Source organism: Marinifilum sp., from assembly GCF_965230805.1.
In the GTDB taxonomy this organism is placed as follows: Bacteria; Bacteroidota; Bacteroidia; order Bacteroidales; family Marinifilaceae; genus Marinifilum.
In genome coordinates, this window is the sequence record NZ_OZ246019.1 from 1,903,156 (window position 1) to 1,960,826 (window position 57,671).

Here is a 57,671-nt window from a genome sequence, read left to right on the forward strand (position 1 = left end):
ATTCCCGAATCCTCGATATTGGCAAGCTCCAACTCCCAAAATACCAACTTCCGGTACATTTTCATCCAGTCTTCAAAATCGCGGCAATCGTTAATTTCCATTCCCATTTGGCCAAATTTCGATTGGTAGGCCATGGTTGTTTTCTCGGAAACCAAACGTTTTTTATCGATGTGTTTTTTTAGAGTAAGCAAAATTTGCTTGGGATTTACAGGTTTAATCAGATAATCGGAGATTTGTTTTCCAATTGCCTCTTCCATAATGTCTTCTTCCTCGCTTTTTGTAATCATTACAACAGGCAAGGCCGAATCTACCGATTTGATTTCACTAAGAGCTTCCAAACCACTCATTCCCGGCATGTTCTCATCTAGCAATACCAAATCAAAATGCGATTCTTTCACCAAATCGAGCGCATCGTAAGCATTATTACACGATACAACCTCATATCCTTTTTCTTCTAAAAATATAATGTGAGGTTTCAACAATTCAATCTCATCATCTACCCAAAGTATAGTACTTTCTTTCACGCTTACAATAAATTAAATCTTAGCAAAAAATCTATTTCAAATAGTATTTTTTGAAGAACTTCAGATACTTAGCCGTATCTCCATCTTCCATAAATACTTTCAAGTTCTCATCGGAAATCACAAAATTGCGATATCCTACTTTTTCCACAGCAGCAAATAAATCTCTATTGGTTACAATGGCGCGAAAATACATCATTGCCTGTTTTTTATTTCTCATGTTTGTTACCAATAATACTTCACGTTGATCATCCAGCTTACGAACTTCTATTTTTAATGGTCCGGTATTGTACCTCTTAATTCCCATAAGCAGTTGCTTCTTGTTCACATTTTCGGTTGAATAAACCAATACAAAATAATGTGGCAAGCTTTGATTGAACTGATACAATCCGTCCTGAATCATTTTCTCTTCCGTTTTAACCGCAGAAGTCTCCATTTTATCCAAATAGTTCTTTTTAAAGAATTCCAGATAAGGGAACAAGGTCTTCTCTACATAAAACAACTTGAAATTCTCTTCACTAATCACGAAGTTCCGATAATCAACGCTTTCCAATTGCTTGTAAATTGCATCATCGGTAATCAATTCTCTAAAGTATTTCATTGCTTCGGTTTTAGACCCGATATTATTTACCACAATCATATTCAAATCATTGTCGTACTGTTCTTTCAACACACTGTAATCTTTATCATGATTGTAAATATCATTTCTCAACTTGCTAATATTTACCTTACGCGCAGGAACCAATAAAATAAACTTGTGATTATCTGACTGATTTATAACAAACGCAGTAGAATCTAAATTGTTGTTTACTGCAACCAGTTTACCTTGCTTTTTAACCGTTGATTGTTTTGGCTTGCGCTCAACATTAAAATAAGTTTTGGTATAAAAATCAAGATATTGATCTACCTCCTTCGTTTTCTTTAACTGATCAAAATTTGGCTTGGAAATCACAAAGTTTCTGTAATCAACATCCTCTAATCCGCTAAATGCTTTGCCGTTGGTAATAATTCCGTTAAAGTAATTTAAAGCATCATCCTTATCCTTTAATCCTTTTACCATGATCATGATTTGATCTTTATCAAGCGACAGACGATCAACTTTAAAGGTGCGACTGTCATAAGCATCCGAATTGTATCGCGATACATTAAAAAGTGTTCTGTTAGGATCTCCATCATTCTTTGAAAACATCAGAACAAAATAGTACTCATCATCGGCTTTAAACTTGTACAAGCTCTTAGGCTTTTCTTCTTTAGCCTTTTCATCTTTTACCTCAACCATTGCCTGATCGCCTTCAATTCTCCAGTTCCGAAGCAACCTGTTTTGGCGAGCCATCTCCATATCCTTAGCAGTATAAACTACCGGAACAGCTCCTTTTTCCAATCCTGCAAGAATCGCTCTTGTGGTCTGCTCAATTTCCTTTGTAGGGTTCGATTTTAAAATCTGGTCGAGCGATTGTTTAAAAGTATTTACATTCTGGGTTCTTCCTATACTTAAGGCTCTAAGGAATAAAAACCTTGGGCGCAATTCACTTTCAGGATATCTTAACAAGCCTTCGTTACAAAGTGTAAGCACCTTAAAATAGTAGTAGTTCTGAAATTCTTCGTATGCTTTCGCATAAAGCAGATTTGCTCTTTGATATTCAGCATCGAGCTTAGATTGATAGTTTGGATCGCTTAAAGCTTTGGCATATTCGCTCCCTTTAAACTCCTTTATAATTTTCTGCTTGTAAAATTCAGACTTGGCAGTTCTGTTCAGCGATTTGTTTATGGCATAGCAATGATAATAGGTCGAAAGCAGATATGGATTCTCAGGAAATCTTTCCAACAAAATTTCTAAGCTCTCCAAAGCTTTTTCTTTATTATTAAGTTTTTGCTCGTAAACCAAAGCCGCTTGGAACAAGCCCTTCATAATTCTTTCATTAGATTTTACCATTGCAGCCTTTGTCATAGGCAAATCAACCAAATAGTATTCTTTGGTTTTAGGATCCTTTTTCTGAGATTGTGAGCTAATACCATCTCCCGAATCCTCTTCCAGAGCAATCTCAATATCATCCAAGTTAAATGTAGACCTGTTTTTACGTCTCCAATTGTCTTCTAATTTTCTACGCCCCCATTTGCGTTGGAATTCTGATTTTCCCAAACCTATATTTGTAGGATTATAAAAATACCAATTGCCCTGACTTTGTCCCTGGTTCCTGTTAAAGTTATTCCCCAACAAATTGTTTTGGCTAAAGAATGCCCTGTCCGACTGAGCTTCGGCTTTTTGCAAACGCTCTTCACGTTCCTTCTCGTTAATTTTCTTAATCAAATCACTAATCAATCGATCTCTATCGCCTTTACCCATTAATGCAACTCTTTGCAAACTATCCTCGCGAACAACCATATTCAAATTATTCACCAGTTCGGTTAAATTCCCAACACGCTCCGAAATTTTGATATAATTAGGATAATCGCTTCCCAAATAAGTCATTGAACTATCGTAGCACATCTGTGCCTTTGGATAAATCTCTTTGCTAAAATAATGATCTCCCAATTTTAAGAATGAAATTGCTTTCTGATTTTCGTTGTACAAAGAAACCTTTGTCGACTCCCAATAATTCGATATTGCCGACTCCATATTCTCATCTGCAACATCCATTTCGGCCATGGCATAATAAATCTGATTCTTATACTCTTTATTTTTTTGGTCGCGCAACATTTTACGCAAGCCTTTTCTGATTTCTTCACCATTTTCAGCACCTGTATAAGTTAATGCACGACTGATTTTGGCATTAAAGGTCATCTCGTAATTGGCATTTAAGTCGATCAATTCCTGAAAAGCTTGCGAAGCCTCTCCGGCTTGATCCATTTTCTGATATATTTGAGCCAATAAGTAATAGTAACGTGCTTTCTTGTGTTTGTTTTTTGATATCGCAATGCACCTTTCCAATGCCGGTACAGCCTCCTCAAATTGTTCTTGCCTGATGGCCATATCGGCATACAAAGCCTCAATTCTTAGCAAATCATCTTTCGATAGCTCACTTCTATCATCCAAACGTTCCAAAATTTCACCACCTGCAATAAACTCTCCTCTATCAATCAAACTAACCGCTTTCCAAAGCTTGGCCTCCGATATCAATTCCGATTCGGGATATTCGCGAAGGATAAAATCAAAAGCTTTTTCGGCCACATGATACTCCCCTTTGTAAAACCGGGCTTTTCCAATCAGAAGGTAACAATCATCAATCCAATTGTTGTACTCCTTCTTCTTTCTAAATTCTTTATATTTTTCAGATTGATTTCCTTTTTTACGCTTCGGCTTGCGCGTTATAGAGTGAGTTTTTATAGCCTTTGTTGCCTTTGCCAATGCCCTATCCATATTCGAAAAAGACAAAGATCTGGCCGTCTCATTCTGGTATTCGAAAACCGGAAGTAAGATGGTATAATTTTCCTGCAATCCGTTTTTGATTTTCTGCTGCCCCTCCTTCAAGCTCTCCTTACCATTAAAATACACATTGTAATGGGTGTTAAGAGCATGATACTTGCGGCTCATAAAAGTGTTTTTCTGATTCGAACATGCATAAGCAAAAATCAGAAAAGCAATTATCGTTAAGGCTTGTTGAATAAGTTTACGAGTCAAGGCTATATGTTTTGTTTGATAACACCCTAAGCGTAGCCATCGGTATTATCCTGAGTTTATTATATTTCCCAAATGGTATAACAGATATCTGTTGATTTTTATTATTCCAAAAGCTGAAATTTATTAAATAAAATCTAAAAATAGTTCTATTCAGGGAATAAAAAAGAAGCAAAAAACACCCCTCAATTCTATATCTTAAAAAGCACAGCTGTTTTACCTGATTTATACCAATATTACCCAAAATTCATCTAAAAATATTGTTCTCGTTTGCACTGATTTTTCGTACAAATTTTCGCAAAATCAAAAACATGCCTTTAAAGAGAGGAAATAAGTGTACTTTATACCAAAACAAAGCCCCATCTGCCGCAAGTCTTCCTGAATTGTGGCTATAAAGTTTAAATCTCAACGCTTAGAAAAAAGTGTTGGGATTTTTTAATGACTCAAATTAATCTTACCGTCCAGTAAATCCTTCATGCGTTTTTTAGTAAGCATGGAGTTAATGATTTTTACGAGGGCATTTTTCTCGTCTTCACAATGGCCAGCGTGTACTAATGCTTGAAAACACCTACAACGAGTTGGGTGAGCTAATCAACAAGAAGCTGCACAACAGCAAGCAGGAGATAGACTATGCCTACAATATCAGAGGTTGGCTGACCGGTATCAACAAAGGCAAAACCCTTGCACCGAACCGATTGTTTGGAATGGAACTTTACTATAACAACACTTTAAACGGTGCAGCTAACATTGCACAATACAACGGCAACATTTCTGCCATGAAATGGAACCACCAGGATGAAGGAAGCTCAGTGGGACATGCCTATAAGTTTGAGTATGACAATTTGAACAGACTGGCAAAGGCCGATTACGGAACCTATAACACCAGTTATGCAACCAGCAGTAAGTTTGATGTGTATGGTAATGCATCTGGAAAAATCGGGTATGATCTGAATGGCAATATCGAATCGCTGAAAAGAAACGGAGGATCAGGTACGTTGATAGATAATTTGATATACAATAGTACCAATCAACTTTCCAATGTACGGGATTATTCGAATCAAAGCAACGGATTTGGTGAGCGTTCGACCAGTACCTCGGCTACCGAGTACAGCTATGATGACAACGGTAACATGGAGGTGGATTTAAACAAAAACTTGAATATTGCCTACAATTCCATAAATTTACCAAAGCAGATTACAAATCGAGCTAAATCGTCGGATGATGCTGAGTATGTTTACAGTGCATGGATAAGTATCGCAAAGGTTCTTTGATTAACCCTTACATGGGTAATTTCGTTTACAAGGATAATGGTGAATTGGATGATATCATCACACCTGAAGGAAGATTGGTAAATGTGAGTAACAACATGGTTTATGAGTATTACCTGAAAGATCATTTGGGCAATATGCGTAATACCTTCCAGGTAGATGGCGGTGTAGTAGTACAGAAACAAAAAATGGATTACTATCCGTTTGGAATGCAGTTGGACAAACAATTTGCCAATCATGACAACAAATACCTGTACAATGGAAAAGAAATGCAGGATGACTTGTTTGACAATGGAGTAAACTTGGATTGGTTGGATTATGGAGCCAGAATGTATGACGCTCAACTGGGGAAGTGGCATACTGTTGATCCGATGGCTACAGAAGAACACAATCTCTCAATGAGTCCATACAATTATTGTGTAAACAATCCTATATTAAATGTTGATCCAGATGGAATGGATTGGTATTCGTATACTCAGGATGGAGTAACATATTGGCATTGGCAAGAAGGAAGTGCAAGTGTTATTATGGTTGAAGATAAAATGTATGCTAATCAAGGAGAAACTTACACACAAGATCTAGGAGATGGTAAAACATTGACATGGAATCAACAAGAAGCAACATCTTTTGATGAAAAGGTATTAGATAAGGATGACTGGGAGAGCCAGCGTGATCCAATTTATAATGATGATGGTGTTGTTGTAGGTTCAAGAAATAAAGCTGGAGAGGAAGGTAACTGTTTCTATCAAGCTGGCCAGATGGTGAGTAATAGTGGAGCTACTTCTTTAGGCGGCACAGCTAATAATGAAGATGATTATAATGCTATGATACGTTATATGAATTCTCAAATTGATCAAGGAAAGGCTGTAAGAGTACACGTGGACTATAATAATGATGGAGTTGGAGATCATTGGGTTACAATTTCTTCGAGATCTACCAACATACAAGCTAATACTTCAACATATAATTTCTATGATCCAGGAACTTGGCGTAAGACTGCTGGTACTCATAATACAAATGTATTCAACATAGGAACAACTTCACTATCAGGAACAACTAATTATAGTGGTCGAACTTACAATATAACGGCTGTAAGACGAAATCAGTAAAAGTAATGAAAGAATGTAATGAAACTTTTAAAAAAGATATGAGAAAAAATAAACGTTTTTTAATCATACCGATACTGATCCTTTGTGCAGGATTAGGGATGTCAACTAAATTATTAACAAGTTCTAATTGTATGAAGCAAGATTTGTTCTCAGATTATTTGAGGACATTTAAGGAAAAATCTTTGCCAGTGAAATTAAGTAGAAAACATGTATTAGAGTTAGAAGATTTAAATAATAATTTGACTGAGATAAAGGATAGCTTGCTTGTTTTTATTCCATCAGAATTAAGAAAAAACTTCACTAGTAGTACATTTAAAAGATTATATTTATTACCGAAACACTGCAATAATAAAGTTGTTTTATTGTTACATAAATTTATAAATCAATATGATGCAAATGTATTTAAGGTGTATATGGTTATATATGGTAATTCTGGAAATATTTTGGATTATAAAGAACTAGCAGGATTTAATTTAGATGTTTGGGAAGCTTTTTTGGCGATAGATGAAAATTATAAGATTAGCCGTAAGGTGTATAATTTTAAGCTTAATGATGACCTGCAGGCAGAATATTTTCATTTATTAGAAACTAGTTATGAATATGAATTGAATACTAGAGGTTTTATTAAAGAACTAAGTAAATTTAAACAAGAGGGTTATTTTGATGGAGACTCTAGTGGGTATAAATTGGTAGAAGAGTATTGATTATCCTCTTAATGCCGCAAGTTTTACTGACTTCCCCTGATGGTCCGAGTTGATCGCTAGTTCGAGTCTGTGACTCGGACTCTGCGTAGCAGGTCATCGGAAAGTAAAATATAAGCCTACTTGCAGTAATGCGAGTAGGCTTTGTTTTTTTGTGACTTATAGTGCTCAAATATGACCTAAAAGGTACAAATATAAGAAGTGAGTTTTTTCTTTAATTTAGAACGGTTCTACAAAGTGGCAATATTTTTATTAAAGAAGTCTTTAAACTTGGCTTTTGTAAACAACCATACAATTCAAGTTAAAAACCAGTGCTTTGGTTCTATCTTATAAAGATTAAACTTGTTTGACACACTTAATTAAACAGTCTCCCCGAATGGTTTCAACTCATAAACCAACTCGTTCAACCCATCCGCAAGGGCTTGTCAAGTCCTTAACCAAACAATTCAAGTTAAAAACCAGTGCTGTGGTTCCATCCCCGAATGGTTTCAACCCATAAACCAACTCGTTCAACCCATCCGCAAGGGCTTTTCAAGTCCTTAACCATGCAATTCAAGTTAAAAACCAGTGCTTTGGTTCTATCCCCGAATGGTTTCAACTCATAAACCAACTCGTTCAACCCATCCGCAAGGGCTTGTCAAGTCCTTGACCATACAATCCAAGTTAAAAACCAGTGCTTTGGTTCTGTCCCCGAAAGGTTTCAACTCATAAACCGACTCGTTCAAACCATCCGCAAGGGCTTTCAACTCGTCAACAACTCAGCTTATCGTAGAGCTACGGATTTTAATCCCACAAACAAAACACCCCCACTTGCATATGCAAACGAGGGAGTCTATCAAGCTAAATTCTATCCATTATCGTGTAATTTTCACACGCTCGGTAGGTTCCGCATTTTGGTTTCTTGCATCAACAACTGCATTCAATTTTTTTGCTAAATCGGCGAAAGCCATACCAACAACCGAGTCTTCGTTTACAGCGGCAGGTTTACCCTTATCGCCACCTTCGCGTATGCTCTGAACAATCGCGATTTGCCCTAACAATTCGATACCTTTTTCTTCAGCTAGTTTCTTGCAACCATCTTTGCCAAAAATGTAGTATTTATTTTCAGGCAACTCGGCAGGAGTAAACCAAGCCATATTTTCAACCATCCCCAGCACCGGAACATTAACACCTGGCCCTTCGAACATGCTAATTCCTTTAATAGCATCGGCCAATGCAACCTCTTGCGGCGTACTAACCACTATGGCTCCTGTTACCGGCACGGTTTGTACCAAAGTTAGGTGAATGTCGCTGGTTCCTGGTGGCAAGTCGATTAACACATAATCCAGCTCGCCCCAATTACCTTCTTCAATCATCTGCTTTAAGGCATTCGAAGCCATGGGTCCGCGCCAAACCGTTGCTTGCGCAGGATCAACAAAAAAACCAATCGAAAGCATTTTAACACCATATGCTTCGTGTGGCTCAATCAGATCTTTCCCATCAAGCTTTATTAACTTAGGACGAGCCGTTTCGGCTCCAAACATCAGTGGAACCGATGGACCAAAGATATCGGCATCAATTAAACCCACTTTGGCTCCTGATTTTGCCAAAGCTACTGCCAAATTCGAAGCAACCGTAGACTTTCCAACGCCACCCTTACCCGAAGCAACAGCAATAATATTGGTCACTTTCGGTAAAACAGTTGGTTCATCAACCACATGCATTGCTTTAACTTTGATGTTTCCTTTAATTTGAGCCTCTTTATCAACAAACTTTAAAATTGCTGAAACACAAGCTTTTTTTAATGGAATGATATTCGGATCGTCTGACTTTTGGACAACCAAATCGAACCCAATTTTCTTTCCCTCGATTTTAATATTACGAACCATGTCCAAACCCATAATATCCTTATCGGTACCTGGGTAATGAACCAATTTTAGAGCGTCCGTAACTTGTTTTTGAGTGTAACTCATGATTTATGACTATTAATTCTTTAAAGTAATTCTTGATCGAACTCCTTTTCAATTTACATTGATTTATAATTCGATAACATAACTGCAAAGGTATATATTTAGAACAGATTTAAATAAAATCCATATCAAGTTCTTTCGTCGGATCCCAAAATATTCTATCAAAATCTTGAATTTGATCATCAACTACAACAATCCCTTCGCTTTCAAGCAATTCCTGCATAACATTTTCACCAGGGAAATGATGCTTCCCACTAAGCATTCCCAAACGATTAACTACCCTATGTGCCGGCACATATTGCTTGCAGGAATGCGATTGATTCATGGCCCAACCTACCATTCTGGAACCTCGTGGCGAACCTACAAATTTGGCAATGGCTCCGTAACTTGTAGCCCTTCCTGCCGGAATTTGCCGAACCACTTCGTAAATTCTATCATACAAATCAGACATTACTCAATGCGCTTGTCTCTGCCAAAACTTCGATAGGAATCCATTTCTATTTCCACATCAGGCTCTGTAAATTCCGATTTCCCTTCCAATTTAAATTTCAGGTATTTAATCGGAATACCCCGATCAAGAAATTGCTGCTCGTAAAAGGTTCTGATTGAAAGAATATCATCAGCCTTTCCCGAATTGTACAAGTCGTTGGTATCTACATCCACGGCAAGAGAGTTTTCTTTGATTACATAGGATGTATATTCGTAGAGAAAATTGCTATCCGATTTCAAATGGATGATTCCATCCTTAGTCAACAGGTTTGAATAGAGTTTCAGAAAACGCGTGCCCGTAAGTCTTTTTCGTGCCTTTTTCATTTGTGGATCCGGAAATGTAATCCAAATTTCAGATATCTCTCCTGATTCAAAAATTGACTCTAGCAGTTCGGCTTTGGTTCTGATAAATCCAACATTATCCAGGCCTTCTTCAATAGCCGTTTTTGCGCCTCTCCACATTCGCGCACCTTTGATATCGATACCAATAAAGTTTTTATCCGGAAATTTACAAGCTAAACCAACAGTATACTCACCTTTTCCGCATCCAACCTCCAGTACAATTGGATGATCATTCTTAAAAACTTCTTTGTTCCATTTTCCTTTTAAATGATAATTGGTTTCCCAAACCTCATTGTGAGTAGGTTGAAACACATTATCAAAAGTATTCATCTCAGCAAAACGCTGTAATTTATTTTTTCCCACGACTAATGGCTAAATATTTTATTGATTTGCTTTTTCAAGCCTTAATCCAACATTCACTACTTCTTTTAATTCCTCATCGCGCATTCCCTGCACAATTTCATAAACATAGCTTCCCGGTTTTTTGAAAACGATATTTTGCCGATAAGGAATTTGCAAGTCGAAAATATTTCCGAATCCACTTCCAAACCATTCTCCTTTTTCGGTAGCTAAATTGCATTCGAATTGTTCTTCGATTACAGCTCCCTCAGGCGATGTTCTTTTAATAAACAACCACATGTTACTATACGCATATGCGCCTGTATTTCGTATGTTTACATACAAATTGTGAGCATGGATAGTATCTGTAACTTCAATCTCGAACCGCAATTTATGATTCATGTTCCATTTGTAGTCCGGAATTTCCTGATAGGTTTCGTAAACACGATTTGAATCGCACGATTGGACAAAGCATGCGAATACGATCAGGCTGCAAATCCAAATCAGTTTATTCATGACTGTGTTGGCTTATTTGGTTTTCTTGGTTTACGACGGTATTTTCTTTTTCCTCTTCGTCTGCCAGGATTCTCCTTTTTATCAAAACGATTCAAGCTATCCTGACCTACTACATTTTCGTAATCCAAAGATTTTTTAGAAGCATGCGATTTTTCAGACAATAACTTATCTACTTTTATTCCTTTCTTGTTTAGTCGGACAATTTCCTTCACCCTGTCAACAGACACCTGAACCATATTCATCGAATTAAACTTGTCGAATGAATACCACATTTGTCGTTTGAAGATATCTGTTTTTTGATGATAGGCAGTACCATCCTTTGTTTCCAATGGAATACTGGTATTCGGAAAATCCTTTTGAGCATCTACATAACAATCTAACTCAAAGTTCAGACAACATTTCAGCTTTCCACACTGCCCGGCTAATTTCTGAGGATTTAAAGATATTTCCTGATAACGAGCTGCATTGGTTGTAACCGATACAAAGTTGGTAATCCAAGTAGAGCAACACAGTTCCCTACCACATGGGCCAATCCCTCCTATTCTGCCAGCTTCCTGACGAGCACCGATTTGTCGCATCTCAATTCTGATTCTGAACTGCTCTGCCAAAACCTTAATTAATTGTCTAAAATCAACCCGGTCGTCGGCAATATAATAGAAAATAGCCTTTGTTTTATCTCCCTGATATTCTACATCACCAATCTTCATATCAAGCTTTAGCTCGGCTGAAATTTGGCGCGCTTTAATCATTGTTTTGTGTTCCAGTGCAATGGCTTCCTGCCATTTTTCAATATCTACGGGCTTGGCTTTTCTGTATACTTTCTTCGCCTCGTATGTATTGGGATCCAATTTATGTTTGCGCATCTGCTCAACCACCAAGTCGCCGGTTAAAGATACGATTCCAATATCATGCCCGGGCGATGACTCTACAGCAACCACATCACCTCTTTGTAATCTTAATTGATTTGTATTTGAGTAGAATCCCTTACGGGTATTCTTAAATTTGATTTCAACAACGTCCGGACATTGTGCACTTTCAGGAACATCTTTCAACCAATCGTAAACATCAAGCTTTCCAGCCAACAAACGATGGTCCCTTTTATTAGATGCGCAGCCTACGCATTTTCCTTTTAGTTCCTTATTTTCTGTCATATATATTGATTATTAGTCGATAATCGACTGCGAAATTAATGAATTTTAATTTACAAAACCTTTAAAGGTAATTATTTCGGGTAATTATTGGACTTTTAAGGGCGCAATAATTTAACCAGCTTTAATCCCAAATCAAGAAAGACAATCTTTGCATTTGCATTTCTTTCTATATCGGTATAAGCTTTCGAAAGTTCGTCGGAAATCATCCAAACATTTTCTTCGTTTATAAAAGGTGAAAATCGTTGCGAAAAATCCATTTCTTCTCCACTTAAATAAACCATTTCGGCTTGCTTTAGGTTAAGAATAAAGTTTTCGCGTATCATTCGAACACAATAATTCAGGAAACCTTTCTGACGTTCGCGGCCAATTGCTGATATCTCTTCCGCCCAATCCATAATCTCGAGTACCTTTCGGGCATAACAATGCCTCATGATAGCGACAAAACTCTCAAAATTCTCTGCGTTTTCATCTGAATTTTGGATAAGAATTCTAGCCTTACGATAACTTCCCTCTGATAAGCGCACTACATTTTTTAATTCCTGATCGCTAAGGTCAAACTCATTTTGAACTGCTACCGACAATGATTCCTGATCAATTGCCGGAATTTTAATCAGCTGAGTCCTAGACAAAATGGTTTGAAGTATTTTATCAGGTTCTTCGGAAACCATAAAAAATAATGTCTTTACAGGAGGCTCCTCAATCATTTTAAGCAATTTATTGGCACACGAAGCATGCATTTTTTCAGGCAACCAAATGATCATTACTTTATAATCCGACTCATAAGATTTTAAACTCAATTTCTTGATGATTTCATTACTTTCTCCTGAATAAATCATCCCTTGCGAATTGTCAACTCCAAGCGTACGATACCAATCACCTATGTCAAAATATGGATCACTTGCAATTTGTGAACGCCACAATTCAATAAAATGATCGCTAACCGGATTGGTAAAGCCTTTTCCTTTAACTACAGGAAAAACAAAATGCAGGTCGGGATGAATTAATTTTGAATATTTTTTACACGATGAACAAACACCGCAAGAATCGTTGCCCTGTTTATCGAGGCATGAAACGTATTGAGCAAAGGCGATTGCCATGGAAAGTTTCCCAACCCCCTTGGGGCCAATCAATAGCTGAGCATGACTTACTCTATTCTCGTTAACTGTTTGTATAAATCTTTGCTTGACCTCATCGTGGCCAATTATATCTTTAAATTGCATGAATTTTGAATATGAAATGGGTTCGAACAGATAATTGTAAGCACCATCTGTTGATCAAAAATATTTTAATCCCGAATATGGCTCAAAGTTACATCGGGGTATCCAAAGTTAAAAAAATATAGCAGAGCTTTATCATATTGGTTTCAGATCAATTGGAATTGAATAAAAATTGACGTTTTGACCATTAATTTACAATAAAGAAAAATTTATGCAATCGTTTCAACGCAAGAAGCCACAGCACACTTACCACCTGAAATTCTATTACTTACAAATGATTTACATATCTTTTTTGCAGCAATTTGAATAAAAACATACCTTTGTTTGGAAGAAAAAAATTAAAGATTTATTCCAATGCAAACAATTGATTCATACAATTTTTCAGGAAAAAAGGCGATTATCAGAGTTGATTTTAATGTGCCTTTGAACGACCAGTTCGAAATTACCGATGACACACGTATCCGTGCTGCACTTCCAACCATCAAAAAGGTATTAGAAGGAAACGGATCAGTCATTTTGATGTCTCACCTTGGCAGACCAAAAGGTGTTGATGAAAAATTTTCGTTGAAGCACATCGTTGCTCACCTTTCGGCAAAATTAGGTGTTGATGTAAAATTTGCTGATGATTGTATTGGCGAAAGCGCAAAAACAATGGCTGCAGAATTAAAAGATGGTGAAGTTCTTTTATTGGAAAACCTTCGTTTTTACAGTGAAGAAAAAGCTGGTGACGAAGATTTCGCTAAAAAATTAGCTGATTTGGCTGATCTTTGGATCAACGATGCATTTGGGACTGCACACCGTGCTCATGCTTCAACTGCTGTGATTGCTAAATTCTTCCCGGAAAACAAAATGTTCGGTTACGTAATGGAAGGTGAGCTATCAAGCGTTGATAAAGTATTGAAAGACTCAAAGCGCCCGTTAACAGCAATTATGGGTGGTGCTAAGGTTTCTTCAAAAATTGATATCATCAAAACATTAATGCCAAAAGTTGATCACTTGATAATTGGTGGTGGTATGACTTACACTTTCGTTAAATCGATGGGTGGTAAAATTGGGAACTCGCTGGTTGAAGACGATAAGTTAGATATTGCACGAGAAATTTTGAAAGAAGCTGAAGAAAACAATGTAAAGCTTCACTTGGCAGTTGATGCTTTGGTTGCTGATGACTTCTCAAATGATGCCAATACCAAAGTTTGCAATGTATCCGAAATTCCAACTGATTGGATGGGCTTGGATGTTGCCGAAGACACAATCAAAAACTTTAAAAGCGTTATTGAAGAATCAGAAACAATTCTTTGGAACGGCCCTGTCGGCGTATTCGAAATGGATACTTTTGCCAAAGGAACCAAAGCCATTGCCGACGCAATTGTAACTGCTACCGAAAAAGGTGCTTTCTCGCTAATTGGTGGTGGCGATTCTGTTGCAGCAATCAATAAATACAACTTAGCTGATAAGGTAAGCTACGTATCAACAGGTGGTGGTGCACTTCTTGAATATATCGAAGGCAAAGAATTACCAGGGGTAGCAGCAATTCGAGGATAATACAATCCTAAATATTTCCCTTACGGGGATTCTAAAGCAGTCTTAAAAAGACTGCTTTTTTTTATTTTACAATATCCCTATTTACACAAATTAAGATTATATTCGTAGTATCAAACTTAATAACTATTGCTTTACTATGAAAAAATCTACACTTACATTTCATCCTACGTTGATTGTGCTGTTACTTCTAGTCAGCAATCTATCAAAAGCACAAGTTGACAAACTTCATTATATTCCACCAATGTGTTCGTTTACAAAGGATAAAGCAAAGGTTGACGATCATCGAATGGTTCTAACAACAACTGAAACCGAAGCATTCGATGTTACCATTAGAAACAACAACGGAACATTTGTGAAAACGGTAAGCCTGTCAAGTTCTACACCACAAACGATTAACTTAAATTACTCTGCTTACTTATCAGACACCGATAACACACCTGGCTCCATAATTGAATCTCAAGGAATTATCGGAACTGAAGATTTAAATAAAGTACTTGATACTGAAGGTTTAATTGTGTCTGGCTCAAAAAAATTCTTTGTAAGTATTCAAAACAAATCGAATGCTCAAGGTGATCTGCTTACATCAAAGGGTACAACTGGTTTTGGTACCGATTTTTACAGTGGCCATATGTATTCTAGTGCTGGTGGTTTTGATAAGCACAATGGTCATTTTATATCGGCCATGGCAACCGAAAATAATACAAACATTTCTTTTAGTAATCCAAACGTTCTGTTTGCCTGAAGATCAACAAACACCTTTACAGTTAGCTTAAACAAAGGGCAATCAATAGTTATTGGTGTAAGTATTAATCAGATCAAATCTCAGCAGGGAGGCACAAAAAATCTTAATGTTGTAAATGGAACTCACATAATATCAAACAAACCCATTGCTGTAAATTCGGGATCGATGTGTGCATCAGGTAATCCACAGAAAAAAAATCCTGATCGTGATGTTGGTTTTGATCAGTTGGTGTCAACCGAGCTTGTAGGAGATGAATATATTTTAACGTGAGTTCGACGTAAAATTCGTTCACAGTTTGATCTGATTTTGAGTAGAAATTTTCTCAAATTTTCGAAGGAATATCGGGATATTTCAAGAAGATTTGAGGAAATTTATGCCGAAAGCAGGCAAACACATAATGGAAAGTTCTCCTTACGACATCTTCACATTAAAAATTCCTCAAAATAGCACGCTATTCTTTCCAAATTTTTAATGCAAATCTATCCCAAATAGAACTTTCTGTGGATAGAATTTTACGTCGAACTCACGTTATTTTAATAAAAGGTGAGGGAAAATTAGGAGGAGCACAGCACAACGAGAGAGCTCTAATTGTTGCCACTGAAGACAATACTATAATTACTTATAAGAATAATACCAAAATAAGAACATTGGCAAATGCGGGTGACTTTAAGCATGAAATAAGAGCCTTAAATCTTTAATCATGTTCGTTTCATAATAGGTATTTACTCAGAATACAGAATCAGTTAAAAACAGAAAGACATCCCAAAAATCGATTAACTTTGCAGCCGATGCAATTTTAAGAACTGGCATAAATGAACTGGAAGAACAAGATATTTTCGATAGGAAACGAAATTGAATTTGAAAAACTAGCATTAGAGATTTTTCAATACCAAGCGAAAAACAATGCTGATTATCGTGAATATCTTCAGCATCTGAAAAAGAACGTAAATCAGATCAATAGAATTATAGATATCCCATTTCTTCCCATAGAGTTTTTTAAATCCAGAAAAATTGTTTCTTCGAATCATCCTGCCCAAGAAATTTTTACCAGTAGCGGAACTACCGGCAAATTAACAAGCAGGCATTTTGTGTCGGATGTTGGTATTTACGAAAAAAGTTTTACAAAAGGATTCGAAGATTTTTATGGATCCATTACTGATTATTGCGTTTTGGCTCTTCTCCCTTCTTATCTTGAGCGTGAAGGTTCATCCTTAATCTACATGATGGAACACCTGATTAAGCATAGCAAACATTCTAATAGTGGATTCTACCTCCACAACCATGAAGAATTGATTCGAACCATTGCTGAATTAAAAAAATCGAAACAAAAAGTTTTACTATTGGGTGTAAGCTTTGCTTTGCTTGATTTGGCCGAAAATTATGAATTGGATCTTTCCGATATAATCATCATGGAAACAGGAGGAATGAAGGGCAGAAGAAAAGAAATTACCCGCGAGGAGCTGCATACCTTTCTTTGTGCCCAATTCAATGTAAACGAAATTCACTCTGAATATGGCATGACGGAGCTGCTTTCGCAAGCTTATTCGAAAGGGAATAGCTTATTCAAAACTCCAAATTGGATGAAGGTTATGATTCGTGATGCATATGATCCCTTTTCGTACGAAAAAACCGGAAGAACAGGAGGTGTAAATGTTATTGACTTGGCCAATGTTCACTCTTGTTCGTTTATTGAAACTCAGGATCTTGGTAAAATCCACAAAAATGGAAAGTTTGAGATCCTTGGCCGATTCGATAATTCTGACATCAGAGGATGTAATTTATTAGTGAACGAATAAGAATTCAAATTTTGGATAAAGCTCACTGCCAATTGTTTTTCAAAAGATCTGGTACATCTGTTTGCCTGTTGTAATAATGATTAAAAAATGGATTATTCATAAAGAACTATATTATTCCTGAATATTCAACTTTCCGTTGCGTCTTTTAAAGAAAGAATTCTTAGAATTGCGCAAGCCTTCGTACGAATCGAGAATACCTTTTACACTTCCAACCAAAACTTTGGCTTCAACTTGTATGGGAATTCGGTTGTTGTCGTTACTGAGCCAAACAGTCATGTCTTCGCCACCTTTAAACATGGTTCCCTGAACCAACAAAGGCGAAAACTTCAGGCTTTCAAATCGTTCGCCCGATTTTGTTTTAATGGTTTCCAAGCCTTTGTAGCGAATGTAGAGAGAGTGGATTTCGTTATCAACCAACATCGATAGCGGAATTTTATCGCCCTTTTTGTATTTGCTAAAATCCAGATTGCGTACATAGTAAGCCACAGACAGGATGTCGAAAGTACATGCTTTGTTGGCCAGAGTGTCAAATTTTACAGGCTTTTCTCGTTTCTGAATTTTCGATAAAATCGTGCTATCGGAGTAGTTGAACCAATATTCGTGATGCGCATGGTATTTTGCTTCGTGGGTTCTTCTATCGAAATAAAATGGCGATAAAGTTTCTCTATCAGCGTAAGCGCAAAGCGTATCACGTAAGTGAAAAAACCAATCGAATGCTTTAAGGTTTTTGCCCGTACCATAAAATTTGTATGCATCTTTTCCTTGGTATCGGCTATTTTCAATACTCAAGTTTACTTCTCCGGCAGCTACCCAAATAAAGCCCCAATTGTAATAACCACGGTATGTTAATTTTTCGCCGGACTCGAAAGCAAAATTCTTTTCGATGCATTGTGCGCTTGCCTTACTATTTACGATAAAAAGCAATAGTAGTACTATAGCGATTTTAACAAAAAGTGATGTTGAGAAGGGTGTGTACATGAACTGGACATTTTCAAATACATAAACGCTTACAGGTTTCAAAACACTGTCAGAAATTTATAGCCTTTATTTGTTAACTTTTCCGATTTTACCCTCTATGGCTTTCACCTTTGTTTTTAAGCGATTACTTTTGCCTTTTTGGCTATCAATATTCATAGAACAGTATATTCGATTCGAGTTCTCAGATAGAATATCATGCGATTTGTTTACAATATCTAATGCCTCGGGCATAGTATCTGTTTCAATTAAGGTTCCCATTGCAGTAAGCTGGTAGTTGCATCCGCTCTTGCGGATTAAATCGATCACTTTACTCACTTCTGAGCTTACGCTGTCACCCTTATCGGTTGGGAAAATAGCAAATTCAATCAGTACAGACATTATTTTTTCTTTTTGCGTTTGTTATTCTTGGCTTTTTGGTTAATCGCATCTTTCATTTCTTCGATGAGTTCATCTACTTGATCATGCAATTGGAACATTACTTCTTTTCTTGCGGGTATCACGATTTTATCTTCAACTTCCCAATTCGAACGCACTTTTATCTCTTTACGGAAATAAAACACTTGTTCAGGCTGAATTTTTTCTTGATAGTTTCCGGTATCCCAAACACCATTATCGTTGCGATCTTCTATTACCTTAAAAATATAAGTTTTAGGTTCCAGGTAATCGAAAATAACAGTCTGATCTGATTCGATTTTCTTGGTTTGAATTACTTTCTCGCTTTTTCCACTTTCCAGCAACTGTATCAAACTAGGGCCTTTAACACCTGACACATTAATAAACAACTTTCCATAATATTCAAATTCCCGGGTTGTTACTTTTCCTTGGAAAGAGTCGCTGTACAATCCATAAATGTTTTGGAATGCTGTTGAATCGATAACAATTTTATAACTGCTTTCGGATTGCCAGTCAACTATAAAATTGTATTGCAAAAGTTTGTTTGGATCTTTTTCAATCTTAAAATCATAAGGAATTTCCAAAGTATCATTCAGCTGATAAAAATGAATGCTATCATAATTGATCTTAGCCAAAGGTTCATCGAAGACAATTGGGATGTGTTTGTTCAAATCCTGCGATGAACTTGATTTAAAACTGAATTTATAGTGTGGTTTCTTAAGCTTTGCTTTTTTCTTTTCTTTCTTTCTTTTCGATGATTTAGCCTTTGCTTTTTTGGGGTCTTTAAAATTCAATTTTACGGTATCCTGAAAAAGGAATAGCTGGTTGGTTGTATCGGTTTTCAGGTATTGCAAAGCAGCCAATAAAGTATCTCTTTTGTAGATGGTAGAATCTGTAATCCAAAAAGAAAGTGTATCCTTTCGAGAATTAATTTCTGCCATAAACCAATCCGTATTTTCTTCGAAACCTACAAAATCAATCATCATACTATCGGTTCTTCTGGCATTAAATTCGAATTCAAGTTTTTCTCGTCTTGGTCTTTTATATCCCGTAAGGTATTGCAAAGGATTTTCTTCGTCGAACATTCTCATGTGAATATTGTTGGGCTCCAAAGCAGTTGCTTTCCTAATTACAATAGAATCGCCACCAATTGAATCCAACTGCTCATATCGGTGAGCCGAAGGAACAATCAATTCATCGAAATAAGCAATCATTTCGCCAGGTCCATTGTATAAATAATCCCTGTTTCCGTCAACAATTGCAAACAATTTGTAAGTACCTTCGCGTAGGTTATTCAGTTGAAAGTATCCTGCAGAATCGGTTAATGCAATATAATCGGGAATAATAGTTAGCGGCACCGAATCGTTAGTGTTCAAGTATGCCATCACCATCGATTTTTCAACTGGATTTTCGTCGAAGGCATTATCTACCTTTCCCTTTATACTTAAAGAATCAATCGCTTCACCTGTAGAGAATACAAATTGATAATCTCCCAAAGGATTCCTCTCGTTGTTATCAACAATACCATCGCTAAAATCAAGCGTGTAGGTGGTATTTTCTTTTAATTCCTCTTCTAATTTTATATATATCGATCTTCCTTTTAATTTTACCAAGGGAGCTTTTTTTAATGGTGGGGAAATCACAAACTTTTCGTTTATTTGCTCAAGCTGTACAAATTCGTTGAAAAATATTTCGATTTTACCCCCTTTAAAGTTCAAGGCATAATTTTCAGGCTTGGTTTCGACCACTCGTGGAGGAGTTTCATCAATAGGTCCACCAGTTGGGTTACCCTGATTTGCACAAGAATAAATTAATAAGGAAACCGATAATCCCATAAGGATATTTAATGCTATCTTTTTCAAATTAATTGGTTTTGATATTTGATAATGGCAACAAAATTACAAAGATTAAGTACAAAAATAGGTTAATAAAAGTAAAATGGTTGATTCATCTACATTTTCGATAGAAAACAGACAAAAAATTCTGGAAGAAGCTACCGCCAGCAAGTTTGATTTTGTATTTAGCAGTTGCGGCTTTAAAGAAGCTCTGTTCTGCCTATTGGCTTCGAGTTTAGGATTTAAATGTGCAATGTTCTGTGAAGAAGATTTTGAAATAGAACTTGACACTGTGGTTGATACTAAAAATGCGGTATTGAAACCCATAATCAATTTGCGCGAAAGATTTCCTCATTTGATTCTTCCTGATGAATATTTGCACGTTCAGAAAGAGAAAAATCGATTTGGCAGAATGTTCTCGAATACCATAACAGAAAAGGATCTTCCACGCTACGAATCGGCATTACAATTGGCAAAAGATTATTCTGTTGTTCTTGAAAGCGAATTTAAAATAAACGCCAATCGATTGTTAATGTCGATTATTAAATCGGCTTTTGCCAACGGGGTTAGCATTTTAAATCATGTGAAATGTGAATTAGAAAATGAAATAGAGCTGATTGTATCGGATCGACTAAATTTAATCTCCAATTCTTTTTCGATTCGTTACCATAAGCTTGTCGGTTTTGCGAGTGCAGAAAGAGAGCGGAGAACAGTACTTTACATCTACCTCGATAAAAATGGTATATTCCTGAAAAGAAGTTTAAAGTTTCATGTCCACAATAAACTGGTTCGTTTGATTCGATATCAGGACTATTTTCTGTTGATCTGCGAAAGCGAGGATATGAATCTTGATTTTATTAAAACCGTGTTGCATGAATTGAGTTCCATGTTTGGAGATGATGTCTCTTTTTGCGAGGATGATATTCTATCTTCTAAAATTGTTCAGGTGAATAGCAATTCAAATTTGAAAGATCAGCTTTTGGCTTTGGAGAAATTTTGCAAGCTGCATTTAGATTTATCAGGATCTCAATTTGTTGACCGATTGAATAAGTTTCTCATTATTGATTCAAACTTTGAAGGAAGAAAAGAGATTCAAGACTTGATAGAATTTGCTGATTTCAAATTCGATGAAGCCAAACAAACTGGAATTGAGCCGATTTCGTTTAAAAACGTGTTTTATCGCTTTGGGTCCGATACCGAACAACTTACCGAATTGGCTTACGAGTGGAGAGCAAAATATGGTCCCGGAGAAAAATTGTGGCAGAATGTTCAGTTGTGGTATCTGTACCAGCATGAAATGATTTGCAGCATATATGATTATTATGCACGAATTGGCACTATCGATAATGCCAATCAATCCAATTTAATTATTGATGAAGAGGTAATGAACAGTTGCCTTTTCGTATAAGTGCCAAAAATATGTTTAAAAACATACTAATTGACAATTATACCTACATTTAGGTATTGTTTACTATTTATGCTCAATCTATTTTTGTGCGGTAATACAATAATAAGCACAAATTGTAGATTTTGAATTTGTTCCAGAAATATAAAACCGCAGTTATTTGCATTCTAATTCCAGCATTCTTATTGCTGGCAGGCAATGCTGCGTTTAACTGGCATGTTCATAAAAATGATCAGGGACAATTAATTGTTCATGCTCACCCTTTTAAAAGTGCAAATGCTAATTCAAACGGAAATACTCACAGTCACCAGTCAAATGAGTACTTTTCCATTCATCAAATTACCAACTTCTTTTTTCTTCTTGCAGCTATTTTTATTGTTGCATTCGAATCAAAAGAGATTGTCGATGTCTCAAAAGACTATAGCTATCATACAAAAAAGAGTCTTTTGCAGAGTCTTCTGCCTAACCGGGCACCTCCTGTTTTATCATAGTTTTTTTTGTTTTTTGGGTTAAAACTGAACTTGTATAAAGTTTACAGGTTTTATCATGAGTCTTAAATTGTTTTGAGAATTTTGAGTTTAGTCAAGTTAAAAAATAGAGGTATGACTATTGTCACGGCTATAGTTTTTAACGAAGAATAGACTTTAAAGAACCATAGAATTTACTTATTTCATGTTAAAACTGGAAGAAGTTGCTCCTGTAATTCCCTATTCAGTCGAAAAGTATTCTAGCACCCCAAAAATTATTTAATTCTATGTTCCTATTTTGAAAATACGATAAATTTCACATATCAATAATTAAACTGTAATGAAAACAACATTAAAAACTTGCTTAAGCGTATTGCTTATGGCATTATCTCTTGTATCAATTGCTCAGCACAAAAGGACTGATGCAAATATTTATGGACATGTTCTTGCAAATGGCGATCATTTGCCTTTTGCAACCATTTGTATTGAAGGAACAACAATTGGAACTACCACCGATGAAACGGGTCACTTTCAAATTGTGAACCTTCCTGTTGGTAAAGTAAAAATCAAAGCTCAATCTCTTGGTTACAAGCCAGAAGTTAAAGAAATAGAGATTGTATCAGGAAAATCAATTGAAATCAATTTCGACTTAGAGAAAGATGTTTTAGGTCTTGAGGAAATTGTGGTTACCTGTGACAGAAATGAAACCAACAGAATTGAAGCTTCTACAATTGTAAATACCTTAACTCCAAAACTATTTACAGCTACTCAGTCGGTTACTTTATCAGAGAGTTTGAACTTTGCTCCTGGTTTAAGAATGGAGAACAACTGTCAGAACTGTGGTTTTACACAGGTAAGAATGAATGGTATGGAAGGTCCTTATTCACAAATTTTAATTAACAGTCGTCCCATTTTTAGTGGATTAGCTGGGGTTTATGGTTTGGAATTAATGCCAGCCAACATGATTGAACGTGTTGAAGTTGTTCGTGGCGGTGGATCTGCCTTATATGGTAGCAATGCAATTGCAGGAACAGTCAACCTAATCTTAAAAGATCCGGTAAACAATTCATATGAATTTGGAGCTAGCAGCAGTTTAATTGGTGTTGGAGTTGACGGCGCTGACGATCCTGCAGAAGATTATACAGTAAGTATGAATACTTCTTTGGTATCTTCAGATAGTAAAACAGGTTTGGCTGTATATGGCTTTTATCGTGACAGACAGCCATTTGATGCAAATGATGATTCTTACTCAGAGATTTCTTTATTGAAAAATACAACTATAGGATCGAGATTGTTCCACAGATTTAGTGCACGTAGCAAAGTATCTCTTGATTTCTTTAATATCAAGGAGACTCGTAGAGGTGGTGATAAGTTCAGCTATGTAGAGCATGAAGCTGGAATAGCTGAGGCATTAGAACACGATATCACAACAGGAGCTCTAACTTTTGATCAATTCTTTAGAGAAAAAGATCTGTGGTCGGTATATGTATCAGGACAAAAAGTCGATAGAGATTCTTATTATGGTGCAGAGCAATCCTTAAGCGACTATGGTAGTACAGAAGGATTTACTTACACAGTAGGTTCTCAGTACAATGCTAATTTCGAAAACTCAAACCTTACTTTAGGAGTAGAAAATGTTGGAGAGTGGCTGAAAGATAAGAAGTTGGGGTATGCAGATCTCGACAATGCTTTCGAAAATGGGGAAGGTGAAATTGTAATTCCACATACTGATAATACAATTGTTGCGGATCAGGATAAAAATACTGTAGGTATTTTCTCACAATACGAAATGGATTTTAACAGATTAAGCGTTTCTATTGGAGCTCGTTTCGATCACTACTCGGTAGAAGACAAATATCACAGTCACGGTGGAAAGGAAACAGGAAATGTATTTTCTCCGCGTGTAACTTTAAAATATGATATTAAAGAGCATTTACAAGCTAGAGCAAGTTACTCAAAAGGATATCGTGCTCCGCAGATTTTCGACGAAGACCTTCATATCGAGACTTCAGGTTCAAGACAAGTACTTCATGAAAATTCTGATGATTTAGAGCAGGAAACAAGTCACAGTTATATGGCTTCTCTAGACTTTAACAAGAAAATTGGAAATACTTTCGTTGGATTCCTTGTTGAGGGTTTTTATACAAAACTTGACAATCCTTTTGTTAATGAATTTGGTGATCCAGATGCTAATGGTACTGTAATTTATACACGTGTGAATGCCAAGGAAGGTGCTGTTGTAAAAGGTTTAAACATGGAATTAAATTTTGTGCCAAGTGATAAATTCTCGATGAAAGGTGGATTTACTTTACAAAGCAGTAAATACGAAGAGGCACAAGAATTTGATGAGAAGAAATTCTTCAGAACTCCTGAAGAATACGGATACTTTACTTTAGATTGGAAACCAACTAAGAAATTGGGTATTTCATCAACAGGAAATTATACAGGTTCGATGCTAGTACCTCACTATGATACTGTATTAGAGGAATCTGATTCATTCTTCGATTTAGGAATGAAGTTCCGTTACAACATCAAGTTGAATGGTGCAAAACTTCAGTTATACACAGGTGTTAAGAATATCTTCAATTCGTATCAGGATGATCATGATCGTGGAATTGATAGAGATCCTGCATATATATATGGTCCATTAAACCCAAGAACAATTTACTTCGGTATTAAAATTGGAAACTTATTGTAGAAATATTCTACATAGACATATTATAAAAACTGTGGGTTAGTTTTAACGGAACTGTTACATTTTATGGCAGTTCCGTTTTTTTATGCATCAGTTTTTGACTTGGTATAATAATTGCCCAATGCTTTAATGTGAATTCTGTAGAAATCAAAAATTATGTCCTGATTACATGATGGATACAACGATTTTTTAAAAAAGATAAGTACATTTGCACGAAACAGTAAAAAGACTGAATTACCACAGGAGATATGGAAAACGAGAAGAAAGATAAAATTTACAAAGGAGTACTAATTGGATTAGGAATTGTTTTGATAGTTGTTGCAGTAATGTATTACTCAGAACATCGCGAAAACAAAAGATATATTGGTGAGATAACAGCAGAGAAAGTAAGCTTGCAGAATGAACTGCAACTGCTTTCGGCCGATTACGATTCTCTACAAACCAGTAACGATACGTTGAATGTTCAGCTAAAAATGGAGCAGGAAAAAATCGCTGAGCTTCTGGAAAGAATGAGAGTTTTCCGAAATAACTCATATGCCGAGATTAACAAATACAAGCGGGAGTTAGGAACATTAAAAGAAGTTTTAAGGGACTATATTGTTCAAATTGATTCTTTAAACACCCGTAATCAGCTGCTAACAGCTGAAAATGTTAGGGTGAAGAAGCAGATAAATTGGGTAAAGGAAAGAAACCAAAAACTTGAGGAGTCTACAGAGAATATGAAAGAGGTGATTAGTAAAGCTTCTGCTTTAGACGTTGCCGCTTTAATTTGTGAACCGATTAATAAAAAAGGAAAAACGGTTAAGAAAATTACCAAGACTGTTAAGCTGAAAACTAGTTTTACCTTGCGTAAAAACATTACTGCATCAACAGGTGCAAAAGAAATTTTTGTGCGTTTAACTCGTCCTGACGAAGTGGTTCTTGGCAATCCACAGAATCTTTTATTCGACTTCGAGAATACCAAATTGGTTTATTCTGCAAAACGCGAAATCGATTATGAAGGAGACGAGTTGGAGGTAGCAATTTTCTGGGATAATGATGGTAGCCTTGTTGCCGGTGAATACAAAGTGGATGTATTTGCAGAAGGGAATCACATTGGAAATGCTAAGTTTTTACTGAAGTAGAAGATTCTGCAATAACCATAGATCAATAAAGCTTGCTTTTTATGGCAGCTTTTTTTTTGCACAGTGTTTAGCTGATAACAAAAAAGCTTATGAATAAAAGTCAATAGCTAATTTTTACCTGCATTTACGATCCGAATAAAAGCATTTAAGTTCCGAATAGAACTATTTGGCTTGTAATTATAAAATAATAGCTTCTCTAAGCTAAATCGCGGCTCATGTAAGCAAAACATTGAGGTATCTCAACCTAAAAGGCCACTTAGGAAATCTAAAATTTACCTTGCCGAACCTCAATAGATACTTCGGGAACCTAAATGGATGATGAAAGAACCCAAACGAATGGTTATGGAGCCTAAATGGATGTAAACAAGCTGAATTTAAAAGGTATGGATTGGAGTTCTATTAGTGAGATACCATTATGGAAAGACATAATTATTACAGATTTGAATTAAAAATCTTTAAAGAACATAAGGATATTTTGAAGAATTTGATGGAATTGATTGAACAACTCATCTTATTTAAAGATCGTTCTTGACCCAAAGGCTCTAAATCCGACAAGAATCGAAACACATCCACTTTCAATCTCATATTTACCCGTATTTTCGGGAACCAATACACGAATAATAAAGTCATCCGTGCTTTCAACCATAAAATCCCATATGTTGGTATAATCTTCGTCAGCATTATCGTACAGCAAATTGTATTCAGTATCGAATAATTGAAAGTGCAAGTTACCCAATTGATCTTCTCCTTCAACAAGTATTCTGTATTCCTGGTCTTTGTAGAAAGTTAATTGAAGTTCTGCCGTTTCTCCTTGCGATAATACAGCATTGTTTAATTGCCCGTTAAATGTGTAAGGATTAAGCTGGGGAATACATTCTTTCTTTGTATACTCATTGCATTGCGCCAACGAAACATGTTGCAAAGCTACAATGCAAGTGGTTATGATGCTAAGTCTTATTAATATCTTCATAAGTAGTAAGTTTTGTGGCAGCTATAATTCGGTAAGCTTTGCTCTTATTCGATTGTTAATTTTGTAAATGCCCTTAATCGTTTCGTTCGAAGCTGTAAGGGTCACTTTATTTTGAATTATTGTTTTTCCATTTTTCGATTTTACACTCGAAGGTGTTTTTTTAAGCTGTTCAATTTCTCTAAACTTGGCATCCAATTCTTTTAAATCGGGAAGTACTTCATTTATTTTGGGGTTATTGCGATATTGGTTTAACAAACCAATTAAATTTCTCACAGAATGCTTTTGTTCTGCTATAAGACGAACCAACTCTTTTTGAGGGTGATTAAGATCGATAATATTTGTTGCCAAGTATAGTGTTTCAATCCATCCCCCAAATACAATTAAAGCGGCAGTACCACCACGTTGATTTTGTTTTAGGTAACTATCTGATCTGGTAAAAGTTTCTGATATAATATTTAGGAGCGAATCTTGATTTTCGATATTGGCTTCAACTCGCTGTGCAGTAATTTTCTCTTGTTCTTCAGGAATCCCCAACTCTCGAGTAAATTTTTTAATAATCGCAAGATATCGCGCTGCATCCTGAAATTGATTGTAAATGCGAATGTAACTTAAATCAGCACCATAAATACCAATATTAATGGCCATATCCGCTTGGGTCAAATAGTTGTCGGCATTTTTGACTGAATTCATTAAATCAGGTTGATAAGGCAAATTCATTTTCTTCATCAAGTCTGTTACTTGCAGCGGACTGGGAACATTATAGAACAGATTTTTAACTTGACTAAATTTCTGCGGCTTTGAAAGTTTATTTTGAACCGAAGTGGAATTTGAATTGGCTTTGCTGTTGCACGAAAAGCAATGTATGGAATTTGTAAAAATCAGTAAAAGACAGATTATTCCAATGTTTATTTTTAACATAGTTGATATAGTTTCTCTTGATTTAGAAAAGGTAAAGAGCTTAAAGTTATACTTTTAACACCAATAAGCAAGCAAAAAAAGAAGATATCCAACCTTCTGTAAAAAACTCTTAAGCTGAAGAAACAATTGGGAACATCTGCCGTACATAGCAAGTTACAATAAGGATTTTGACATTAACCTGAATACTTGTAGCAAGATGAAAAATTAACAGAAGTTCTCAATAAGGAGTAAATTTTTGACTTAAACCTTCCGAAATCGTAATCAACACAACATGCAGAGCAATCAAATGCAAGTGCGAACAGAACAAATGCAGTGGTTTTTGATACAAAACAAGCTGCGGACACATTTAAACCATCTGAAATCGAAATCAACACAACATGCAGAGCAATTAAATGCAAGTGCGAACAGAACAAATGCAGTGGGTTTTGATACAAAACAAGCTGCGGACACAATTAAACCATCTGAAATTGAAATCAACACAACATGCAGAGTAATCAAATGCAAGTGCGAAAAGAACAAATGCAGTGGGTTTTGATACAAAACAAGCTGCGGACACAATTAAACCATCTGAAATTGAAATCAACACAACATGCAGAGTAATCAAATGCAAGTGCGAAAAGAACAAAAGCAGCGGTTTTCTAGAAATCACAAAAAATTTGTAGAGATTTTAGCAAAAATAAGTTAGAATCCTTTGGCTATTCAACTGGTATTACACTGATTGTAAACCAAAAGTTTCTGTATGCAGTATATTGAGTAATTGATACTGCGTAATTGATTTGACATTTTAAGAATCAAAATGATTTGTATTTTATTCTCCTATTGATTGTTTACAATTTGATGGAGAAAATACAAATCAATACAAAAAGAATTAATGATTGCAAGAAAATAGATTGGTTTACCAGATGTTTTGAAATGCAATTTGTATAAACGGGAATACTGCCTTAGGCCCTTTTTAAATACTTAATTAACGTGAGTTCCATGTAAGAAAAATCAGATCAAAGTAAAAAAAGAATAAGGCATTGTTTATATTTAAGTTTCTGATATTTAAATATGTATCAAACAAAAACCTTATTCTAAGATGTTGTCTAAACTTACAGAAATTTTTTATTTGGCAGATGAATTTTGCAAAGAATTTGAACAGGCCAGACAAGGACATGTTTTAAGTCTTGAAACAGGGATAAACAGGAGAAAACGAAAGTTTAAATTGTCAGATAGTGAGGTGATTACTATTTTGATATTTTTCCATTTGGGACAGTACAGAAACTTAAAACACTTCTATCTAAACTACGTCCAAAAGCATATGAAAGAAGAGTTTCCGCAGACGGTATCCTATAATCGCTTTGTGGAGCTACAGAAGAAGGTCTTTCTGCCGATGAGTGTTTTTCTTCAAACTTGTTGTCTGGGTGAATGTACAGGCATCTCCTTTATTGATTCAACGCCAATAAGAGCTTGTCATATCCGCCGGGAAAAGCAAAACAAGGTATTTCAGGGTATTGCAACAAAAGGGCAGTGTTCCATGGGTTGGTTTTATGGCTTTAAGCTTCATATTGTCATCAACGACAAAGGAGAAATCATAGATTTTCTATTCACTCAGGGGAATGTAGATGACAGGTCGCCATTAAAGAACAAAGACTTCCATGACAAACTATTTGGAAAATTAATAGCCGACAAAGGTTATATAAGCAAAACACTCTTTGAGCAGCTTTTCGTAGATGGCATACACATGATTACTAAAATTCGAAAGAATATGAAGAATTCCCTTATGCATATCAATGACAAGATCTTATTGCGAAAAATGGCTTTGGTTGAATCTGTTAACGATGAATTAAAAAATATTTGTCAGATAGAACATACCAGACACAGGAGCTTTGAAAATTTCCTTGCCAATTTAATCTCGGGATTAATAGCATATCATTTTTTGCCAAAAAAGCCCAACATTAACGTCGATATTGTTGAAAATGTTAACCTTAACAAAGTAGCTTAGCTCAAACTCACGTTAAATAAGAACTTTTAATTCAGCTTCGTTAGATAGTTGCTGCTTTGTAAAATCAATACCCGAAACAATATTTAATCCCGGGCTTTTTCCAATTTCCAAAGAGCCAAAAACATTGTCGATGTTTAAAAATTTGGCAGCATTTAAACATGTCCATTTAATTATTTCCCAGGCAGTAAGATCGAAAACCGAGCTTGAATCCATTTCATCTCTTCAAAAACAGATAGCTTTTGGTGAGTACCAAGTGATCCGGTACCAATACAAATATGATTGGATGTTTTGGGAAGAATTGAATTTTCTTTTAAGGTATATCGGTTAATCAAAGTAAAGGAGTTGGAGTTTTCTTCCTGTTCATCTAATCCTAAGGATAAATTCCTATTGGAGTCAGAAAAATAAATTTTAGATTTCATTTTTTGTGGAGAACAATCGGGATGAGGATATAAATCTAAAGCAGCCTTTGTTCCATAGGCTTCAAGATGATTAATTGCTCTTTGAACAGATTGCAGATCGGCTTTTATTATGGATATTTTTGCACTTAAGTTTGAATAAAAATCACCACTAATACAGTCTGTAAAATCCTTGCCTAAAAAATTACTGTATGAAAGAAGTGTAAACGCATCCACAAATCCAGGAACGATTACACCACTATAGAATTCAAGGTTCTCAATCTCCTTGAATTTATTTTTAGTATCGATAATATCAATGATTTTATTTTTATCATCAAGGACTATGATTCCATTTTTTAATGGAGCTGAGCTTACCGGAAAAATATAGTTTGCAGTTATTTTTCTCATCTTGCATCATAATCGTGCAACATCCTGTCCCGACTCAAATGTTTTTCTATTTCATTCTCAATTGCGGCAGTATCCGGTTTCATTTCCGGATTATAAATCTTGATATTTTTGATATCATATTTTTGAGTAAATATTTTCAGATCATTCTCCCAACTAAATAAATTTCCTCGCAATTCAGTATAAATAGTATCAGGATATTCAAGTTGTATGGAATAGGTTTTGAAAATAGAGTCTTTCTCAATCATTTTAGGATCAAAATGAATTTCTTGAGGTCCATTGATGGTATCACTTTTCCAGAAATAAGCTTCCATCTTTGGATTAAGAGTTTGGTCTTTACTAAAAATTCTGATGTCCGCAGATATTGTATAAATTCCTCTTTCCTTTATCGGGATTCTAAATTGAAAATTGAGTTTTCTATTATTTGAAATACTATAATTGTCCTTTCGCTGCCACAAATTAATTGTGTCCTGTTCAAGCTTTGCATTTTTAATATCAATCCGATATTTAGTCTCCAGCCTGTTTAGTGAATCAATCACCTTATCGTATATCTTTGTAAAATTTGATGTGTTATCGGCATAATAGGCTACACATGAATCAAACTCATCGGGCTGAATACCATATTTTTCGTAAATAGAATTGTAATAATAACTAGGGCGATAATTCTTACCGGCACGATAAATATTCTGAGCTGACATGGTTCCATCTGCAATATGAATATCAATCAGCATATGAATAAATTCTTCCTGATTTAATTTTGGTTCACCCTTTTTTTCTTTTGAGCAGGAAAAAAGAAAGGCCAGTACGGCGGCAATAGCAATTATCAATACTTTGTTCATCGAAAACTTAACTGGTTTGTGTGGCAAAGATAACAAATGCTTGCTTAATCTTTAAGTTCAGCGGTAATCAGGTCGATTTTTTAATCTTTTTAAACAAATCGGAAGCAAATACAAAATCGTTTAATGTAGAATTATCGGTATTAAAAATCTCGTATTTAGTGCCTTCCCATTCATTAAATCCTTTGCTGATGAAAAGAATTTTCTCTCCAATTTCCATAACCGAGTTCATGTCGTGAGTATTTATGATTGTTGTAATATTAAACTCTTTGGTGATCTCCTGAATCAAGTTATCAATTACGATTGCGGTTACCGGATCCAAACCCGAGTTAGGTTCGTCGCAAAACAAATATTTAGGATTTAGGGCAATAGCCCGGGCAATGGCAACTCTTTTTTGCATTCCTCCGCTTATTTCAGCCGGGTATAAATGATTGGCATTGTTAATGTTTACTCTGTCAAGACAGAAAGCTACTCTATTGTTTTTTTCTTTCTCGGACATTGTGGAGAACATTTCTAAAGGAAATTTTACATTCTCCTCTACATTTAAGGAATCAAACAGTGCCCCTCCTTGAAAAACCATTCCCATTTCCTTACGAATTTCTTTTTTACCTTTTCGATTCAATTGTGTAAAGTTCCGATCATTATAGAATATTGCACCATTATCTACCTCATGTAAACCAATTATCGATTTTAAAAGTACAGTTTTTCCCGAGCCACTTTGTCCGATAATTAAGTTCGTTTTCCCCGATTCAAATGTAATAGAGATATCATTTAAGACTTTTAAATTACCAAACGATTTATTTACGTTTTCGAGTCTAATCATTTTAAGAGAATTTGAGTAAGTATAACGTTAGCCAGTAAAATTAAAATACTGCTGTTAACAACTGCTTTGGTACTGGCTTTTCCAACCTCCAAAGCTCCACCTTTTACGTAATATCCATAATATGATGGCACGGCTGTAATGATAAAGGCAAATACAACTGTTTTAATTAAAGAATAGCTAATATAGTAAGGAATAAAACCATATTGTATCCCATAAATAAATTCGGAAACAGGCACCGTTCTGGTTAAAAGACCTGCCGATAATCCACCAAGTATTCCAACAAATACACTTAGAATATACAAAAACGGGTTGATAAAAATTGCAGCTACAATTTTAGGAAGTATTAAATAATTGGCTGAATTGATCCCCATTATTTCCAAAGCATCTATTTGCTCGGTTACTCGCATTGATCCGATTTCTGATGCAATATTTGATCCCACTTTACCGGCAAGTATCAACCCAACAATAGTAGATGAGAACTCTAATAGCATCGATTCTCTTGTTGTATATCCAACCAAATAATCTGGTAATAAAGGATTAAGCATATTGTATGCTGTTTGCAGGGCAATAACAGCTCCCATAAACAACGAAATAATAACAACAATGCCAATGGAATTGATTCCCAACTTATGAATTTCTTTTACAATTTGGGTAAAAAAAAGTTTGCCCTTTTCTGGTCTGGAAATAACCAGAAGCAGAAATTTAAAGAATTTGCCGATGTGTTCAAAAAGAGTCATAAATAATCTTGTTTACGATAAAAGTACAAATAATTTGCTTATTCCAGCGGCTACTTAATTCATGCTAAGGAATACCAGCATTAACCTGAAATAAAATGGCTATAATATCCAAAATTTGATTTAAAATATCCGTCACTGAATGTCAGTTTTAAGAGCTTTTTCTTAAAAGTTTTTAAAAAGTATGGGTTATTTTAAAGTAAAAATTACATTTTGAAAGCATCTGACTGCTTTTGGCATCAATTTTCTAAAAAATCAATGCAATCGGTAATAATTTTTTGAATAAAACTTAGCTTATAGCTTAACATTTTTTGAATTGAACACGGATTTCTGTATTTTAGGATAACTTATATTTAAATGCAAAATATTAAAAATCAGTATGAATACTAACAATTACTGCGTTATCATGGCAGGGGGAGTCGGTTCTCGATTCTGGCCATTAAGTAAAAATTTACGACCCAAACAATTTCTTGATATTCTTGGAACAGGTAAAACATTGATTCGACATACTTTCGAGCGATTTTCGCCGGTTTGTCCTGTGGAAAACTTTTTAGTAGTAACCAATGCCATCTACAAAGACTTGGTGCTAGAGCAGATCCCGGAACTGAAATCGGATCAAGTCTTGTTAGAGCCTTTGAGAAGAAATACAGCTCCTTGCATTGCTTATGCAAATTATAGAATTTTAAAGCGAAACAAGAATGCCTCGGTTGTTGTAACTCCCGCCGATCATTTAATTCTGAATGAAGTAAAGTTCCTTGAAGTATTAAAGGAGGGAATCAACTTTATAAAGGATGTAGATAAACTGATGACTTTGGGAATGCAACCAACCAGGCCAGAAACGGGTTATGGTTACATTCAGGTAGGCAAAAATTCAGTCGAACAATCAATGGACATTTATCCTGTAAAGACTTTTACCGAGAAACCACATTTTGACTTGGCTAAGATTTTTTATGAATCCGGGGAATTTTTCTGGAACTCTGGAATTTTCTTGTGGTCTTTACAAGCCATTCAGAATGCGTTTAATACATTCTTGCCCGATGTAAGTGCTTTATTCGATTCTATTTTTGAGGATATTGATACGGAAAATGAGCAGAATGCAATTGACAAAATATATCCTGAATGTCAGAATATATCGATTGACTATGGTATTCTGGAAAAATCAGATAACGTATATGTCTATTGCACCGAGTTTGGTTGGTCCGATTTAGGAACCTGGGGATCGATGTACGAACATTCTGCTAAAGATGATAACCAAAATGCAATTCAGGGAGAAAACGTAATGATTTATGAGTCGAAAGATTGTTTGGTAAACGCACCAAACGAGAAGCTGGTGGTTGTTCAAGGTTTAAAGGATTGCATTGTGGTAGACACTGAAAAGACCTTATTAATTTGCCGTAAAAAAGATGAGCAAGAGATTCGAAAGTTTGTGAATGATGTAAAAATCGCAAAAGGAGAAGAGTTTATCTAAAATTGAATAGATACACCAAGTATGATTATTTGGACCTTGCTGTTTCTGACCGATAATATGGAAGAACCAATAAGGGTGACTTATAAAAGAACGAGGATGTCCAAAATTGTGATATCCTCTTTTTTGATGCAATTGTCATCTCTGAAAGAACGTTTTCTTACCAAACTGACGGATTGTTAATCTGAGTTCAATTAAAGTTATTCGCCGCATAAAGGCAATATCAGTAAAAAACTGTGACAATTTTTTTAGTCACGCTAAGATTATGAGTTGCATTTGACCTTCCTCTCTCTCGAAAGAGCATTCTGACAATAATTTGTCACCTTTTTTCTTTGAAGACATATTTGCTATGTAAAAATTCAGAATACGTTGTGAAACTAGCATTTTCTTACGAGCTATAGTGTTTTTGCGATGTTATATATGCAATTTTATAATAGATAGTATTTTTATGCTGTGTATAATATTTAATTTCTATATAGAAAATCGATTCATACAACGCATAATATTCTTGCTTTCAACTTTTTTTATCAATGCTGACAGAATTAAAGGCTTATTTTTTAATTGGTATACAATTTAAAGTGAGCTGCGTCTAATCAATCGGGACTTGTTTTCGATTAGATTATTTTTTGAATTCAGAACCAAATCGGCCAAAATCTTTCCCATTTCCTTAAAGTCGGTACTAATTGTTGTAATTCCATCTGCAACAACCTCCTTTAGTGGAGTATCGTTATAGGAAATAATTCCTAGTTCGGAACCTATTTCCAGTTGCTCTTTTTTGGCTTCTTTCACAAGGGTTACCAAATCATTGTCGTTTGGCACAATATATACTTCTCCTGAACAAATTTTACGTTCTTTTAAAGAGTCGATAACCAACATTCTCCATTGCTCCTGATATTGACTTGCAAATATTTTAAATCCTTTTAATTGCCCAAGAGGTTCCTTGCCACCAGGATATACGAAATAGATCTTTTTATATTTCTTCAATAAATCCACCCCTGATTCTAAAGCAGTGAATACGTCTTTTTCGAAATTTTGGTAAACAGCAGGGTAATGTCTTTTTAGGGTTGAATTGGTTTGGTCTAGGATATAAACTTGATTCTGAGGCAAATCTTTTAATACGCTATAAGCATCGTTAAACTTGGCAGGCATTATAACATACGAGGTATATTTTCCATTATTGCTTTCAATTAATTCTTTAAAAACGGATCTATTAAAGTGATGAAAGTAAATATCGACAATTGCTTTATCATTTAAGTTCTCAATAAAAGAGTTGTAAAGAATTTCTTTAAAAACATTAAATTCTTCAAAAAGCAAAAAAACATTCTTTTTAAACTGAGTGGATGTGCTAGCCAAATAATACCCTTTACCAGGAACAGACGAGATAACCCCTCGTACTTTAAGTTCGTTAAATGCAACCAAAACGGTGTCTCTGGATAAACCAAACTCCTTACAAATTGAATTTATTGATGGCAATCGATCTCCAACAGAAAGCTGTCCCATGTCGATTGATTGCAGTAAAGAGTTGATTAATTGCTTGTACTTTGGGGTTCCTGATTCAGTGTCAACCTTAAATATCTCAGATGGCATCTCAATTGAATTAAATTGTATATTGTAACTTAATGCAAAGGTAATAAAATCCATACCGATGCCAACCAGTTTGTCTATGGTTGATTGATTACATCCTTGCTGACGGGCATTCTTTTTTGTATTGTATCTCTTAAATCATCAATATCTAATTCGAATTTTTCGAAGTAGTATTTTCTAATTAAGCTCAATTTTTGTCTTATTAATTCTCGTCCCTTATTAATTCTTTTGCATGAGTCGGGTTCCGAGAATAAATCACATTCCGAATCTTTTAAAAAAGTGGAATTAAAGTAAGTGGAATCCAATACCAGATATCTTGATGTTAATTCTGCAAAGTCCTCATACTGATTTTTTGTGCCGTATGCTGATACCATACCCCTTATGATGGCATCGGACAGCGATACTCCTTTCTTCCAACCTTCACCCAAGTATCCATCCGAGGAAATTTGATCGTATTCTTCGGGTAATCCATGATTCTGATACACTATATGGCTAAACTCATGATGCATATTAATTAAAACATCATCTAACCAAAGCCGATCCTCCAAATCATACGAGTTTAAATTCATCAAACTTATTCTAGCTCCACTCTCGGCATACCCTTGGATTGTATCTCCATTACCATTGTATATATACGAACCCAAATACAATAACTCTTTGGGCATATGTTCACGTATAAACTTCTCGGAGTGGATAGATAGAAGAATAAATGGTTCAATCCATAAATTTTCAACCAACTTTGTAACTGGAATTACCAAATTCTCATGAATTGAATCAGCAGTTTGACCTTTACTTAAATATTTTTGATCCAACCGCCAACGAATTGCAGTTCCGTATTCTTTAAGGATATTTTCGCGCAAGTATATATCATTCGGATGCTTTGATAAAACAATCTCCGGATCAATATAATTAACTTTTTCACCATTATCACATGATATTTTTATTGCGAACAATGCAAGAATCAAAATATATGGAAATAATGGCTTCAATCTCATTTTTATCTGGGGTTTGGTTGTAATCCATTTGTTATTACCGATTGTGGCAATTGTATTGCAGTTCTGATATCATTGGGAATTAACTGAAATTCATTCTCATTTAAATCTATATGAGCAACCGGTATCTCAAATCTTTTGATATCGAACCATCTCAAGCCCTCATCAAGAAATTCCTTTCTTCTCTCATCAAGCAAGAACTTTATCATAGCATTTTTAGTATCTGCTAAAGAATAAAACTCCTTTATTTGCTCAACATTCAGGATACCTCCATTTTTATACCTCTTGTCTGCCAGCGTGTGATAATCATCTAATGCCTTCTGATATTCAGCTTGCATGATGTAAGACTCCATTCTATTCAAAAGAACCTCTTCACCCCTAAGCTCGCTTTGAATGAAATATGGATAACCTGTATTAGAAGTCACATATCGAAAAAGTTCGTTGTATTTGGGAGCAACCGTTGCTCCAGATATATGATCCCATTGCTGATTTCTAATGTCATCCTCTTTCTGAATATTGTTTTCAAAAATATTTATAAAGATGTCTGTATTACTTCTGTAGCCATAGTTTACTCTCGCATAAAAGGTTTCTTTTCGCATAACTAAAAGGTTAAAAATCTCGTTAACATCTGAATTTTTAGCTGCCATATCACTAAAGCTTGTTCCTTTGTATATTTGAAAAAGATCTCGAACGTAAGCAGAAGGATTCTCTTCCAAAACTAAATTACAGTACTGCAAACATTTTTGATAATCCTTTTTATATAAGAAAAACCGAGCAGCAAAGGCATATGCTGCCTTTCTTGTAAAATGATATTTTTTTGAACCAATAAAATAGTCATTCTTTAACCATGTTAAACCTGTTGTAAGGTCATTTTCAATTTTCTCGTACACCTCCTTTACCGTACTTCTCGAATATTTTTTAAACAACTCATCTTCTATATCTTCTACGTAAGGAATTCCCAAGTCCTTATCGGCAGTATTTGCATTATAATGTTTAGAGAAAATATTTAGCAATATAAAATGATTATAAGCTCTGGAAATTAAGGCTTCACCTCTTATTGCAGATCTTAAATCATCGTCGCCATTAAGTTTATCAATTACAGCCAGAGCCTCGTTACAATGGGCAATTGCATAGTATGCATTTTCCCAAAAGAAGGTTGGTGATTCCTGAGATTCGTATGAATCCATAGGTGCCCATGTAAAAGCTTCTGTCATATGATCTCGTTGCAAATTACCTGGAATAGCCACAACATTATCCGTCATCCACTCCACAAATAAATAAGTTCCTTGGTTATAGGAATTTGCTATCAGCATGGATGCATCTTCAACAGTTTTTAACTCTTGTCTATCGTCAGGATTTTCGTCTAAGAATGAATCACAAGAAAACAAGTGAAAAGCAGATAACAATATAAGCAAGCGCCTTTTCATCAAAACAAATATGGGATATTTAAAAACTTAAATTTACAGAAAAACTGTAAGTTCTGGCCATTGGCAAAGAAATTCCTCCGGATTGAAAAAATTCGGGGTCAATTCCATTTAATTTTTTATCGGAATACAGCAAGGTTATATTATAAGCCTCCAATTTAATTTTAGCAGAACTTAAACTCAAAGATTTTAACCATAAATCAGGCAACTGATATATCACACTAACATTCTTTAGTCTGACAAAACTCCCATCAGCAACTCTTGCAGAACTTTTATTATAAAGTTGATAAGGATTTAATCCATCATTGCTTAAAGACTCTGAATCCCACCTCGTAAGTATCGCCGGAATATCAGTTATATTCTCATCACCAGCTTTCATCCATCTATTCTTTAAACCTCCTGGCAAACTCGAATAATCATCATAGTTATCGTTAAACGCATCTTCTAATCGAATCTTATTTCCAAATCGATAATTTATACCAACTAATAAAGTGAGTCTTTTAAACTTAAATATGTTCTCTAATCCTCCAAACCCTTTTGGAGTGGTTGGGCCTTCATATTTTAAATAGTTTAATATGTCTATCCTGTTCTGTAAATTTATTCTTTGTATTATTTCTCCATCGGATCCATAAAAAAGAGGTATACCTTTTTCATCTAATCCCGCAAAAGGAATCGAAAATAAACTATTGGAAGAATATCCTTTTATATTCGTTCCCAATGGTTGAATTGCATCTCCAATTCTTGGCTCATTATAAAACTCAGTTATCTTATCTTTTCCATAACTAAAAGTGAATCTGGTATCCCATAAGAAGTAATTCTTCTTAATATTTCGAGAACTAAAAGTAAATTCGAAACCATTAATTTCCATTTCGCCTACATTACCATACCTATTGCGAATTCCTCCGATACCACTTGTGGTAACAAAGCCAAGTAAATCTTTTGACTTTCTTCTGTAGTATTCAAAATCCGCATAAAATTTTCCGTCAAGAACTTCCAGCTCCAGTCCTAAATTAAACTCAAATAATTTTTCCCAAGTAAGATCTTTATTAGCCAACTCTTCTATATACAAAACGGTTTCACCATCATCAGCAGAAGGCCTTAGAGGCTTGTCGGTTTTCAAAATAAGAGATGGACTTACACCAGTTCCATTATCTCCGGATAAACCATAAGTTGTTTTCAGTTTTAATCTATTGATAAAATCGTAAGACCTCATAAAGTTTTCGTCGTGTAAATTCCAAGCAGCACTAACATTCCAACTAGGCAAATATCTTGAATCACTGCCTTTTCCTTGGCGGTTATCTCCATCATGCCGAATCGTAGAATTGATAATATACCTGCCTTTATAAGTATAAGATGCTGTTAAAAAAGCCCCTGTAAACCTATACCTTTCCTTGTTCCTATAGTAATCTTCCTGATCGCGAAACTTAAGGTACCTGTTAAGGTTTGGATCAGTAATTGTGATACCTCCTTCTTTATAAGAATATCCCCATTCCTCATTATGAATTTCTTTTCTATCCGTATATCTGATTTCCTGTCCAAATAATAAATTGGCAATATGATTATGATCTGATCTAATTTTCCAATCAATTATATTTCTAATAAAATAACTGGTTAGTGAATTTTTGGTAGTGTTATAAAATCCTCCGTGAGGCAAAATTGTATAAGGATCTCTTTCTGGTGAATCAGAATCATCGAAAAGAAAGCTATTATTATCAACAAAAAGTGGGTTATCTGCGCGGTATGCTTCAGCATGATTTGAAGTTTCGTGTATTTTTTGTTCACGCATAGTATTGACCCAACGCCCTTGAAATTTTGTTCGGAACCTTAATTCTGAAGTTAATGCAAAATGCAAGTCTCCTTGGAACAATACATCATCAACATCAACATTCACATAATTGTGATTCAGCTCATATAAAATATTAAACGGAGCAAAATCTCTTCTAAAGTATTCCAACTCCCCATTCTCACTGTTAGGCCTTATACTTCGACTAGTATATAAGGCATAATTGAAAGGATTAATATCGAAATTGCGTTCATATATACCAGTTATTGGTTCAAATTTTCTATCCTTCGATCCAGGCAAATTCTGATCTCGCTTATTTCCAGACAACTTGAACCCTATCTTCAACCTTTTAGAAATATCAAAATCAGCTTTTACCAAAGCGGTATAATTCTTTACATGATCAGCAACTGTTTGCCCATTATCATGATAGTATCCTAAAGAAGTATAGTATTTTGACTTATCAGATCCGCCTCGGATACTAAATGAATGCTGCCGGGATATGGAATTTCTAAATAAAATATCAAACCAATTGGTATTGGAATTTGCATACTTTGACAAAAACTGATAATTCAGCCCTCCATCTGATCCCCAACTTATATTGTTGCTTGCAATCTCATGAAACATTTTACTTAAAGCTCCATGATTAGAAGCAGATGATGCTTTTGCAATATCGATCCATCCTTTCTCATACAGTTCTTCATACACCGACATCTCTTGATCTGAAGGTAAAATATCGAATTGGGAATAGTTTGGCTTTCGACGAATTATTACACTACCGGAATAGGTAATTTGGGGTTTACCCGTTTTTCCTTTCTTAGTGGTAATTACGATTACACCATTCATCGCTCTAGCTCCATACAGAGCAGTTGCCGAAGCATCCTTCAAAACCTGGAATGATTCAATGTCATCAGGATTGATTCCAACTAAACCAGAACTAAGAACCGTTGATAAATTTCCCGAAGTTAGATCATTGTTAGTAAGTTCAACAATATCCTCCTGCACCACTCCATCAACCACCCAAAGAGGTTTGTTGCTACCATTCACCGAGGCCTTTCCACGAATACGTACAATTGGTGAAGTTCCAAAAGTACCGGAGATGTTTTCAACCTGCACACCAGACACATGCCCTTGCAGCGACCTACTAACATCAGCAATGCCTGAAAGAGCAATATCCTCTTGGTCTAACTTATTGGCTGCACCTGTAAATAAGCTACGGTCGATTTTCTGAAAACCTGTAGTTACAATTACTTCTCTTAACTTTTCATCGGAGGGGTATAAAACAACATTTACTTCTTTTAAGTCACCAATATTAATCTCTTTGGTTTTCATGCCTATAAATGAAAAAACCAAAACAGAATTGGAATCATTTGCTGTTAACAAGGAATAATTCCCCTTAATATCTGTCGAAGTGCCAAAATATGTTCCTTTTATTAGCACCGATACTCCAGGTACAGCCATACCTTTATTATCAGTAACATTCCCTTTAAGATTTTTTACACGAAAAACATAATTGGGTTCAAAATTTAATCGATTAACTTTTGGCTTTATTATAATGACTTTATCTCTAATTTCGTATGTTAAGCCTGTTTTTAACAAACATTCGGTGAGAATCTTCTTAATGCTTTTAGGTGAACCAGAAAGATTAAGCCCTTTAATCTTCTTAATATCACCTACATTATACAGAAATGTGTATTCCGTTTTTTCTTTGATGGCATTCATTACCTCAATTAAACTAACACCTTTCATTCTCAACCTTATACTTTCTTCCTGCGTTAAAGCATTAGACTTTTGTCCGAAAAATACAAATAGCAAAAAGAAAAACAGGAGCCTAATCACAAAAAACTCTTTTCTTTTCTGCATAATCGACTAATTCAATTTTTTTTCATAATTTGGAGCTGTGATTTGGTTAGTATTACACTGCTAGTTATAGCTGTGTTTATTGGCTTTGTCCGGGGTTTGTGGCAGCAAATCCCGGTTTTTTATACCTTCTCCACCAGAAGACCTTTGTCTTTTATTGTAAATTTTACTTTCTGTGTTAGCTCTATCAACTCCAATATCTGATTGATATTATCATATCGTGTAAGATCTCCGGTGAATCTCAATTCTCTAATCGATTCATTTAAGAAAAATACCTCCACATCATACCATCTGGAAAGTCTATTCATGATATCCTCCAAGCTTTCATTTTCAAAAACAAATCGTCCGTCCTTCCAAGCAGTATAAATTCTTGTATCAACTTCCTGTTTTAATGTTTTTCCTGATATAGGGTTGAAAATGCATTGCTCATTCGGTAATAATAAAACTTTATTTTCGAACAAAGTGTCATCAACTATAACTTTCCCTTCAACTAAAGTAGTCACAATTTCATATGAATCGGAATACGCATTCACATTAAATGAAGTACCTAACACTTTTATCTGTAATTTATTTACGTCGACAACAAATGGATGAACAGAATCCTTAGCTACTTCAAAGAAGGCTTCCCCTTCAAGTTCTACTATTCTTAGCCCTGATCCAAATTCTGATGGAAATCTAAGTTTTGAATTTGAATTGAGCCAAATTCTCGTTCCATCCATTAGTGTCAACTGATATTCCCCACCCCTGGGAATAATAATGGTATTAAAGGTTAATTGTGGTATGGTATTATCTGATCTTTTCTTATAAATTAACTCCTGAGTGTTATTTGATATGATTACCCCCCCCTCGTTCAAAGTGACTTGTTGATCAAGGTGATATATTTCACCATCGCTCATAATCAATAGAGCTTTATGAGTTCCCGGTTTGATTATGCTCGCAGATCTATTACTTATGATGCTTGAAAAGTAATATGTAGTTCCTAAGGCTAGAATAAGAACTGCTGCAATTCTCATTACATTTAACCTTAACTTTCTATGTCTATTCTTTTTTATTCTTGATTGAATTTTATCCCATCCCAAATCTTTATTAGATCGCTCCAACTTGGTTTGTCTATTAAAATATTGTTTTTCAGGATTCATTGAAAGTTTATGAAATAAAGCCAAATTCTCTTCTTTGGTATTCTTCCATTCCTCCAGGTACTGATTTTCTTCATGGCTTAATCGACCCGCCAATCGTTTAGCAATTAAATCAGCAATTTTAAATCCTGAATTTAAATCTTTCATCGTGTTCTTTTCATTAATATGTGCTAAAACAGGCTTGCTTTAAAAAAGGGTGACAAAATACTTTAAAACTTTGTCACCTTTCTAATTCTTTGTAATCTATAGGATTAAAGCAATGTAAATAAATCTTTCAAGTTCTCTTTTAAATATTTATTAGCACGTTGCTTTTGTGTTTTAACAGTATTTATGGAAATATTCAGATCTTCTGCAATCTCGGCATTTTTAAGCCCTTTTAAACTTAACAAATAAATAAATCTTGCCGATTCGGGAAGCCTCTCAACAGTTTCTGCAATTATTCTATTTACTTCTTCCTCAATCACATTGTTCAAAAAATACTCTTCACTCAAAACATCAACTTTTGATTGAGTTTCATGTTTCCTCATTACTTTTTGATGGTCGAGATAATTTAAACATGAATTGCGAACAGCTTTGTATAAAAAAGATTTGATAGATGCTTCTTGAAAAAAGGATGTTCTCTTTTCCCAAACTATAATAAAACTATCTTGTACAATGTCTTCAACAGCTTCATTATTCAGAATATATTTTTGTCCGAAAAGTAATAAGGCCTCATAGTATTTATCATACAAATGCCTAAAAGCGGATTGATTACCAATTCTGAATTTTTCTATAGATATCGTGCTGTGTATTTGCATGTACAAATCTATTACTGGACTAACAATATTATAAAATAATATAGGAAATCATATCATTAAATGAATTTGATTATCAAATATATTAAAACAATAGAATGTACCGATAATTAAAGACGCTGCCTTAGGTTCTCTTTAGGATCAAAAAGTATCCCTATAATCCCAATTTGATTTTAAGATGTTTCGGTAAAGCAGCTTTATGTACCATGATAGCTACTGTTTTTAATCTTAGATATGCTTCACTCATGTTCAAAAATCCACCAAATTTATTACTATCAGCAGCCCAAGAGTTCTTCGTTTTATAGTATTTAATTCCTTGTGGATCCTTCACAATTCCGATAATATGCATGAGGTGATCATCGGTTGTCTCAAAATTATCAAAGGTTATCTGACGCAGTTCTTGAGTCACTTCCTGTTCTTTGATATTCTTTTGAACCTTTTGCTTCTTATTCTCAACCTCATCTTCCCATTTTGCAATCTCAGAATTACTCATCTCAGTTTCTTTCATTGTTGGTAGTACAGCATATCCATTTTTGTGCGAGAATCCTGTTTCACTAACATCTCCATCCCAACAGATAGAATAACCATTTTCCAAAGCATAATTCACTAATTCCATTAGCTCCTCAATCGGCAGGTTATAATATAAATCATTCGACCAATTATCTGGAATTTCCAAATTAATCTTTTTATAAAACGGGTGATGCGAGTATGATGTTAACTCAATATAATCTTCCGTATTAAAACCCAGATCAGTGGCAAATTTTTGAGGACTAACAGTTTTACCTTTATACTCAAAATTTTCTGGCAGCTTACCCATATACGTATCAAGGACTCCATTTATGGAAGCAAACCAAACTGGTGTAATCTTTTTATTTGGATTTTTGACAATCTCATCTATCATGGCTTTTGTTGACTTAACCATTTCTCTGTGGATATGGTAATCTCCTTGATATAGGTTACCCGAATAAACTGATTCAGGAACAAATCCGTTAGTTCTAATGACATTCATTACATCATGAGCTTGTCCGCCTTCACTATAATTGCCTTTGCCATGAACACGAAAATAACGTTTAGCTTTCTGGGAGTAGGCTTCTCGAACGATGTACATTTCAGATAAATCCAACTTAGGTGCACCCATTCTTAATAGTTCTGTTTCTATAAATGAAACGGTGGCAAAACACCAGCAAGTACCAGTACTTTGTTGATTTTTTACAGAAGTTGTATGCACTTCTGTAACTGTTGTAAATTTCTTTACCTTCTGTTTGTTTTGAGTTTTTGCTACAAGCAAACTACTACAACAAAATAATGTAAGAAGTAATTTATTCATTTGATTTAGTTTACAAAAATATTTAACTCTGCCTGCTTTTTATCAGGCATTTTTTCAATTACAAGCTGATAGGATTTATCGAAACAACTCTTAAGCAAGTCATCTGGAATACTTCCATCGATTATTACAGTGTTCCAATATTTCTTATTCATATAAAGTCCTGGCAGCACAGCTGGATATTGCCCTCACAGTTCAATTGCAACTTCCTTTTCACATTTTAAACTCATACTCAAATTTATATTTGCAAGCTGGAACAATTTATCCAAAACCTTAAACACAAAAACTTCATTATCGAAAGGGAAACTTTCTATTACTGCCTTTTTAGATAAGCAAAACAATCTATGCTCTTCTATATTCACGATTTAATAGTTTATTAAAAGTCTCTTAAACTCAAGACTAACAAATATAGATAGTTTTGCACACATCTTTTAGCTATAGTTGATATGTCTTTTAAAAATATTTGGTTCGAAAGGCCCAAATTAGTTGTAACCTTTGTTATTACATGGGCTGCGCTAATCATTTCTTTATTCTATTTAAAAAACCTTTCATCCGATAAATACAATCAATCCAGAATATCGGAATTACTAGAGCATATCAATAATGTAACGACAAAATCGGAAGAAATTTCAGATTATTTTTTCAATTTTGAAGTAAACAATCCCACTCTTCTAAAATCACTGCAACAAGTATACGTTTCAAAACCTGATAATATCCAATTGATAAGGGATAGTATCATTAATATGTACGATCAAATCTATCAGAAGCTTGATAAACTTGGAATAAGAGAATTTCAGATTCATTTGAAAGATGGGGAACAGTTTATTTACTTTAATAAGCTAAATGAATATGGTATTAATTTGTTCGATCACCAGTTTTCAGTTGAATTAGCTAACATCCAACAAATTAAAGTGAAAGGCTTCGAGAATAGTGAAGGCTTCTTTGGATATAGGATTGTATATCCACTAAAATTTGAAAATGAACATTTGGGCACCGTTGAAATCTCTCATCCAATAAACGAATTATTAAATTCTCTTAATCAACTTTATCCCAATGAGTTCTTCTTCTTGCTCGAAGATTTTCATCAAATTAAGAATGTGCATAGTAAGCTAAATATTAATCAAATATCTGATATAAAATTCCGTAATATTAAGCATCAAATCCATCCTTTATTTTTTAAACGAAGTGAAACAACTGCTCAAATTCATTCGTTCAAGCTAGACAAAAAGTATTTCGATTTAATTGTTAATCCAATAAACAACTTTAAAAACCAAAATTTTACATCCATTTGTTCTATATCAGAAAATCAAAGTAAGGAAAATGAAAATCTCGTATTCTTAATTATAATTGTTTTTATCAACCTAAACCTGTTAGGCTTAGCATGGTTAGTAATCAACAATCACAAGAAAAGTCAGTTAATTTCGCTTAGGTCGATAGAACTCGAACAACAGGCGGCACATGCTAAAAAAGCACGGAAAGAAGCCGAAGCAAGTGCACATGCCAAAACACTATTTTTGGCGAACATGTCGCATGAAATCAGAACACCAATGAATGGAATTTGTGGCATCACTGCGCTTCTTAATCAAACCGAGCTTACCGAAGAACAAAAAAGCTTTATTGATATTCTTCATCAATCTTCGGAACAACTTCTAGCACTTTTAAGTGATATTCTTGACTTTTCCAAAATGGAAACCCACAATCTTAAATTGGAAAAACTACCGATTAATATTTATGAAATTGTAAGTGATGTTGAGAAAATCTACAAAAAACAAGCAGTTCAAAAAGGATTGAATTTTCAGGTTAGCATAGACGAGAATATTCCCTATTTTCTTGGCGATCAGGTTCGTCTGAAACAAGTATTATCTAATTTTATCAATAATGCTTTAAAGTTTACTAGCAAAGGTAAAATAGTACTTCAAGCAGAAATTTTGAATGAAAATGAATCAAAGGTTGAGATTATATTTAAAGTAATTGACTCAGGAATAGGTATAAAAAAGGAAGATCTTCCTAAATTATTCAAGTCGTTTAGCCAAGTTGACCCTTCCACAACCAGAAAATATGGGGGTACAGGTTTAGGCTTAGCAATTTGCAAGCAAATTGTACAATTAATGAACGGAGAGATAAATGTTACAAGCTCTCCTCAAATTGGATCAATTTTTCAGTTCAAAGTGAATTTTGACAAAGTGACCGCAATTGAACACAAAGAAAAGATAAATGCGTATCAACAAAAATCTTAATTGGATTCTGTTTAATTTTAACGTACTGTTATGTTGGTTATGGATTTGTTTAATATTTTGCATACTTCATCTCAAAAACCTGTAAGACACTGAGTTTTACGGCATACTGTTATAAAATCCGAATATCAGCTCTTAAAATGATTTTTTTTTAACTAGCCTTGATTTTGTATATTTAGAAAATCTATAACGCTATTTAAAAGTATTCTTAGTTATGAATCAAATTAACTACACCCAAAAATACAACTGGAAAGATAAGCGAATTCTTATCGTAGAAGATGAGGAAATTAATAATATGTTTTTCGATGCTGCTTTAAGTAGAACTGAATCTGAATTATTATGGGCAAAAAACGGAAAGGAAGCCGTGGATATTGTGGATGTTACTGAAGATGTAGATGTTATTCTTATGGATATTCGTTTGCCTATAATGGATGGATGCGAAGCTACCAGAAGAATTAAAAAACGTCATAGCAAAATTCCAATAATTGCGCAAACTGCCTACGCATTAGAAGGAGATAGAGAACGCATTTTAGACGCTGGCTGTGATGATTATCTTGCTAAGCCTATACGATTTGAAGAATTGCTTTCTACAATCGATAAATATATGGCTGACTAATCAACTGGTGCTATAAATGCATCCTCAATATGTTCAATTTTAAAATTATCATTATCCTTAATTACACTAACAACATCAAACCTTACTTCTTGTTTAATTTCTTTTAAATCTACGTACGCCTGTGTAGCTTTTGTAAGATACTTTATTTTCGATAGTGTAATAGCATCCGAAGGATGTTCAAAATAATCCGTAGAACGCGATTTAACTTCAACCACAACAAGATAATCATCTTTTAAAGCTATAATATCAAGCTCCTTTTTCTGGTAAATCCAATTTCGATCAAGAATTGCGAATCCTATATTTTGTAGATAATTGGTTGCCAAATCTTCTCCTAATCTTCCTAAGTCGTTGTGCTTTGCCATTAATATCCTTTATTTTTATACCAAGTAAAACCTACCTTTTCTTCATCAACATTAATTTTCACGTATCTTCCTAGTGGAATCGTCCAATTGTCATTAAGATGTCCGGCAGGAAATCCAAATACAACAGGGTAAGAATAATTGGATACAGATTCTTTTATGATTTCATAAGCACTTTTGCCGAATTTAGGATTACCTGCTTTCATGCCACTAAAACCTCCAACAACTAAGGCTTGCAATTCTGATAGTTTACCCCCTAACCTTAAATTATGCATCATCCTATCTATATGGTACAGTTCCTCACCAACATCTTCAATAAAAAGTATTTTCCCATGCATCTCAAAATCCATAATCGTACCTCTTAAGCTATATAGAATCGACAAGTTTCCTCCAATTATTTCACCTTCAGCCACACCTAAACGATTAAAACTATGAGGGGGAATATTGTAGTCTTCTATAGTACCAAACATCCCTAGAAATAAGGTTTCGGTTGATTTTCCAGTAGGATCATCCCTGAAGTTAATAGGCATAACAGAATGTAAACTTTCGACCTCTAAAATGTTATTTAAATAACTATGGAAAACCGTTATATCACTATATCCGATAATCCACTTCGGCTTGCGAAGGAAGAGGTCAAAATCAACGAGTTCAAGCAATCGTACACAGCCATACCCTCCTCTTGAACAAAGAATTGCTTTTATCTCTGAATCATCTAACATTTGTTGAAAGTCTTTTAAACGATTCAAATCTCTCCCGGCAAACTGATGATACTCGTCAAAAATATGATTGCCTAACACAACTTTTAAACCTAAATTCTCGAGTGCGTTTACTGCAGCATCAATTTTTCCCTGTTCGATCTTTCCGGCCGGCGAAACAATCCCAATTTTATCTCCTTTTTGTAAGGCAGCAGGTTGATACATATTAATTTTAGCTTTATTGTAAAGTGTGTTCAAATTAAGAATAAAATACAAACGAAGGACAATATTTTTGATAATTCTATCTTATCTTTGCCAACGATTTATCGAAACAAGTGTTTTTTCAAATCATAAGTAAGCAAATAATGTATTGAAGAATAGATTTTAAGATATCATATCTATTCCGATTGTAAAAATAGATCTCGTATGAAGAAATTTAACAGAACTCTTGTAACTACAGCGCTTCCATATGCAAATGGCCCAGTTCATATTGGTCATCTTGCAGGTGTATATGTTCCTGCCGATATCTATGCAAGATATCTTCGATTGAAAGGCGAAGATGTTCTTTTAATTGGTGGTTCCGATGAGCATGGTGTACCTATTACCATTAAAGCCCAGAAAGAAGGAATTAGTCCACAAGATGTTGTGGATAAATATCACTACATGATTAAAGATTCGTTTGAGAAATTCGGTATTTCCTTTGATGTGTATTCAAGAACCAGTAATAAAATACATCATGAAACAGCTTCTGAATTCTTCAAGACTTTGCATGAAAAAGGAGTATTTGTAGAAAAGACAAGTGAACAGTATTACGATGCTAAAGCAAACCAATTTCTAGCAGATAGATATATTACAGGAACTTGTCCTCATTGTAAAAGTGAGGGAGCTTATGGCGATCAATGTGAAAGTTGCGGCACGTCCTTAAATGCTTCCGACCTTATTGATCCAAGATCTTCAATCACTGGAAACAAGCCTGAATTAAAAGAAACCAAGCATTGGTATTTACCATTAGATAAATATGAACCACATTTAAAACAATGGATTCTTGAAGAACACAAGGAATGGAAACCCAATGTTTACGGCCAATGTAAATCCTGGCTAGACAATGGACTTCATCCGCGTGCGGTAACTCGAGACTTAAACTGGGGGGTTCCTGTTCCTTTAGAAGGAGGAGAAGGCAAGGTATTGTACGTGTGGTTTGATGCACCTATTGGATACATCTCTGCAACAAAAGAGCATACTACTAACTGGGAAAAATATTGGAAAGCTGAAGATTCAAAAATGGTACATTTTATTGGAAAAGATAATATTGTTTTCCATTGTATCATTTTCCCTTCTATGCTTAAGGCTGAAGGTTCTTATATTCTTCCTGAGAATGTACCATCAAACGAATTCTTGAACTTGGAGGGTGATAAAATTTCAACCTCAAGAAACTGGGCTGTCTGGTTACATGAATATCTTGAAGAGTTTCCTGAAAAACAAGATGTATTGCGTTATGTACTAACTGCAAATGCACCAGAAACAAAGGATAACGATTTTACATGGAAGGATTTTCAGGCAAGAAACAACAATGAGTTGGTTGCGATCTTAGGAAATTTCGTTAACCGTGCATTGGTGTTAACGCACAAATATTTTAGTGGTATCGTTCCTCCAGCTGGCCAGCTAAATGATTTTGACAAGGAAACTTTAGCTCAAATTCCTGTTATTAAGTCCAATGTCCAAAAGAACCTTGATACCTACCATTTTCGTGAAGCATTGAAAGAAGCAATGAACCTTGCCCGCTTAGGAAATAAATACCTGGCTGATACTGAACCATGGAAGGTTATCAAAACCGACGAGGAAAGAGTGAAAACCATACTGAACATATGTCTTCAGATTTCCACCAACCTTTCAACATTGATGGAACCATTTTTGCCATTCTCTGCTAAAAAAGTGAGAGAGTTTTTAAATATCGAACCGTTAGCTTGGGAAAATGTTGGAGAAAATGTTATTAAAGTAGGTCACAACATTAACAAAGCTACCTTGTTATTCGAAAAGATCGAAGATGCAACAATTCAAGCTCAAGTTGATAAGTTATTGGATACCAAGGCAGCGAATGAAGCTGCAAACAAACCAGTTACTCCAGCTAAGGATAACATCAATTTTGATGATTTTATGAAAATGGATGTTCGTGTTGGTACAATTACAGATGCTGAAAAAGTTTCTAAAACTAAGAAGCTCTTAAAGTTAACAGTTGATACTGGAATAGATCAAAGAATAGTGGTTTCAGGAATCGCTGAATATTATAAACCAGCAGAAATTATAGGGAAACAAGTAAGTATTTTGGTGAATCTAGAGCCTAAAAAGTTAAAAGGAATCGAATCTCAAGGGATGATTCTTATGGCTGAAGATGCAGATGGTAAACTATCATTTGTTTCTCCTGATCAGACAATTAAACCAGGTTCGGAAATTAAGTAATTATAAAAAAGAAAAGCGCTTCTTTTTGGAAAGCGCTTTTCTTTTTTATCTGCAGTATAATGTTATTTCTTCAAAACCCAATAAGATGATTTTGGATTAGTCGCAATTGCCTTTTTCTTACAAGCATCAACCTCCTGTCTTGAATCAAATTGGTTTAAGGCAACAGAAAGCAAATTTTTATTTTTAATGATAACAGCAGGGTATGATTTTGACAATAGCTCTTCTTGAAGAATCTTCGCATTTTCCATGCTTGTAAAACTTCCTGCAATCAAATAAAACCTATTTCCTTTAGGTTCTTCAATCTTAACAGACTCCGATTTCTTATTAATATTAGGTTCAAACTTTACCAATTCCTCTAAAGGAGAAATTTGAGCTTTTAATTGAACGTTATTTTCCGTTAAGGATTTGTTCTCGCTGGTAAATGGCATCGAGGCCGAATCTAGAAGTGACGTTCTTTCCGAATTCATTGGTAGTAAACCAACCGAAGCCAATAAAAAAGCTGCTGCCGACGAATACCAAATGCGTTTTCTTGTAAATAAACCTTTTAATTTTCTAGTATCTTCCGAAACAGATGAAATTCTCTCTTCAATTGGCTGACTCCAGATTGAAATATCAAATTGCCCAAGACCTAAACTATCAACCAAATAATTTTGATCTGTTTTAGGTTCAAATTGTAAATTGTGTTTCCTATCCTTGACAAATGTACCTATTCCTTTGATCACCACTTCTTCTCCACGCTGAATTTTAACACGCATATCCTCAACAAAAAACAGGACAGCTTTTTCAGCCTCGGTATAGGTTAAATTTTCAGAATCAGCCAAATGGTTAATCAACAATCCATCGTTCTGATTTAGATTACGGTTAAATCCTAAATCTTTTGATGGAGGAAAAAAGACTTGGCTATTCTCATCGATTTTAGCAGGGCGATAGTTCGCAACAAATCCACCAAAGCCTGGTAGAATTACACAATCGTGCACAAACAATAGATCTTGTATGTATTTTGATATCTCAAGCATAGTACACAAATATAAGTAAAAATAAATGTTGCTCAAATGGATTCTTTTCGTGCAAAAAGCAATTGACTCTAAATCAATACATTCCGCAATTAATTTTAAATTAATTAAATTACTGGATCGTTTTACTGAAAAAGGACTTAATTTTACTTATAACATTAATAGACTATACTAATTATGAAAAAACAAATTTTAGTTGCCGGCGGTGCCGGATATATTGGATCACACACTACTGTAGAATTACATAACAACGGTTTTGAAGTTATTGTAGCCGATAATCTTTCTAACTCAAAAATCGAGGTTTTAGACGGTATCGAAGCCATTACTGGAGTCAGGCCAATTTTCGAGATGCTTGATCTTAGCAAGGCAGAAGAAACAGCAGAGTTTTTTAAGAAATATCCCAAATTATCAGCAATAGTTCATTTTGCTGCTAATAAGGCTGTTGGCGAATCGGTTGCAAAACCATTAATGTACTACCGTAACAACTTAAACTCTTTGATGAATATTCTGGAGGCTATGAAGAATCATCATATTCCAAATTTGGTATTCTCTTCATCCTGTACTGTTTACGGTCAGCCTGATATACTTCCTGTAACCGAATCAACTCCAAGAAAAGAGGCCGAATCTCCTTACGGTAATACAAAATCCATTAGCGAAGATATTATTCGTGATTGCCTTAAAGCTAATCCAGAATTGAAAGGTATTGCATTGAGATATTTCAATCCAATTGGAGCACATCCTAGTGCTAAAATTGGTGAATTGCCATTGGGTGTTCCAAACAACCTTATTCCCTTCCTGACTCAAGCAGTAGCCGGAATTCGCCCTGAACTAAATGTGTTTGGAAACGATTACAACACACCTGACGGATCTTGTATCAGAGACTATATTAATGTAGTTGATTTGGCAAAAGCTCATGTTGTAGCAATTGAAAGGTTATTACAAGATCAAAACAAATCTAACTATGAATATTTTAATATCGGCACTGGTAAAGGAGTCTCGGTACTTGAAATAATTAAAGGATTTGAAAGAGCAACAGGCAAAAAAGTTCCGCATAAAATCGTTGACAGAAGACCTGGCGATGTTGAACAAATTTACGCTGATACTTCATTTGCTACCCAAAATTTAGCTTGGAGATCGGAAAGTACACTTGATGATACTTTACTATCTGCATGGAATTGGCAAGTGAGCCTTTTGGAACATCTGACAGAATAACCAAGATGCTTAAATAAATACAAATGAAACGAGCATAATTAAAATAATTATCATACATAAATGACAAGGATTATTTTAATTTTGCGACTTCCATCTTTCATATGAATTAAGTTTATATCTAGATGAAAAAGAAAATACTTATCACAGGAGGTGCCGGCTTTATAGGCTCACATGCAGTTCGCTTATTTGTAAACAAATATCCGGAATATCAAATCGTAAACCTTGATGCACTCACTTATGCCGGCAATCTTGAAAACTTAAAGGATATTGATTCAAAACCAAATTATACTTTTGTCAAAGGTGACATTACCAATTTGGATTTTGTAAGCGAGCTGTTTAAAGATTTTCAATTTGACGGGGTACTGCATCTTGCAGCTGAATCGCATGTTGATCGCTCCATTTCAAATCCATTGGCATTTATTACAACCAACATTGTTGGGACCGTTAACTTGCTAAATGCTGCTAAGGAAATTTGGAAGGACAAAATGGACAACAAGCGATTTTATCACATTTCTACCGATGAAGTGTATGGTTCGTTGGGGGAAACAGGGAAGTTTTTAGAAACCACAGCTTACGACCCAAGAAGTCCTTATTCTGCTTCAAAGGCAAGTTCTGATCATTTGGTTAGAGCTTATTTTCATACCTATAAAATGCCTGTAGTTTTATCAAATTGTTCCAATAATTATGGAGCCAATCAATTTCCAGAAAAATTGATCCCATTGGTAATCAACAATATTAAAAACTCTAAACCGCTTCCTATTTATGGAAAAGGGGAGAATGTTAGAGATTGGTTATTTGTAGAAGATCATGCTTTGGCTATTGATAAGATTTACCACTTTGGCAAAATCGGCGAAACCTATAACATTGGCGGAAACAATGAGTGGGCTAATATCGATTTGGTTAGAAAACTATGCGATATCATGGACAAAAAGTTAAGCCAAGAAGTCGGAACTTCTCAAAACCTAATCACATTCGTGAAAGATCGTGCGGGACACGATATGAGATACGCCATTGATGCATCCAAAATTAAAAATGAATTGGGTTGGGAACCTATTATCCAGTTCGAAGAAGGATTTGAGCAAACCGTTGATTGGTATCTTGCCAACTCCGAATGGTTAAAGCATATCCTTTCGGGAGATTACGAGAAATACTATGAACAGCAATACGAAAAGAGATAAAAAACACAGAGCGATGCCTAATTGACATCGCTCTACCTTTATATCGGGTATTTTTTATTTACTCAACAGTAACAGATTTTGCAAGGTTACGGGGTTGATCCACATTACAGCCACGCAATACCGCAATATAATAGGAGATCAACTGAAACGGAACCACTGTTAACAAAGGAGCTAACGCTTCCAATGTTTCAGGTATTTCAATTACGTAATCTGCCATATCAGCAATTACAGTATCGCCTTCGGTAACAATTGCAATTACATGACCTTTACGAGCTTTTACTTCCTGTATATTGCTGACAATCTTCTCGTAAGATTTATCCTTTGTAGCAGCAACAAATACCGGCATGTGTTCATCAATCAAAGCAATAGGACCATGTTTCATTTCGGCCGCAGGATAACCTTCGGCATGGATATATGAAATTTCTTTCAGTTTTAATGCACCTTCCAAAGCTACAGGGAACAAGAATCCGCGACCTAAGTATAAGGCATTTGTAGATTCAATATATCTTTTCGATAATTCCTTAATGTCATCATTCTTCTCTAGAATCTTAGCAATTTTCTCAGGAAGATTTGCAAACTCTTCAATTAAGCCATGATACTCTTCTTTTACCAGTGTTCCTTTTCTATAACCAACCAACATAGCCATCATGCTAAGTACAGTAACTTGTGCAGTAAACGCTTTGGTTGATGCAACACCAATCTCAGGTCCGGCATGGGTATAAACACCGGCTTCAGTCTCTCTTGGTATACTCGATCCTACCACATTGCAAATTCCCAAAACTGTTGCTCCTGCCTCTTTGGCGAGCTTAATGGCAGCCAATGTATCCGCAGTTTCACCACTCTGGCTAATGGCAAGCACTATATCATCTTCAAAAATAACAGGATTTCTGTAACGAAATTCCGAAGCATATTCAACCTCAACAGGGATTCTGGCAAACTCTTCGAATAAATATTCGCCAACCATTCCGGCATGCCACGAAGTACCACAACCGATAATCAATATTCGTCTGGCGTTTACAAGCTTTGGAATTACATCATTAATCCCGCCAAGGAAGACTTCTTTGTTCTGAACAGATACTCTACCTCTTATGGTATCGTGAATTGAGCTGGTTTGTTCAAAAATTTCTTTTAACATGAAATGCTCATATCCACCTTTTTCGATTTGCTCGATATCTAAATCCAGATGCTGAACATGAGGGGTTAATTTATCATTTTGAAGTGTTTTAAGTACCAATTCATCGCGATTGATAATTGCTACGTCATCATCGTTAAGGTAGATTACACTTTGAGTATACTCGATAATTGGAGTAGCATCGGAAGCCAGAAAATATTCTCCATTACCCACACCAACGACTAGCGGACTCCCTTTTCTTGCAGCAATTAACTGATTTGGTTCATCTTCGCATATCACAACCAGTCCGTATGCTCCTACAACTTTCGTTAATGCCAAACGAACAGCTATTTCGGCAGTAACTTCCCCTTTTAGATAGATATATTCTATCAGGTTAGCCAATACCTCGGTATCTGTTTCACTTTCGAAAGAATAACCTCTTTTAATCAACTTTCCTTTTAGGAACGAATAATTTTCAATAATCCCATTGTGAATAATCACAAACTTATTATTCATTGATCGGTGAGGGTGAGCGTTCTCGTTATTCGGTTCACCATGAGTTGCCCAGCGGGTATGTCCAATTCCAACTGATCCTGAAATATCATAACCCTTTACATAATCCTCTAAATCTTTTACCTTACCCCTGCACTTAAATACCTGAGTTTGATTTGTTCGAAGCGCAATCCCAGCAGAATCGTATCCACGATACTCCAATCTTTTTAAGCCATTGACCAAAATAGGATAAGCATCCTTATCGCCAATATAACCAACTATTCCACACATAAATACACATATTTCAATCTCAATACAATTCGAGATTGGTTTATAATTCTAAATTAGAATAACCTAAGAGCTTATTTTTTTGAGAGTTCGCCTTGCGCTCTTAGAGTTGTCTAAATTATCAATAAATGTCACCTAAAAATATAATAAGTTGGTCTACTCACCAAACTTAACGGCAATTTATATACAAATAAAAAAGTGCATTTTAACAGAGTTTAAAATGCACTTTGATATACTTATATTTTTTCCTATTTGTAAGATGGAAGCCGCAATGTCAAAATAATGATTATCGTTCGTGTATAATAATTATTTTAATCATGCTCGTTTCATCTATAATAACATCTTTACTATTCAGCTACTAATTCATCGTAAAAATTGGAATAAGCTGTAACATACT

At 35.0% G+C, this 57,671-nt stretch carries 49 protein-coding genes and 1 pseudogene (2 of these 50 only partly in view); 19 read left to right on the top strand and 31 right to left on the bottom strand.

All coding sequences use genetic code 11. The features are described 5' to 3' along the window. Positions 1-524: the beginning of a PglZ domain-containing protein gene (locus tag ACO05S_RS07545; protein ID WP_421920910.1), read on the bottom strand. It extends 1,036 nt beyond the left edge of the window; the window shows 524 of its 1,560 coding nt (coding positions 1-524); the start codon lies at positions 522-524; the stop codon falls past the left edge of the window. 31 nt (positions 525-555) lie between these two features. Further along, on the bottom strand, positions 556-4,140 hold the full coding sequence (locus tag ACO05S_RS07550) for a tetratricopeptide repeat protein (protein WP_421920911.1): 3,585 nt from the start codon (positions 4,138-4,140) through the stop codon (positions 556-558). Positions 4,141-4,691: 551 nt separating this feature from the next. On the opposite strand from ACO05S_RS07550, the gene ACO05S_RS07555 reads away from it, so the two are divergent. Genes ACO05S_RS07555 through ACO05S_RS07565 form a run of 3 tightly spaced genes read left to right on the top strand, consistent with a single transcriptional unit; the run spans position 4,692 to position 7,218 of the window. Beyond that, positions 4,692-5,408 carry a hypothetical protein gene (locus ACO05S_RS07555; protein ID WP_421920912.1) on the top strand — a complete coding sequence of 239 codons (717 nt, stop codon included), beginning with the start codon at positions 4,692-4,694 and terminating at the stop codon, positions 5,406-5,408. Continuing rightward, complete coding sequence (locus ACO05S_RS07560) at positions 5,381-6,514, top strand: RHS repeat-associated core domain-containing protein (protein WP_421920913.1); 1,134 nt, start codon at positions 5,381-5,383, stop codon at positions 6,512-6,514. The genes ACO05S_RS07555 and ACO05S_RS07560 overlap by 28 nt, the downstream gene beginning before the upstream one ends. Before the next feature lie 5 nt (positions 6,515-6,519). Continuing rightward, a complete protein-coding gene (locus tag ACO05S_RS07565; RefSeq protein WP_421920914.1) occupies positions 6,520-7,218 on the top strand; it encodes a hypothetical protein in 699 nt (232 codons plus the stop codon). 851 nt (positions 7,219-8,069) lie between these two features. Here the strand turns inward: ACO05S_RS07565 and ACO05S_RS07570 are convergent. The 6 genes from ACO05S_RS07570 to ACO05S_RS07595 all read right to left on the bottom strand — a co-directional run bounded on the left by ACO05S_RS07570 (position 8,070) and on the right by ACO05S_RS07595 (position 13,221). Next, complete coding sequence (locus ACO05S_RS07570; RefSeq protein ID WP_421920915.1) at positions 8,070-9,167, bottom strand: P-loop NTPase; 1,098 nt, start codon at positions 9,165-9,167, stop codon at positions 8,070-8,072. Positions 9,168-9,276: 109 nt separating this feature from the next. Beyond that, positions 9,277-9,615, bottom strand: coding sequence for an MGMT family protein (locus ACO05S_RS07575; RefSeq protein ID WP_421920916.1), 339 nt, complete (start codon positions 9,613-9,615; stop codon positions 9,277-9,279). Continuing rightward, a complete protein-coding gene (trmB, locus tag ACO05S_RS07580; RefSeq protein ID WP_421920917.1) occupies positions 9,615-10,358 on the bottom strand; it encodes a tRNA (guanosine(46)-N7)-methyltransferase TrmB in 744 nt (247 codons plus the stop codon). Before trmB ends, ACO05S_RS07575 begins: the two co-directional genes overlap by 1 nt. Positions 10,359-10,376: 18 nt before the next feature. Beyond that, positions 10,377-10,850, bottom strand: a complete 474-nt coding sequence (locus ACO05S_RS07585; protein ID WP_421920918.1) for a gliding motility lipoprotein GldH — start codon at positions 10,848-10,850, stop codon at positions 10,377-10,379. Beyond that, positions 10,847-12,001 carry a PSP1 domain-containing protein gene (locus ACO05S_RS07590; RefSeq protein ID WP_421920919.1) on the bottom strand — a complete coding sequence of 385 codons (1,155 nt, stop codon included), beginning with the start codon at positions 11,999-12,001 and terminating at the stop codon, positions 10,847-10,849. The genes ACO05S_RS07585 and ACO05S_RS07590 overlap by 4 nt, the downstream gene beginning before the upstream one ends. A gap of 95 nt (positions 12,002-12,096) precedes the next feature. Further along, complete coding sequence (locus ACO05S_RS07595; RefSeq protein ID WP_421920920.1) at positions 12,097-13,221, bottom strand: ATP-binding protein; 1,125 nt, start codon at positions 13,219-13,221, stop codon at positions 12,097-12,099. Between the two features lie 351 nt (positions 13,222-13,572). Between ACO05S_RS07595 and ACO05S_RS07600 the strand changes: the two genes are divergently transcribed. The 5 genes and pseudogenes from ACO05S_RS07600 to ACO05S_RS07620 all read left to right on the top strand — a co-directional run bounded on the left by ACO05S_RS07600 (position 13,573) and on the right by ACO05S_RS07620 (position 17,298). Continuing rightward, positions 13,573-14,760 (top strand): phosphoglycerate kinase, encoded by a 1,188-nt coding sequence (locus ACO05S_RS07600; RefSeq protein ID WP_421920921.1) that lies wholly within the window; start codon positions 13,573-13,575, stop codon positions 14,758-14,760. Positions 14,761-14,896: 136 nt separating this feature from the next. Beyond that, on the top strand, positions 14,897-15,502 hold the full coding sequence (locus ACO05S_RS07605) for a hypothetical protein (protein ID WP_421920922.1): 606 nt from the start codon (positions 14,897-14,899) through the stop codon (positions 15,500-15,502). Between the two features lie 21 nt (positions 15,503-15,523). Continuing rightward, a pseudogene (locus ACO05S_RS07610) lies at positions 15,524-15,772 on the top strand (hypothetical protein); the annotation flags it as partial. Positions 15,773-16,002: 230 nt separating this feature from the next. Beyond that, complete coding sequence (locus tag ACO05S_RS07615) at positions 16,003-16,200, top strand: hypothetical protein (protein ID WP_421920923.1); 198 nt, start codon at positions 16,003-16,005, stop codon at positions 16,198-16,200. A 114-nt stretch (positions 16,201-16,314) separates the two neighbouring features. Beyond that, positions 16,315-17,298 carry an acyl transferase gene (locus ACO05S_RS07620; RefSeq protein WP_421920924.1) on the top strand — a complete coding sequence of 328 codons (984 nt, stop codon included), beginning with the start codon at positions 16,315-16,317 and terminating at the stop codon, positions 17,296-17,298. A 111-nt stretch (positions 17,299-17,409) separates the two neighbouring features. Here the strand turns inward: ACO05S_RS07620 and ACO05S_RS07625 are convergent, their stop codons facing one another. The 3 genes from ACO05S_RS07625 to ACO05S_RS07635 form a co-directional block, all read right to left on the bottom strand. Beyond that, entirely contained in the window at positions 17,410-18,276 is an 867-nt protein-coding gene (locus ACO05S_RS07625; RefSeq protein ID WP_421920925.1) for a DUF3108 domain-containing protein, read from the bottom strand. A gap of 66 nt (positions 18,277-18,342) precedes the next feature. Next, positions 18,343-18,654, bottom strand: coding sequence for an MTH1187 family thiamine-binding protein (locus tag ACO05S_RS07630; RefSeq protein WP_421920926.1), 312 nt, complete (start codon positions 18,652-18,654; stop codon positions 18,343-18,345). Beyond that, positions 18,654-20,531, bottom strand: a complete 1,878-nt coding sequence (locus ACO05S_RS07635; RefSeq protein ID WP_421920927.1) for an Ig-like domain-containing domain — start codon at positions 20,529-20,531, stop codon at positions 18,654-18,656. Before ACO05S_RS07635 ends, ACO05S_RS07630 begins: the two co-directional genes overlap by 1 nt. A gap of 76 nt (positions 20,532-20,607) precedes the next feature. Between ACO05S_RS07635 and ACO05S_RS07640 the strand changes: the two genes are divergently transcribed. The 4 genes from ACO05S_RS07640 to ACO05S_RS07655 all read left to right on the top strand — a co-directional run bounded on the left by ACO05S_RS07640 (position 20,608) and on the right by ACO05S_RS07655 (position 26,195). Next, positions 20,608-21,912 (top strand): hypothetical protein, encoded by a 1,305-nt coding sequence (locus ACO05S_RS07640; RefSeq protein ID WP_421920928.1) that lies wholly within the window; start codon positions 20,608-20,610, stop codon positions 21,910-21,912. A 122-nt stretch (positions 21,913-22,034) separates the two neighbouring features. Then, the gene (locus ACO05S_RS07645) at positions 22,035-22,400 is read left to right on the top strand and encodes a hypothetical protein (RefSeq protein ID WP_421920929.1); all 366 of its coding nucleotides are present in this window, start codon (positions 22,035-22,037) and stop codon (positions 22,398-22,400) included. A gap of 316 nt (positions 22,401-22,716) precedes the next feature. Beyond that, positions 22,717-25,074 carry a TonB-dependent receptor gene (locus ACO05S_RS07650; RefSeq protein ID WP_421920930.1) on the top strand — a complete coding sequence of 786 codons (2,358 nt, stop codon included), beginning with the start codon at positions 22,717-22,719 and terminating at the stop codon, positions 25,072-25,074. A 245-nt stretch (positions 25,075-25,319) separates the two neighbouring features. Next, positions 25,320-26,195 (top strand): hypothetical protein, encoded by an 876-nt coding sequence (locus ACO05S_RS07655; RefSeq protein ID WP_421920931.1) that lies wholly within the window; start codon positions 25,320-25,322, stop codon positions 26,193-26,195. A gap of 511 nt (positions 26,196-26,706) precedes the next feature. On the opposite strand, the gene ACO05S_RS07660 is transcribed toward ACO05S_RS07655, so the two are convergent. Beyond that, positions 26,707-27,165 carry a hypothetical protein gene (locus ACO05S_RS07660; RefSeq protein WP_421920932.1) on the bottom strand — a complete coding sequence of 153 codons (459 nt, stop codon included), beginning with the start codon at positions 27,163-27,165 and terminating at the stop codon, positions 26,707-26,709. A gap of 21 nt (positions 27,166-27,186) precedes the next feature. After that, positions 27,187-27,891, bottom strand: coding sequence for a hypothetical protein (locus tag ACO05S_RS07665; RefSeq protein ID WP_421920933.1), 705 nt, complete (start codon positions 27,889-27,891; stop codon positions 27,187-27,189). Between the two features lie 1,270 nt (positions 27,892-29,161). Between ACO05S_RS07665 and ACO05S_RS07670 the strand changes: the two genes are divergently transcribed. Then, a complete protein-coding gene (locus tag ACO05S_RS07670; protein WP_421920934.1) occupies positions 29,162-30,067 on the top strand; it encodes an IS982 family transposase in 906 nt (301 codons plus the stop codon). 12 nt (positions 30,068-30,079) lie between these two features. Here the strand turns inward: ACO05S_RS07670 and ACO05S_RS07675 are convergent, their stop codons facing one another. The 5 genes from ACO05S_RS07675 to ACO05S_RS07695 form a co-directional block, all read right to left on the bottom strand. Next, positions 30,080-30,280 carry an amidohydrolase family protein gene (locus ACO05S_RS07675; RefSeq protein WP_421920935.1) on the bottom strand — a complete coding sequence of 67 codons (201 nt, stop codon included), beginning with the start codon at positions 30,278-30,280 and terminating at the stop codon, positions 30,080-30,082. Further along, the gene (locus tag ACO05S_RS07680) at positions 30,238-30,870 is read right to left on the bottom strand and encodes a hypothetical protein (RefSeq protein ID WP_421920936.1); all 633 of its coding nucleotides are present in this window, start codon (positions 30,868-30,870) and stop codon (positions 30,238-30,240) included. Before ACO05S_RS07680 ends, ACO05S_RS07675 begins: the two co-directional genes overlap by 43 nt. After that, positions 30,867-31,706, bottom strand: a complete 840-nt coding sequence (locus tag ACO05S_RS07685; protein WP_421920937.1) for a DUF4296 domain-containing protein — start codon at positions 31,704-31,706, stop codon at positions 30,867-30,869. The genes ACO05S_RS07680 and ACO05S_RS07685 overlap by 4 nt, the downstream gene beginning before the upstream one ends. Positions 31,707-31,773: 67 nt before the next feature. Next, positions 31,774-32,526, bottom strand: coding sequence for an ABC transporter ATP-binding protein (locus ACO05S_RS07690; protein ID WP_421920938.1), 753 nt, complete (start codon positions 32,524-32,526; stop codon positions 31,774-31,776). After that, positions 32,523-33,263, bottom strand: a complete 741-nt coding sequence (locus tag ACO05S_RS07695; protein ID WP_421920939.1) for an MlaE family ABC transporter permease — start codon at positions 33,261-33,263, stop codon at positions 32,523-32,525. Before ACO05S_RS07695 ends, ACO05S_RS07690 begins: the two co-directional genes overlap by 4 nt. Positions 33,264-33,639: 376 nt before the next feature. On the opposite strand from ACO05S_RS07695, the gene ACO05S_RS07700 reads away from it, so the two are divergent. Then, positions 33,640-34,728 carry a mannose-1-phosphate guanylyltransferase gene (locus tag ACO05S_RS07700; RefSeq protein WP_421920940.1) on the top strand — a complete coding sequence of 363 codons (1,089 nt, stop codon included), beginning with the start codon at positions 33,640-33,642 and terminating at the stop codon, positions 34,726-34,728. A 570-nt stretch (positions 34,729-35,298) separates the two neighbouring features. On the opposite strand, the gene ACO05S_RS07705 is transcribed toward ACO05S_RS07700, so the two are convergent. The 8 genes from ACO05S_RS07705 to ACO05S_RS07740 form a co-directional block, all read right to left on the bottom strand. Continuing rightward, on the bottom strand, positions 35,299-36,366 hold the full coding sequence (locus ACO05S_RS07705; RefSeq protein ID WP_421920941.1) for a GntR family transcriptional regulator: 1,068 nt from the start codon (positions 36,364-36,366) through the stop codon (positions 35,299-35,301). A 20-nt stretch (positions 36,367-36,386) separates the two neighbouring features. Beyond that, positions 36,387-37,304 carry a substrate import-associated zinc metallohydrolase lipoprotein gene (locus ACO05S_RS07710; RefSeq protein ID WP_421920942.1) on the bottom strand — a complete coding sequence of 306 codons (918 nt, stop codon included), beginning with the start codon at positions 37,302-37,304 and terminating at the stop codon, positions 36,387-36,389. A 2-nt stretch (positions 37,305-37,306) separates the two neighbouring features. Continuing rightward, complete coding sequence (locus tag ACO05S_RS07715) at positions 37,307-38,728, bottom strand: RagB/SusD family nutrient uptake outer membrane protein (protein WP_421920943.1); 1,422 nt, start codon at positions 38,726-38,728, stop codon at positions 37,307-37,309. 19 nt (positions 38,729-38,747) lie between these two features. Beyond that, positions 38,748-42,368 (bottom strand): SusC/RagA family TonB-linked outer membrane protein, encoded by a 3,621-nt coding sequence (locus tag ACO05S_RS07720; protein ID WP_421920944.1) that lies wholly within the window; start codon positions 42,366-42,368, stop codon positions 38,748-38,750. A 119-nt stretch (positions 42,369-42,487) separates the two neighbouring features. Beyond that, positions 42,488-43,648 (bottom strand): FecR family protein, encoded by a 1,161-nt coding sequence (locus ACO05S_RS07725; RefSeq protein ID WP_421920945.1) that lies wholly within the window; start codon positions 43,646-43,648, stop codon positions 42,488-42,490. 104 nt (positions 43,649-43,752) lie between these two features. Then, a complete protein-coding gene (locus tag ACO05S_RS07730) occupies positions 43,753-44,298 on the bottom strand; it encodes an RNA polymerase sigma-70 factor (protein ID WP_421920946.1) in 546 nt (181 codons plus the stop codon). 151 nt (positions 44,299-44,449) lie between these two features. Next, positions 44,450-45,622 (bottom strand): C1 family peptidase, encoded by a 1,173-nt coding sequence (locus tag ACO05S_RS07735; RefSeq protein ID WP_421920947.1) that lies wholly within the window; start codon positions 45,620-45,622, stop codon positions 44,450-44,452. A 5-nt stretch (positions 45,623-45,627) separates the two neighbouring features. Further along, positions 45,628-45,792 carry an MmcQ/YjbR family DNA-binding protein gene (locus ACO05S_RS07740; RefSeq protein ID WP_421920948.1) on the bottom strand — a complete coding sequence of 55 codons (165 nt, stop codon included), beginning with the start codon at positions 45,790-45,792 and terminating at the stop codon, positions 45,628-45,630. Positions 45,793-46,065: 273 nt separating this feature from the next. Here ACO05S_RS07740 and ACO05S_RS07745 point away from each other — a divergent pair, with 273 nt between their 5' ends. Both ACO05S_RS07745 and ACO05S_RS07750 read left to right on the top strand, forming a co-directional pair. Next, complete coding sequence (locus tag ACO05S_RS07745) at positions 46,066-47,856, top strand: sensor histidine kinase (RefSeq protein ID WP_421920949.1); 1,791 nt, start codon at positions 46,066-46,068, stop codon at positions 47,854-47,856. A 211-nt stretch (positions 47,857-48,067) separates the two neighbouring features. Beyond that, positions 48,068-48,469, top strand: a complete 402-nt coding sequence (locus ACO05S_RS07750) for a response regulator (RefSeq protein WP_421920950.1) — start codon at positions 48,068-48,070, stop codon at positions 48,467-48,469. On the opposite strand, the gene ACO05S_RS07755 is transcribed toward ACO05S_RS07750, so the two are convergent. Further along, positions 48,466-48,831, bottom strand: coding sequence for a YraN family protein (locus ACO05S_RS07755; protein WP_421920951.1), 366 nt, complete (start codon positions 48,829-48,831; stop codon positions 48,466-48,468). The genes ACO05S_RS07750 and ACO05S_RS07755 overlap by 4 nt on opposite strands. Next, positions 48,831-49,781: a S66 peptidase family protein gene (locus ACO05S_RS07760; protein WP_421920952.1), complete on the bottom strand. Its 951-nt coding sequence runs from the start codon at positions 49,779-49,781 to the stop codon at positions 48,831-48,833. Before ACO05S_RS07760 ends, ACO05S_RS07755 begins: the two co-directional genes overlap by 1 nt. Before the next feature lie 168 nt (positions 49,782-49,949). Between ACO05S_RS07760 and metG the strand changes: the two genes are divergently transcribed. Continuing rightward, on the top strand, positions 49,950-51,980 hold the full coding sequence (gene metG, locus ACO05S_RS07765; RefSeq protein WP_421920953.1) for a methionine--tRNA ligase: 2,031 nt from the start codon (positions 49,950-49,952) through the stop codon (positions 51,978-51,980). Positions 51,981-52,042: 62 nt separating this feature from the next. Here metG and ACO05S_RS07770 read toward each other — a convergent pair whose 3' ends face one another. After that, positions 52,043-52,996: an HU family DNA-binding protein gene (locus ACO05S_RS07770; protein WP_421920954.1), complete on the bottom strand. Its 954-nt coding sequence runs from the start codon at positions 52,994-52,996 to the stop codon at positions 52,043-52,045. 174 nt (positions 52,997-53,170) lie between these two features. On the opposite strand from ACO05S_RS07770, the gene galE reads away from it, so the two are divergent. Further along, the gene (gene galE / locus ACO05S_RS07775) at positions 53,171-54,205 is read left to right on the top strand and encodes a UDP-glucose 4-epimerase GalE (protein ID WP_421920955.1); all 1,035 of its coding nucleotides are present in this window, start codon (positions 53,171-53,173) and stop codon (positions 54,203-54,205) included. 122 nt (positions 54,206-54,327) lie between these two features. After that, positions 54,328-55,383 carry a dTDP-glucose 4,6-dehydratase gene (gene rfbB / locus ACO05S_RS07780; RefSeq protein ID WP_421920956.1) on the top strand — a complete coding sequence of 352 codons (1,056 nt, stop codon included), beginning with the start codon at positions 54,328-54,330 and terminating at the stop codon, positions 55,381-55,383. 58 nt (positions 55,384-55,441) lie between these two features. Here the strand turns inward: rfbB and glmS are convergent, their stop codons facing one another. Both glmS and ACO05S_RS07790 read right to left on the bottom strand, forming a co-directional pair. Then, a complete protein-coding gene (glmS, locus tag ACO05S_RS07785) occupies positions 55,442-57,277 on the bottom strand; it encodes a glutamine--fructose-6-phosphate transaminase (isomerizing) (RefSeq protein ID WP_421920957.1) in 1,836 nt (611 codons plus the stop codon). 344 nt (positions 57,278-57,621) lie between these two features. After that, a protein-coding gene (locus ACO05S_RS07790) for a glycogen/starch synthase (protein WP_421920958.1) crosses the window boundary here: on the bottom strand, positions 57,622-57,671 show its end. The gene runs 760 nt beyond the window's last position; only the last 50 of its 810 coding nucleotides appear in the window; its start codon lies off the right edge, out of view; the stop codon is at positions 57,622-57,624.

Excerpts from the sequence above, each read along its gene's own strand:
- ACO05S_RS07555 (WP_421920912.1), top strand. The coding sequence starts at position 4,692 with ATGCTTGAAAACACCTACAACGAGTTGGGTGAGCTAATCAACAAGAAG.
- ACO05S_RS07560 (WP_421920913.1), top strand. The coding sequence starts at position 5,381 with ATGGATAAGTATCGCAAAGGTTCTTTGATTAACCCTTACATGGGTAAT.
- ACO05S_RS07565 (WP_421920914.1), top strand. The coding sequence starts at position 6,520 with ATGAAAGAATGTAATGAAACTTTTAAAAAAGATATGAGAAAAAATAAA.
- ACO05S_RS07570 (WP_421920915.1), bottom strand. The coding sequence starts at position 9,167 with ATGAGTTACACTCAAAAACAAGTTACGGACGCTCTAAAATTGGTTCAT.
- ACO05S_RS07575 (WP_421920916.1), bottom strand. The coding sequence starts at position 9,615 with ATGTCTGATTTGTATGATAGAATTTACGAAGTGGTTCGGCAAATTCCG.
- ACO05S_RS07585 (WP_421920918.1), bottom strand. The coding sequence starts at position 10,850 with ATGAATAAACTGATTTGGATTTGCAGCCTGATCGTATTCGCATGCTTT.
- ACO05S_RS07590 (WP_421920919.1), bottom strand. The coding sequence starts at position 12,001 with ATGACAGAAAATAAGGAACTAAAAGGAAAATGCGTAGGCTGCGCATCT.
- ACO05S_RS07595 (WP_421920920.1), bottom strand. The coding sequence starts at position 13,221 with ATGCAATTTAAAGATATAATTGGCCACGATGAGGTCAAGCAAAGATTT.
- ACO05S_RS07600 (WP_421920921.1), top strand. The coding sequence starts at position 13,573 with ATGCAAACAATTGATTCATACAATTTTTCAGGAAAAAAGGCGATTATC.
- ACO05S_RS07605 (WP_421920922.1), top strand. The coding sequence starts at position 14,897 with ATGAAAAAATCTACACTTACATTTCATCCTACGTTGATTGTGCTGTTA.
- ACO05S_RS07620 (WP_421920924.1), top strand. The coding sequence starts at position 16,315 with ATGAACTGGAAGAACAAGATATTTTCGATAGGAAACGAAATTGAATTT.
- ACO05S_RS07625 (WP_421920925.1), bottom strand. The coding sequence starts at position 18,276 with ATGTACACACCCTTCTCAACATCACTTTTTGTTAAAATCGCTATAGTA.
- ACO05S_RS07630 (WP_421920926.1), bottom strand. The coding sequence starts at position 18,654 with ATGTCTGTACTGATTGAATTTGCTATTTTCCCAACCGATAAGGGTGAC.
- ACO05S_RS07640 (WP_421920928.1), top strand. The coding sequence starts at position 20,608 with ATGGTTGATTCATCTACATTTTCGATAGAAAACAGACAAAAAATTCTG.
- ACO05S_RS07650 (WP_421920930.1), top strand. The coding sequence starts at position 22,717 with ATGAAAACAACATTAAAAACTTGCTTAAGCGTATTGCTTATGGCATTA.
- ACO05S_RS07655 (WP_421920931.1), top strand. The coding sequence starts at position 25,320 with ATGGAAAACGAGAAGAAAGATAAAATTTACAAAGGAGTACTAATTGGA.
- ACO05S_RS07660 (WP_421920932.1), bottom strand. The coding sequence starts at position 27,165 with ATGAAGATATTAATAAGACTTAGCATCATAACCACTTGCATTGTAGCT.
- ACO05S_RS07665 (WP_421920933.1), bottom strand. The coding sequence starts at position 27,891 with ATGAAGAAAATGAATTTGCCTTATCAACCTGATTTAATGAATTCAGTC.
- ACO05S_RS07670 (WP_421920934.1), top strand. The coding sequence starts at position 29,162 with ATGTTGTCTAAACTTACAGAAATTTTTTATTTGGCAGATGAATTTTGC.
- ACO05S_RS07675 (WP_421920935.1), bottom strand. The coding sequence starts at position 30,280 with ATGGATTCAAGCTCGGTTTTCGATCTTACTGCCTGGGAAATAATTAAA.
- ACO05S_RS07680 (WP_421920936.1), bottom strand. The coding sequence starts at position 30,870 with ATGAGAAAAATAACTGCAAACTATATTTTTCCGGTAAGCTCAGCTCCA.
- ACO05S_RS07685 (WP_421920937.1), bottom strand. The coding sequence starts at position 31,706 with ATGAACAAAGTATTGATAATTGCTATTGCCGCCGTACTGGCCTTTCTT.
- ACO05S_RS07690 (WP_421920938.1), bottom strand. The coding sequence starts at position 32,526 with ATGATTAGACTCGAAAACGTAAATAAATCGTTTGGTAATTTAAAAGTC.
- ACO05S_RS07695 (WP_421920939.1), bottom strand. The coding sequence starts at position 33,263 with ATGACTCTTTTTGAACACATCGGCAAATTCTTTAAATTTCTGCTTCTG.
- ACO05S_RS07700 (WP_421920940.1), top strand. The coding sequence starts at position 33,640 with ATGAATACTAACAATTACTGCGTTATCATGGCAGGGGGAGTCGGTTCT.
- ACO05S_RS07705 (WP_421920941.1), bottom strand. The coding sequence starts at position 36,366 with ATGGATTTTATTACCTTTGCATTAAGTTACAATATACAATTTAATTCA.
- ACO05S_RS07710 (WP_421920942.1), bottom strand. The coding sequence starts at position 37,304 with ATGAGATTGAAGCCATTATTTCCATATATTTTGATTCTTGCATTGTTC.
- ACO05S_RS07715 (WP_421920943.1), bottom strand. The coding sequence starts at position 38,728 with ATGAAAAGGCGCTTGCTTATATTGTTATCTGCTTTTCACTTGTTTTCT.
- ACO05S_RS07720 (WP_421920944.1), bottom strand. The coding sequence starts at position 42,368 with ATGCAGAAAAGAAAAGAGTTTTTTGTGATTAGGCTCCTGTTTTTCTTT.
- ACO05S_RS07725 (WP_421920945.1), bottom strand. The coding sequence starts at position 43,648 with ATGAAAGATTTAAATTCAGGATTTAAAATTGCTGATTTAATTGCTAAA.
- ACO05S_RS07730 (WP_421920946.1), bottom strand. The coding sequence starts at position 44,298 with ATGCAAATACACAGCACGATATCTATAGAAAAATTCAGAATTGGTAAT.
- ACO05S_RS07735 (WP_421920947.1), bottom strand. The coding sequence starts at position 45,622 with ATGAATAAATTACTTCTTACATTATTTTGTTGTAGTAGTTTGCTTGTA.
- ACO05S_RS07745 (WP_421920949.1), top strand. The coding sequence starts at position 46,066 with ATGTCTTTTAAAAATATTTGGTTCGAAAGGCCCAAATTAGTTGTAACC.
- ACO05S_RS07750 (WP_421920950.1), top strand. The coding sequence starts at position 48,068 with ATGAATCAAATTAACTACACCCAAAAATACAACTGGAAAGATAAGCGA.
- ACO05S_RS07755 (WP_421920951.1), bottom strand. The coding sequence starts at position 48,831 with ATGGCAAAGCACAACGACTTAGGAAGATTAGGAGAAGATTTGGCAACC.
- metG (WP_421920953.1), top strand. The coding sequence starts at position 49,950 with ATGAAGAAATTTAACAGAACTCTTGTAACTACAGCGCTTCCATATGCA.
- ACO05S_RS07770 (WP_421920954.1), bottom strand. The coding sequence starts at position 52,996 with ATGCTTGAGATATCAAAATACATACAAGATCTATTGTTTGTGCACGAT.
- galE (WP_421920955.1), top strand. The coding sequence starts at position 53,171 with ATGAAAAAACAAATTTTAGTTGCCGGCGGTGCCGGATATATTGGATCA.
- rfbB (WP_421920956.1), top strand. The coding sequence starts at position 54,328 with ATGAAAAAGAAAATACTTATCACAGGAGGTGCCGGCTTTATAGGCTCA.
- glmS (WP_421920957.1), bottom strand. The coding sequence starts at position 57,277 with ATGTGTGGAATAGTTGGTTATATTGGCGATAAGGATGCTTATCCTATT.